This is a genomic window from Aurantimonas marina (genome assembly GCF_017183135.1).
Lineage (GTDB): Bacteria > Pseudomonadota > Alphaproteobacteria > Rhizobiales > Rhizobiaceae > Aurantimonas > Aurantimonas marina.
This window is the reverse complement of sequence record NZ_JADDXW010000022.1, coordinates 1-43935: the sequence shown is the minus strand read 5'-3', so window position 1 is coordinate 43935 and position 43935 is coordinate 1. Positions and strand designations below refer to the sequence as shown.

Annotated in this window: 47 protein-coding genes and 1 tRNA gene; 35 read left to right on the top strand and 13 right to left on the bottom strand. The window is 65.7% G+C overall.

Annotation, left to right across the window (positions count from 1 at the left end):
* Positions 1-140 precede the first annotated feature (140 nt).
* Entirely contained in the window at positions 141-359 is a 219-nt protein-coding gene (locus ING15_RS17895) for a hypothetical protein (RefSeq protein ID WP_206456209.1), read from the top strand.
* A 29-nt stretch (positions 360-388) separates the two neighbouring features.
* On the opposite strand, the gene ING15_RS17890 is transcribed toward ING15_RS17895, so the two are convergent.
* A tRNA-Leu gene (locus tag ING15_RS17890) sits at positions 389-473 on the bottom strand.
* Positions 474-684: 211 nt separating this feature from the next.
* Here ING15_RS17890 and ING15_RS17885 point away from each other — a divergent pair.
* Positions 685-1689, top strand: coding sequence for a complex I NDUFA9 subunit family protein (locus ING15_RS17885; RefSeq protein WP_206456208.1), 1005 nt, complete (start codon positions 685-687; stop codon positions 1687-1689).
* 53 nt (positions 1690-1742) lie between these two features.
* On the opposite strand, the gene ING15_RS17880 is transcribed toward ING15_RS17885, so the two are convergent.
* Positions 1743-2549 carry an undecaprenyl-diphosphate phosphatase gene (locus ING15_RS17880; protein ID WP_206456207.1) on the bottom strand — a complete coding sequence of 269 codons (807 nt, stop codon included), beginning with the start codon at positions 2547-2549 and terminating at the stop codon, positions 1743-1745.
* Between the two features lie 350 nt (positions 2550-2899).
* Between ING15_RS17880 and ING15_RS17875 the strand changes: the two genes are divergently transcribed.
* The 5 genes from ING15_RS17875 to ING15_RS17855 all read left to right on the top strand — a co-directional run bounded on the left by ING15_RS17875 (position 2900) and on the right by ING15_RS17855 (position 6591).
* Positions 2900-3592, top strand: coding sequence for a glutathione S-transferase family protein (locus ING15_RS17875; protein ID WP_206456206.1), 693 nt, complete (start codon positions 2900-2902; stop codon positions 3590-3592).
* A 48-nt stretch (positions 3593-3640) separates the two neighbouring features.
* On the top strand, positions 3641-4825 hold the full coding sequence (gene queG, locus ING15_RS17870; RefSeq protein WP_206456205.1) for a tRNA epoxyqueuosine(34) reductase QueG: 1185 nt from the start codon (positions 3641-3643) through the stop codon (positions 4823-4825).
* A complete protein-coding gene (locus ING15_RS19615) occupies positions 4779-5156 on the top strand; it encodes a hypothetical protein (protein WP_232845856.1) in 378 nt (125 codons plus the stop codon). Before queG ends, ING15_RS19615 begins: the two co-directional genes overlap by 47 nt.
* A 23-nt stretch (positions 5157-5179) precedes the next feature.
* Positions 5180-6136, top strand: coding sequence for an SDR family oxidoreductase (locus ING15_RS17860; RefSeq protein WP_206456214.1), 957 nt, complete (start codon positions 5180-5182; stop codon positions 6134-6136).
* A 101-nt stretch (positions 6137-6237) separates the two neighbouring features.
* On the top strand, positions 6238-6591 hold the full coding sequence (locus tag ING15_RS17855; protein ID WP_206456204.1) for an SHOCT domain-containing protein: 354 nt from the start codon (positions 6238-6240) through the stop codon (positions 6589-6591).
* 43 nt (positions 6592-6634) lie between these two features.
* On the opposite strand, the gene ING15_RS17850 is transcribed toward ING15_RS17855, so the two are convergent.
* The 5 genes from ING15_RS17850 to ING15_RS17830 form a co-directional block, all read right to left on the bottom strand.
* Positions 6635-7717, bottom strand: a complete 1083-nt coding sequence (locus ING15_RS17850) for an ABC transporter ATP-binding protein (protein ID WP_206456203.1) — start codon at positions 7715-7717, stop codon at positions 6635-6637.
* Entirely contained in the window at positions 7714-8538 is an 825-nt protein-coding gene (locus tag ING15_RS17845) for an ABC transporter permease (RefSeq protein WP_206456202.1), read from the bottom strand. The genes ING15_RS17850 and ING15_RS17845 overlap by 4 nt, the downstream gene beginning before the upstream one ends.
* A complete protein-coding gene (locus ING15_RS17840; protein ID WP_206456201.1) occupies positions 8535-9452 on the bottom strand; it encodes an ABC transporter permease in 918 nt (305 codons plus the stop codon). The genes ING15_RS17845 and ING15_RS17840 overlap by 4 nt, the downstream gene beginning before the upstream one ends.
* A gap of 72 nt (positions 9453-9524) precedes the next feature.
* Positions 9525-10643, bottom strand: coding sequence for an ABC transporter substrate-binding protein (locus ING15_RS17835; RefSeq protein ID WP_206456200.1), 1119 nt, complete (start codon positions 10641-10643; stop codon positions 9525-9527).
* 338 nt (positions 10644-10981) lie between these two features.
* On the bottom strand, positions 10982-11872 hold the full coding sequence (locus ING15_RS17830; RefSeq protein WP_206456199.1) for a LysR substrate-binding domain-containing protein: 891 nt from the start codon (positions 11870-11872) through the stop codon (positions 10982-10984).
* A gap of 117 nt (positions 11873-11989) precedes the next feature.
* On the opposite strand from ING15_RS17830, the gene ING15_RS17825 reads away from it, so the two are divergent.
* The 9 genes from ING15_RS17825 (at position 11990) to ING15_RS17785 (ending at position 21355) form a co-directional block, all read left to right on the top strand.
* Positions 11990-12691, top strand: a complete 702-nt coding sequence (locus ING15_RS17825) for an SDR family oxidoreductase (RefSeq protein WP_206456198.1) — start codon at positions 11990-11992, stop codon at positions 12689-12691.
* Positions 12681-12938, top strand: a complete 258-nt coding sequence (locus ING15_RS17820) for a DUF6552 family protein (RefSeq protein ID WP_206456197.1) — start codon at positions 12681-12683, stop codon at positions 12936-12938. Before ING15_RS17825 ends, ING15_RS17820 begins: the two co-directional genes overlap by 11 nt.
* Before the next feature lie 220 nt (positions 12939-13158).
* Positions 13159-14391: an MHYT domain-containing protein gene (locus tag ING15_RS17815; RefSeq protein WP_206456213.1), complete on the top strand. Its 1233-nt coding sequence runs from the start codon at positions 13159-13161 to the stop codon at positions 14389-14391.
* Positions 14392-14545: 154 nt separating this feature from the next.
* Positions 14546-15409 (top strand): FAD binding domain-containing protein, encoded by an 864-nt coding sequence (locus ING15_RS17810; RefSeq protein WP_206456196.1) that lies wholly within the window; start codon positions 14546-14548, stop codon positions 15407-15409.
* Between the two features lie 10 nt (positions 15410-15419).
* On the top strand, positions 15420-15920 hold the full coding sequence (locus ING15_RS17805) for a (2Fe-2S)-binding protein (RefSeq protein ID WP_206456195.1): 501 nt from the start codon (positions 15420-15422) through the stop codon (positions 15918-15920).
* Positions 15917-18337, top strand: a complete 2421-nt coding sequence (locus tag ING15_RS17800; RefSeq protein ID WP_206456194.1) for an aerobic carbon-monoxide dehydrogenase large subunit — start codon at positions 15917-15919, stop codon at positions 18335-18337. Before ING15_RS17805 ends, ING15_RS17800 begins: the two co-directional genes overlap by 4 nt.
* An 87-nt stretch (positions 18338-18424) precedes the next feature.
* Positions 18425-19309: an AAA family ATPase gene (locus tag ING15_RS17795; RefSeq protein WP_206456193.1), complete on the top strand. Its 885-nt coding sequence runs from the start codon at positions 18425-18427 to the stop codon at positions 19307-19309.
* On the top strand, positions 19306-20517 hold the full coding sequence (locus ING15_RS17790; protein ID WP_408628707.1) for a vWA domain-containing protein: 1212 nt from the start codon (positions 19306-19308) through the stop codon (positions 20515-20517). Before ING15_RS17795 ends, ING15_RS17790 begins: the two co-directional genes overlap by 4 nt.
* Before the next feature lie 13 nt (positions 20518-20530).
* Complete coding sequence (locus ING15_RS17785; protein ID WP_206456192.1) at positions 20531-21355, top strand: XdhC family protein; 825 nt, start codon at positions 20531-20533, stop codon at positions 21353-21355.
* A gap of 30 nt (positions 21356-21385) precedes the next feature.
* Here ING15_RS17785 and ING15_RS17780 read toward each other — a convergent pair whose 3' ends face one another.
* Positions 21386-22261: a MurR/RpiR family transcriptional regulator gene (locus tag ING15_RS17780; protein ID WP_206456191.1), complete on the bottom strand. Its 876-nt coding sequence runs from the start codon at positions 22259-22261 to the stop codon at positions 21386-21388.
* 134 nt (positions 22262-22395) lie between these two features.
* Here ING15_RS17780 and ING15_RS17775 point away from each other — a divergent pair, with 134 nt between their 5' ends.
* The 18 genes from ING15_RS17775 to ING15_RS17690 all read left to right on the top strand — a co-directional run bounded on the left by ING15_RS17775 (position 22396) and on the right by ING15_RS17690 (position 38663).
* Complete coding sequence (locus ING15_RS17775) at positions 22396-23202, top strand: N-formylglutamate amidohydrolase (RefSeq protein WP_232845855.1); 807 nt, start codon at positions 22396-22398, stop codon at positions 23200-23202.
* Entirely contained in the window at positions 23199-23789 is a 591-nt protein-coding gene (locus tag ING15_RS17770) for a TRAP transporter small permease subunit (RefSeq protein ID WP_332873856.1), read from the top strand. Before ING15_RS17775 ends, ING15_RS17770 begins: the two co-directional genes overlap by 4 nt.
* Positions 23786-25117 carry a TRAP transporter large permease gene (locus tag ING15_RS17765; RefSeq protein ID WP_206456190.1) on the top strand — a complete coding sequence of 444 codons (1332 nt, stop codon included), beginning with the start codon at positions 23786-23788 and terminating at the stop codon, positions 25115-25117. Before ING15_RS17770 ends, ING15_RS17765 begins: the two co-directional genes overlap by 4 nt.
* Before the next feature lie 79 nt (positions 25118-25196).
* A complete protein-coding gene (locus ING15_RS17760) occupies positions 25197-26249 on the top strand; it encodes a TRAP transporter substrate-binding protein (RefSeq protein ID WP_206456189.1) in 1053 nt (350 codons plus the stop codon).
* An 81-nt stretch (positions 26250-26330) separates the two neighbouring features.
* Positions 26331-27701, top strand: coding sequence for a glutamine synthetase family protein (locus ING15_RS17755; protein WP_206456188.1), 1371 nt, complete (start codon positions 26331-26333; stop codon positions 27699-27701).
* A gap of 9 nt (positions 27702-27710) precedes the next feature.
* Positions 27711-29093: an aldehyde dehydrogenase family protein gene (locus ING15_RS17750; RefSeq protein WP_206456187.1), complete on the top strand. Its 1383-nt coding sequence runs from the start codon at positions 27711-27713 to the stop codon at positions 29091-29093.
* Positions 29094-29096: 3 nt separating this feature from the next.
* Positions 29097-30242, top strand: a complete 1146-nt coding sequence (locus ING15_RS17745) for an iron-containing alcohol dehydrogenase (RefSeq protein ID WP_206456186.1) — start codon at positions 29097-29099, stop codon at positions 30240-30242.
* A 147-nt stretch (positions 30243-30389) separates the two neighbouring features.
* A complete protein-coding gene (locus ING15_RS17740; RefSeq protein ID WP_206456185.1) occupies positions 30390-31571 on the top strand; it encodes a pyridoxal phosphate-dependent aminotransferase in 1182 nt (393 codons plus the stop codon).
* 195 nt (positions 31572-31766) lie between these two features.
* Positions 31767-33200: a F0F1 ATP synthase subunit beta gene (gene atpD, locus ING15_RS17735; RefSeq protein ID WP_206456184.1), complete on the top strand. Its 1434-nt coding sequence runs from the start codon at positions 31767-31769 to the stop codon at positions 33198-33200.
* The gene (locus tag ING15_RS17730) at positions 33197-33619 is read left to right on the top strand and encodes a F0F1 ATP synthase subunit epsilon (protein WP_206456183.1); all 423 of its coding nucleotides are present in this window, start codon (positions 33197-33199) and stop codon (positions 33617-33619) included. Before atpD ends, ING15_RS17730 begins: the two co-directional genes overlap by 4 nt.
* Positions 33616-33927 carry an AtpZ/AtpI family protein gene (locus ING15_RS17725; RefSeq protein WP_206456182.1) on the top strand — a complete coding sequence of 104 codons (312 nt, stop codon included), beginning with the start codon at positions 33616-33618 and terminating at the stop codon, positions 33925-33927. The genes ING15_RS17730 and ING15_RS17725 overlap by 4 nt, the downstream gene beginning before the upstream one ends.
* Positions 33924-34229, top strand: a complete 306-nt coding sequence (locus tag ING15_RS17720; RefSeq protein WP_206456181.1) for an N-ATPase subunit AtpR — start codon at positions 33924-33926, stop codon at positions 34227-34229. Before ING15_RS17725 ends, ING15_RS17720 begins: the two co-directional genes overlap by 4 nt.
* Complete coding sequence (locus tag ING15_RS17715) at positions 34226-34924, top strand: F0F1 ATP synthase subunit A (protein WP_206456180.1); 699 nt, start codon at positions 34226-34228, stop codon at positions 34922-34924. Before ING15_RS17720 ends, ING15_RS17715 begins: the two co-directional genes overlap by 4 nt.
* Positions 34921-35166: a F0F1 ATP synthase subunit C gene (locus ING15_RS17710; protein WP_206456179.1), complete on the top strand. Its 246-nt coding sequence runs from the start codon at positions 34921-34923 to the stop codon at positions 35164-35166. Before ING15_RS17715 ends, ING15_RS17710 begins: the two co-directional genes overlap by 4 nt.
* A 6-nt stretch (positions 35167-35172) precedes the next feature.
* A complete protein-coding gene (gene atpF, locus ING15_RS17705) occupies positions 35173-35916 on the top strand; it encodes a F0F1 ATP synthase subunit B (protein ID WP_206456178.1) in 744 nt (247 codons plus the stop codon).
* A complete protein-coding gene (locus ING15_RS17700; RefSeq protein ID WP_206456177.1) occupies positions 35900-37444 on the top strand; it encodes a F0F1 ATP synthase subunit alpha in 1545 nt (514 codons plus the stop codon). The genes atpF and ING15_RS17700 overlap by 17 nt, the downstream gene beginning before the upstream one ends.
* Entirely contained in the window at positions 37441-38298 is an 858-nt protein-coding gene (locus ING15_RS17695; protein ID WP_206456176.1) for a F0F1 ATP synthase subunit gamma, read from the top strand. The genes ING15_RS17700 and ING15_RS17695 overlap by 4 nt, the downstream gene beginning before the upstream one ends.
* A gap of 119 nt (positions 38299-38417) precedes the next feature.
* Positions 38418-38663, top strand: a complete 246-nt coding sequence (locus ING15_RS17690) for an ATP-binding protein (protein WP_408628708.1) — start codon at positions 38418-38420, stop codon at positions 38661-38663.
* Positions 38664-38906: 243 nt separating this feature from the next.
* On the opposite strand, the gene ING15_RS17685 is transcribed toward ING15_RS17690, so the two are convergent.
* Together ING15_RS17685 and ING15_RS17680 are read right to left on the bottom strand one after the other, a co-directional pair.
* Complete coding sequence (locus ING15_RS17685; RefSeq protein ID WP_206456175.1) at positions 38907-39767, bottom strand: universal stress protein; 861 nt, start codon at positions 39765-39767, stop codon at positions 38907-38909.
* A gap of 143 nt (positions 39768-39910) precedes the next feature.
* Positions 39911-40971 (bottom strand): IS630 family transposase gene (locus tag ING15_RS17680; RefSeq protein WP_206456174.1). Its coding sequence is split into 2 segments (ribosomal slippage): positions 39911-40440 and positions 40440-40971, totalling 1062 coding nucleotides; the frame shifts between segments, so codons are not numbered across the junction.
* Positions 40972-41078: 107 nt separating this feature from the next.
* On the opposite strand from ING15_RS17680, the gene ING15_RS17675 reads away from it, so the two are divergent.
* Positions 41079-41312, top strand: a complete 234-nt coding sequence (locus tag ING15_RS17675) for a DUF6429 family protein (protein ID WP_206456173.1) — start codon at positions 41079-41081, stop codon at positions 41310-41312.
* Here ING15_RS17675 and tnpC read toward each other — a convergent pair.
* The 3 genes from tnpC to tnpA form a co-directional block, all read right to left on the bottom strand.
* A complete protein-coding gene (gene tnpC, locus ING15_RS17670; RefSeq protein WP_206456172.1) occupies positions 41293-42957 on the bottom strand; it encodes an IS66 family transposase in 1665 nt (554 codons plus the stop codon). The genes ING15_RS17675 and tnpC overlap by 20 nt on opposite strands.
* Before the next feature lie 71 nt (positions 42958-43028).
* Positions 43029-43376: an IS66 family insertion sequence element accessory protein TnpB gene (gene tnpB, locus ING15_RS17665; protein ID WP_206456171.1), complete on the bottom strand. Its 348-nt coding sequence runs from the start codon at positions 43374-43376 to the stop codon at positions 43029-43031.
* Positions 43373-43858 carry an IS66-like element accessory protein TnpA gene (tnpA, locus tag ING15_RS17660; protein WP_206456170.1) on the bottom strand — a complete coding sequence of 162 codons (486 nt, stop codon included), beginning with the start codon at positions 43856-43858 and terminating at the stop codon, positions 43373-43375. The genes tnpB and tnpA overlap by 4 nt, the downstream gene beginning before the upstream one ends.
* Positions 43859-43935 lie beyond the last annotated feature (77 nt).

Sequence of the window (43935 nt, the reverse complement as noted above, 5' to 3'; positions counted from 1 at the left end):
CTTTTTTCATCCGAACCAGGCGATGACGGACGCTCGTCGGCATCCGCGGTCACGAGGTGGGGCGAGCCCGCGCCGCTATTCCATTTCCAAGATCGAAGGCGCAGGATGGCGCCTCATCGAAGGCCGGGAGGCGAGCAATCATGCAGTGCATCATCTGTGATGGACCGGCGGAGCGGGGCGAGGTCGAGGCAGCGCATGTCGCCGTCGTGCAGTGCCCGCGATGTGGCGAGTTCGAAATTTCCGACGCGGCGCGTAAAGTGCTCGCGAACTGGGAACCCTACGCCCGCCTCCAGGCCCTGCGATACGCCCAGACGAATGCCCTGCCGGGGCGCCGGCCGAGTCTTCATGGGATCGCTTAGGCGGGGAGCCTGATTCTCGAATAGGGAAATGGTGCCCAGGAAAGGACTCGAACCTTCACGCCTTGCGACACACCGACCTGAACGGTGCGCGTCTACCAATTCCGCCACCTGGGCACGGCGCGGACAATTAGAAGCTGGACCCGCCGCTGTCAACGCGGATTTTTTCGCGCCGCGATCGGCGCTGCCCGGCGCGGACGACCACGGGAAAGCGACGGTGCTTTGGCGCCTTCACCTTGGCGGGCGAACCGGCTATGAGGCAAGGCGAAGCCGATTGCGCGCGGGCTACCGGCCGGCGACACGGCGCGAAGCAAGGAGCGCGGGAACGATGGCGGTCGACACGGGCAAGACGGTGGTGGTCTTCGGCGGTTCGGGGTTCCTCGGCCGCTATGTGACGCGGGCGCTGGCCCGCCGCGGTCACCGCATCCGCGTCGCCTGCCGGCGGCCGGATCTGGCCTATCACCTGCAGACCAACGGCAATATGGGCCAGATCATGCCGGTCCAGGCGAATCTGCGCTATCGCTGGTCGGTCGACCGGGCGGTGGCTGGCGCCGACCATGTGATCAATCTTGTCGGCATTCTCGCCGAAAGCGGCCGTCAGAATTTCGAGGCGGTGCAGTCTTTCGGGGCGCGGGCGGTCGCCGAGGCGGCGCGTGGCGTCGGTGCGCGAATGACCCAGATATCGGCAATCGGGGCGGACGCGTCCTCCGGCTCCGCCTATGCCCGCACCAAGGCGGCCGGCGAGCAGGCGGTGCTCGAGACGATCCCGGGCGCCTTTATCATCCGGCCTTCGATCGTGTTCGGGGCGGAAGACCAGTTCTTCAACCGCTTCGCCCAGATGGCGCGGTTTTCGCCGGTCCTGCCGCTGATCGGCGGCGGCCACACCCGTTTCCAGCCGGTCTATGTCGGCGACGTCGCCGAGGCGATCGCCGATACGGTGGACGGTAAGGCGGCGGGCGGCCGCGTTTACGAACTCGGCGGGCCGGAAATTCTCACCTTCCGGGAAATGATGGAGGAGATGCTCGGTGTGATCGGCCGCAAGCGGCGCTTCGTGACGATCCCGTTCGGCGCCGCGGCTTCGATGGCGAGGGCCATGCGATTTCTGCCCGGTGCGCCGCTGACCGAGGACCAGGTCCGCCAGTTGCGGCACGACAATGTGGTCTCCGAGCAGGCCATCGCTGAAGGCCGCGACCTCGCCGCCTTTGGGCTGAAGGGGCATACGATCGACGCGATCCTGCCGACCTATCTCGTCCGGTTTCGCCCCGAGGGCCAGTTCACCACGCCGCAGCCGCAGGCCGGTGGCCTGACGCCCGACGATAGCGAGTTCGTCTGAGCCGGATCGCGCAAGGCCGGGACGCCAGCCGGCGTCCAAGCCCTGGTTCGGCGCTAGCCGATCGCCACGATCGCCACGATACCGGCCAGACCCACCGCGATGCGCCACCAGGCGAACGGCGCGAAACCATGCCGCGACACGAAGTCGAGCAGGCCGCGGACGACGACCAGCGCCGACAGGAACGCCATGACGAAGCCGATGGCGATCAGGCCGAAATCGTCGAGCGACAAGAGATCGCCGTTCTTGATCAAATCGTAGGTGAAGGCACCGACCATGGTCGGCATGGCCAGGAAGAACGAGAATTCGGCCGCCGATCGCTTGTCGGTGCCCATCAATAGCGCGCCGGCGATGGTGGCGCCCGAGCGCGACGTGCCGGGGATCAGCGCCAGGGTCTGGAACAGGCCGATCTTCAGGCACAGCGAAAGCGGATAGTCCATCACGTCGTGATAGCGCACCTTGAGCGGCATCCGGTCGACGACGAGGAGCAGGATGCCGCCGACGACGAGCGCCACGCAGATGACGATCGGCGTCTCGAACAGCACGGTCTTGATGAAATCATGCGCCAGCACGCCCGCAAAGGCTGCCGGCAGGAAGGCCAGCACGATTCCGGCGACGAAGCGCCGGCTTCTCGGGCTCGACGGCAGCGTGATGAAGAGCTGCCACAGCCGGGCGAAATAGACGGCGAGGATCGCCAGGATCGCGCCGAGCTGGATCAGCACCTCGAAGCTCCGGGCAGTGGACTGGAAGCCGAGGAAATGGCCGAGCAAGAGGATATGCCCGGTCGAGGAGACCGGGATGAACTCCGTCAGACCCTCGGTAATGCCGAGAATGACCGCGTCGATGATGGCCCCGATTTCCATAAAGCGTCGTCCTTGAGGAATCTCTGATCTAGGCGGGAAGGCTGATGCGAAGCTTTCCATGCAGGTCCGGGTGAGGGATGCGCACGGGCATGGAAGCGCGGCGCGGGACATGACCCGCAGCGCTTTGACCCCCTTCGGCTGCGGATTGCAACATCTTGCAAGCCGCACGGATGCTGCTATGTGGCGCGCAAGCACCGACGAAAGGCTGTTCAGGGTTCGTTGACGCGGGCCTGCGACAATCCTGGTTCACGCGAGCGCCCGATCGGCCGGGCGCGTGTTTCGACATCATCACGGCCCGGCGCCGCCGGCCGTGTCCGGCGACCCCACGCAAGAGCTCCCGACCCGTTTCCATGCTGAAGCTTCACCATCATCCGATGTCCGCCGCCTCGCGCTTCGTGCGGCTGGCGCTCGGCGAATACGGCGAGCGGGCCGAACTCCTGCAGGAGCGGACCTGGGAAAAGCGGCCGGAATTCCTCGCCCTCAATCCGGCTGCGACGCTGCCGGTGATGATCGAGGACAACGGCCCGCCCATCGTCGGCGCGACGGTGGTGGGCGAATATCTCGACGAGACCCGCGGCGTCTTCCAGCGCGACCGGCGGCTGTTGCCGGAAAAGCCGATCGAGCGGGCCGAGGCACGCCGGCTGACCGAATGGTTCCTGTCCAAGCTCGACGGCGAGGTCACGCGCTATCTGGTGCGCGAACGGGTCTTCAAGCTGGAAATGTCGCCGCAGGAGGGCGGCGGCGCGCCCGACGCCTCGGCGATCCGCGCCGCGCGGGCCAATCTCAAGCATCATCTGCGCTATCTCGGCTGGCTGGCCGAAAGCCGCGACTGGCTGGCCGGGCCGAAGCTGTCCTATGCCGATCTGGCGGCGGCCGCCGCCCTGTCGATCCTCGACTATCTGGGAGAGGTCCCCTGGGAGGACGAGCCGGCAGCCAAGGACTGGTACATGCGGGTGAAATCCCGGCCGTCCTTCCGCCCGCTGCTCAGCGAGCGGGTGCGCGGCCTGCCGCCGGTGCATCATTACGGCGAACTGGATTTCTGAGCGACGCGGCGGTTCCCGCCTGCCGCAGGCTTCGGCTATAAGTGAAGCATGGTCGCCGAACCCGCCAATCTGCCCGACCGCCTGAAATCCTTCATCCGGGAGGACGCGCGCCGTCTCGGCTTTGACGCCGTCGGCATCGCGCCGGGCACCGGCGACGTTGCGGCCGGTCCGCGGCTCGACGACTTCCTCGCCAAGGGCCGTCACGGCACCATGGACTGGATGCCGGAGACGGCGGCGCGGCGCCGCTCGGCCAAGGCGCTGTGGCCCGAAGTGCGCTCGATTGTCGTTCTGGGCCTGAGCTATGCGCCGGACGAGTACCCGCTGGCGATCCTGTCGCGGCCCGATCGCGGCGGGATTTCGGTTTATGCCCGCCACCGCGACTATCACGAACTGATCAAGGGTCGGCTGAAGGAGCTGGCCTCACGGCTGATCGCCAGGGCCGGTGGCGCCGCCAGCGGCCACGACGCCAAGGTCTTCGTCGACACCGCGCCGGTGATGGAAAAGCCGCTCGGCGAGATCGCCGGACTCGGCTGGCAGGGCAAGCACACCAATCTGGTCAGCCGGGAACATGGCTCCTGGCTGTTCCTCGGCTCGATCTTCACCACGCTCGAGCTTCCCGCCGACGCGCCGGGCCGGGACCTTTGCGGTTCTTGCCGCGCCTGCCAGGACATCTGCCCCACCGACGCCTTCCCCGCGCCCTATCAGCTCGATGCGCGGCGCTGCATCTCCTATCTGACCATTGAAACCAGGGCGGTGATCCCGCGCGAGTTCCGTGCCGCAATGGGCAACCGCATCTATGGCTGCGACGACTGCCTTGCCGTCTGTCCCTGGAACAAGTTCGCGGCGAGCGCCCGCGAGGCCAAGCTGATCGCGCGCGACGAATTGCGCGCGCCGCGCCTTGCGGAACTGCTCGCCCTCGACGATCCTGGCTTCCGGGCGCTGTTTTCCGGTTCGCCGGTGAAGCGGATCGGTCGCGACAAGTTCGTTTCCAACTGCCTGATCGCGGCCGGAAATTCCGGTGATCCGACTCTGGCTCCCTTGGTGCGGGGACTTCTGCGGGACCCAGCGCCGCTGGTTCGGGCGATGGCGATCTGGGCGCTGGACCGCCTGGATCGCGCCGACGCCTTGCGTGAACGCGTCGGCGCGCTCGATAGCGAAGGCAATCCGAACGTCAGGAGCGAATGGCATGCGCTGGGGCAGGAACACGAGGCAGTCGGCCGAGACGGTGCGTGATGCCGCCGTTACGGCCGGCGAAACCGCGGTCAAGGCTGGCAGAATGAGCGTCGAGCAGGCCCGGCACTCGCTGCAATGGGCCGGCGACAGCCTGCCCGACGCGCTGCGCCGCCGCCAGGCGATCGGCGCTGGGGCGGTCGGGGCGCTGGCGATCGGCGCGCTCGCCGTCGGAGCGATCGCGGTCGGCGCCTTCGCGATCGGCCGGCTGTCGATCGGTCGGGCAAAGGTCGGGTCCGCCGATATCGGCCGTCTCAGGATCGGTCGGCTCGAGGTCGACGAGATCGTTCCGGCTGGCCGGCATTATCCGCGTGTCAAAGGTCGAGCGGCATGACGGACATATCCGATCCATCTCGGATGCGGCTCTTCGTTTTCGGTCACGGCTATTCGGCTTCGCGCTTCGTCGAGAGTTTCGAGCCGGCGATTTTCAACAGGAAGACGGTCACCGGCGTTACCGTCCGCTCCAGGGACAAGGCGGCAAGCTTGGCCGCGCATGGCCTGAAGCCCTTCGTCTTCGATGGCGAGCATCCGGCGGACGGCATCGCCTCGACGCTCTATCGCGCCACGCACCTCCTGGTCTCGATCCCGCCCGGCCATGCCGCCCCGGCCGGCGCTTCCGTCGGCGGCGCCAACGCCCGGGCCGGCGACCCGGTGCTGCGCTGGTATGCCGACGAGATCGCCCATGGCAGCCCGAATCTGCGATGGATCGGCTATCTGTCGACGGTCGGCGTCTATGGCGACCATGACGGCGCCTGGGTCGATGAGGAGAGCGAAACGCGGCCGGTCTCCGAGCGCTCCACGGCGCGGGTCGCGGCGGAGGATGCCTGGCGCAAGGTCGCGGAAACGCGCGGCGTGCCGCTGACGATCCTCAGGCTTTCCGGCATTTACGGGCCGGGCCGCAACGGTTTCGTCAATCTGGCCAGGGGGACGGCCAAGCGGCTGGTGAAGCCCGGCCAGGTGTTCAACCGCATCCATGTCGACGATATCGCCGGGGCGTTGGCGCTGCTTGCCGGCCAGCGCCTCGGCGGTGTGTTCAACGTCAGCGACGACGAGCCGGCGCCACCACAGGACGTCGTCGCCCACGCCGCCGAACTCGCAGGCGTCGCGCCGCCGCCGGAAACCGGGTTCGACGAGGCCGAGTTGTCGCCGATGGCGCGCAGTTTCTACGGCGAGAACAAGCGGGTTTCCAACGCCAAGATCAAGGCGGCGGGCTACGCTTTCCGCTATCCGACCTATCGCGAGGGCCTGGCGGGGTTGGTTGGGGATTACGGGTCGGCACAGCAAGGGGAAGACCCGCGCCTGCGCCCGGTTTGATCCGCGTCAAGGCGGCCGTCGCTGGAAGGTTTCATGGTTCCGGAATGGAACGGCGGCGCGCGCCTGCGCGCGCCGCCCCAGCCAAACCAAGGAGCAGCGCAATGATCAGACATACACTCATTCCGGCGACGGTCGCGGCCGTCGCCCTACTGCCGGGCATGGCCCTGGCGCAGCAGACGGAATCCTATCGCTACGCCTATGGCCCGCATATGGGCTGGGATGGAGGCTGGTACGGCATGATCTTCGGTCCGTTCTTCATGATCCTGTTTCTGGCCATTGTGATCGGCCTCATCGTCCTCCTGGTACGCTGGCTCGGCGGTGGGACGTGGCCGGCGACCCAGGCGCCCAATCAGCAGGGCGGACGCTCGCCGCACGATATTCTCAAGGAGCGCTATGCGCGCGGCGAGATCGACAAGGACGATTTCGAGGAACGCAAGCGGACCCTCGGCGAGTGATCGAGGGGTCGCGGTTGGCGGCGAATAGGCTCGGGGACGGCGGTCAGGCCGCTGTCGCGGGTTCCGGCGCCGCGCCCGGCTTCAGCGCGAAGACGTCGGACGGCGAGAAGTAGAGGTCGACGACCGCGCCGCGTAGCGGCGGCGGCGCGGTTGGCCGGTTGAAGGTGTCGGCGAGGATGATGCCGCCGGCGACCGACAGTTTCAGCCGCACCACCGAGCCGAGAAATTGCGTGTCCTCCACCCGCGCGCTCAACCGGTTGATCCGTTCGGGCGAGGGTTCGAGCTTCACCGCCTCGGGCCGCAGCGCCAGCGTCACCGGAGTTCCCGTCGCGCCTCGCGGCGGTTCGGCCAGCGTCACCGACGTGCCGTTGACCGCGACCGTCGAACCGCTCTCCCTGACGCCGTCGAGAAGGCTGAGCGTGCCGACGAAACTCGCCACGAAACGGCTGGCCGGCCGATTGTAGATCTCGAAGGGCGCGCCGCATTGTTCGATGCGGCCGTCGCTCATCACGACGATCCGGTCGGAGATCGAAAGGGCTTCTTCCTGATCGTGCGTGACGAAGATCGTGGTGATGCCGAGTTCGCGCTGCAGCGCCCGGATTTCCTCCCGCAGCGACAGGCGGATTTGCGCGTCGAGCGCCGAAAGCGGCTCGTCGAGCAGCAAGACGCGCGGGCTCGGCGCCAGGGCGCGTGCGAGCGCGACGCGCTGCTGCTGTCCGCCGGAGAGCTGGTAGGGATAGCGCTCGGCCAGATGCGGAAGCTTGATCAGCGCCAGCATTTCCGCGACGCGGGGGCCGATCTCGGATTTCGGGCGGCCGGCGACCTTGAGGCCGAAGGCGACATTGTCGGCGACCGAAAGGTTGGGAAACAGCGCATAGGCCTGGAACACCATGCCGATCCGCCGGCGGTTGGGCCGGGTGTCGGTCACGTCTTCGCCGTCGATCACGATGTTGCCGGCCGACGGCGTCTCGAAGCCCGCGATCATCCGCAGCATCGTCGTCTTGCCGCAACCGGACGGACCGAGAAACGAGACGAACTCGCCGCGCTCGACGCCAAGGTCGAAGTCGCGGACCACGGTATTCGCTCCAAAGCGCTTCGAGACGTTCGAGATCTGGAGAAAACTCATCGGACGGCGCGCCTTCCCAATTTGAACAGCGATCGGCCCGAGCGGGAGCGGCCGGGAGCCTGGCTGCCGACGATTTGGAGCAAGGCCATGCAGGCCCAGGTGACCGCGAAGGCGATCACCGCGAGCGCCGCCGGCTCATAGGCGCGGTTGGCGCCCATCAGTGCGAGATAGGGGCCAAAGGCCGGCCGGTTGAGAAGGCTCGCCAGTACGAATTCCCCGATGACGATGGCGAAGGTGAGGAACGCCCCCGACAGGACTGCCGCGCGGACATTCGGCAGGATCACCTTGAGCAGGGTCGTGCGGCGGCTGGCGCCGAGGCTCTCGGCGGCCTCGGTGAGAGTGCGGATATCGATTGCCGCCATGCCAGTATCGACCGCGCGGAACATGTAGGGCAGCGACAGGACGACATAGCCGAAGGTGAGCAGGATATTGGTGCCGAGGGCGCTGTCGGTGAAGGGCAGGAAAGACGACGAGTTGTAGAGCCTGAGATAGCCAAAGACGAGAACGATCGGCGGGATCACCAGCGGCAGCAGGGTGATGAACTCGACGAGCGGCCTCAGCCTGGGGAATTTCAGCCGCACCCAGTAGGCCGTCGGCACGACGAGAAGCGCGCCGAGGACGATCGTCGCGAGCGCGGCCACGACGGAAAATACGAAGGTCTCGCGAAAGCGCGGATCGTCGAAGACGACCCGGTAAGCCTCGAAACTCCAGATTCCGCGCAGCATCGATAGCGAGAATTCAAAAGTGGCGACCAGCGGCAAGAAGAAATACAGCGCGCCGATGGCGACGATGGCGAAGGGGGCGATCCGCGAGTTTGTCATTGCCGCCACCGCTCGGCACGGGCGCGCAGCCATAGATAGAGAACATTGGAGCAGCCGGTAATGACGATCATGCCGAAGGCGAGCGCGTAGCCGAGATTGGGGTTGTAGAGGACGTCGCCGCGGATCTGCGCGTAGAGCAGGATCGGCACGATGTTGAGCGAAGAGCCGGTGAGTGCATATGCGGTCGCGATCGCGCCGAAGGAATTGGCGAAGAGCAGGAGGAAGCAGCCGAGGATCGAAGGCGTCAGCACGGGCAGCCCGACCATCCGCCAGTATTGCCAGCGCGATGCCCCGAGTATCTCGGAGGCCTCGCTCCATTCCTTCTTCAACCCGTCGAGCGCCGGGGTGATGATCAGCACCATCAGCGGAATCTGGAAATACAGATAGGTGATGGTCAGGCCCCAGAACGACAACAGGTTGAAGCCCAGCGTGTAGATATTGATGCCGAACGTATCCTTCAGGAACAATGTGACCAGGCCGAGCCGGCCGAGCGTCGCCAGGAAGGCGAACGCGAGCGGGATGCCGGCGAAATTCGAGGCGACGCCCGCGAAGGTGACGACAGTCGGCCGGATCCCGCCCGGAAGGCCGCCGTGGACGATCGCGTAGGCGATGAAGAAGCCGACCAGCGCGCCGAACGCCGCCGAGGCCAGGCTGACCTGGATCGAGATCGAATAGGCCGCCATGATCTGCGGGGTGAAGAGGCCGATGATATTGTCGAAGGTCAGCGCGCCGCTCGGCGTCTGAAAGGCGCCGAAGACCAGATAGACCGTCGGCCCGATCAGGAACAGGAGCGCGAAGGCAAAGAACGGAACGATGCCGAGCCAGGCCAGCGAACGTGGCGGTCGTCTGCGCGACGGTCCCGCGGCCGGCGCGGTTCGCGAGCCGGTCGTCCCTGCATCGACGATAGACGCCATGATCCCCCGCTGTCGTCCGTGTCGCGACCGGACGGACCGCCGGCGTCGCCGGCGGTCCGAACATCGAGCGTGCTACTGGACGGTGGCGCCGACGACGCTGTCCCACTCGCCGGTGATCGCTGCCTTGGCGGCGTTCTGGTCGTCGAGGCTCGGGAACTTCGCTGCATCGTAGGCCTCGGCCGGCGGCAGCTTGTCGAGAAGCTCCTGCGGGATCTTGCCGGCTTTCGACATTGCGTTGAAGCGGATCGGGTGACAATAGCCCTTCAGGTAGGTCAACTGACCTTCGTCCGAGTAGAGATATTCCATCCACAGCTTGGCGGCGTTCGGATGCGGCGCGAAGGCGCTGATCGCCTGGACGTAGACGCCGGCGACGACGCCCGACTTCGGTACCACGACTTCCGTTGCGGGATTGCCCTTCAGCGTATCGCGCGAGGCGAGCGCGTTGTAGTCCCAATGGATGAGCACAGGGGTTGTCCCTTGCGCCAGCGTCGCGGTCGAGCCGACGACCGGCACGAAATTGCCCGCTTCGTTCAGCTTCTTGAAGAAGTCGAGGCCGGCCTTGCCGACCGCCTCGCCGCCGCCGTCGGGCGTGGCCACGAGTCCGGCCGCGTAGACCGACTGGATCGCCTGGGCCGAGCTGCGCGGGTCACCCGCCAGCGAGACCGCGTTGGCATATTCCGGCTTCATCAGATCGGCCCAGTCGGTGGGCACATTGTCGATGATGTCCTTGTTCACCTGGAAGGCCAGGACGCCGTAGTAGTCGCCGTACCAATGGCCGTCGGCATCCTTGGCATCCTCCGGAATTTCGTCCCAGGTCGAGACCTTGTAGGGAGCCAGCAGGCCTTCGGCCATCGCGGACGGCCCAAACGACAGTCCGACATCGATGACGTCGGGCGCCTGCGGGCCGGTGTTGCCCTTGTTGGCCTTGATCGCCTCGATCTCGTCGCCGGAGCCGGCATTGGGATTGAGCTCGTTGACCTCGAGGCCGTATTTCGCCTTGAAGCCTTCGATCATCTCACCGTAATTGCACCAGTCGTGCGGCAGCGCGATGGTCGTCAACTGGCCTTCCTGCTTGGCCGCCGCGACGAGGTCGTCCATCGACATCGCTACGTCGCCGGACTGCGCGAAGGCAAGGCTGGTCGACAGGGACAGAACGGTTGCGAGCGCCGTTGTGCATGTTCGGGATGTCATCATGGGTAACCCTCTCAAAGCGCGTCGACACGGGCGTCGACGAAAACCAGTCGCTTCCCCAATGGGAGCGCCGGTGCGGTAACATCCGTCGATGACAGTCGGATGTCGCTGCACGGCAGGCTCCAGAAAGGCTCGACCGGTGATATTAGGCACGTCCTCGCCTCGCCATCAATCCGATACGAAAATGGATCGGCGCCGCGGCAATGGCGCATGGCGGTCCGAATGAGCGAACCGGCGGTCGCTTTGGCACCGGCAGGCGTTCTTCGCTGTGCTATCCCCAACCCGCCTCACGCCGTGCCGCGAACGCTTACGGTCCGCCATCGGATCGTCCGCCCAAGCTATAGCGATGGGTTGAGATCGTCGGTTCCGCCGGCCTCAAAGAGGATCCACGCGATCACGGCGTCCCTGGCGGGGTTCGGTTTCGCCGTGATCGGGTGGACGATGTGGTAGCCGCTTTGATCTTCGCTTTCGTCCCGCCACAGCATGACAAGTCGGCCCCGCGCGATCTCCTCCGCAACAAGCAGGCGCGGCGCCAGCGCAATGCCCTGTCTGTTGGCTGCCGCGTCCATGGCGAGCGCGGTCTGATTGAATTGCATGATGCGATGGCGGGCCGTCGTCCCGCGCCGCTCGAACAGCGTTTCCCAGAAAATATGGCTATCCTGGATCAGCCGGTGCGCGGTAAAATCCTCGAACCGGTCAATCGGGGCGGCTGACTTCGCGTATCCGGGGCTGCAGACCGCGCAGAGATCGAGTGGGGCAAGGAGCGTGCTGTGTGTGCCGCGTTCGAACGGCGGGTGCCCGTGGCGGATGGCGATGTCGACGCCGTCGGGCTGGAAATCGGCGATCCGTTCGCTGGCGACGGTGCGCAGATCGATCTCGGGGTAGGCTTCTTCGAAGCGGCTCAGTCGCGGCACCAGCCATTTCGCCGCGAAGGAGGGCGTGACGCTCAGCGTGATGCGGGCGGTCTCCGGCCGCAGCTTTTGGGTCGCGTCATCGATGATCGCCAGCGCCCGACGCACGGGCGCGTGGTAGCTCCGCCCGATGTCGGTCAGCGCGAGGCCGCGTGCCTTGCGGTGGAAGAGCACCTGCCCGAGATCGGCCTCGAGCCGGCGCACCTGTTGCGCCACGGCCCCTTGCGTCAGGTTCAGTTCCTCCGCCGCGAGCCGGAAGTTCAGATGTCGCGCGGCGGCGTCGAACATCCGCAGCGCGTTCAGATTTGGTGTTCGCACGGGGAACGTCCCTGTTGAGGCAGTAGAAATTCTGCAGTCTCGCGCGACGAGACATGATTGGTCAAGCCCCCGCAGGAGGTCCATTCTGGCGCCGGATAAAGACAACGGAGAACGGTCATGACCTCGAAAGTAGCCCTCATCACAGCCGGCGGCAGCGGCATGGGCGCCGAAGCGGCAAAGCGCCTGGCCGCCAACGGCTACAAGGTTGCGATCCTGTCGTCATCGGGCAAGGGGGAGGCGCTGGCCGCCGAACTCGGCGGTGCCGGCGTCACCGGCTCCAACCGGGCGGTCGCGGATCTGCAAAAGCTTGTCGATCTGGCAATGGACCGCTGGGGCCGCGTCGATGTGCTGGTCAATTCGGCCGGACACGGGCCGAAGGGGCCGGTGCTGGAGATCAGTGACGAGGACTGGCACACCGGCATGGAGGTCTATCTGCTCAATGTCGTGCGGCCGACCCGTATCGTCGCGCCGCTCATGGTGGCGCAGGGCGGCGGTTCGATCGTCAACATCTCGACCTTCGCCGCCTTCGAGCCGGACCCGCTGTTTCCGACCTCGGGCGTTTTCCGGGCGGGGCTTGCCGCCTTCACCAAGCTGTTTGCCGACAAATACGCCGCCGACAATGTGCGGATGAACAACGTCCTGCCCGGCTTTATCGACAGTCTGCCCGAGACCGAGGACCGCCGCGCCCGCATTCCCATGGGCCGCTACGGCAAGGCGGGCGAGGTCTCGTCGCTGATCGCCTATCTCGCTTCGGAGGACGCCGCCTACATGACCGGCCAGAACATTCGCGTCGATGGCGGGCTGACCCGTGCTGTCTGACGCCGTCGCGGAACCGGCACCGCGCAACACCGGCCAGATCGCCTTTACGATCAAATGGGCTGCGTCGATCATCCAGATCATGGGCTATACGGCGACGGCCTTCGGGTGGACGCCTTGGAACATCTATCTGTTTGTGGTCGGGCTCATCGGCTGGTTCGCGGTCGGTGTGCTGTGGAACGATCGGGCACTCATCCTGATCCACCTCGTCGCTCTCGGCGCGATGCTGGTGGGGCTTGCGAGCAGCTGAAAGTCGCCTGAAATCGGCTGATCGTCGCTCCGTCGCATCGACCTGACAAAAGCATGATCGCCGAATCAGGTTCGGCGACGGGGACGATGCGCGATTGCCAGGCTCCCTGGCGTCTGGACATTGGCGGCAACGGCACGTTGTCATTGCCGCCCCGGCGATTATAGACTTCTCCGCGAGGAGAAAGCGCGCCGGGAGAAGCCTGGTGCGTGCCGGTATCAAGATGTTCGACGGGCACAATCCCTATCTGGTCGCCCTCTCGCTGGCGGTCGCGATTCTGGGCGGATACACCGGCTTCAGCCTTGCGGCGCGGGTTCGCGGCACGCCGGGGCTGACCCGCAGGCTGCTGCTCGCCGGCGCGGCCGTGTTCCTCGCCGTCAGCATCTGGACCATGCATTTCATCGGCATGCTGGCCGCGCCGCTTCCGCAGGCCACCGGCTATCTCGTCCTGCCGACGATCGTCTCGTTTCTGATCTGCGCGCTGGTCGTCGGTGTTTCGCTGTTCTTCGTCAGCGTCGGTGAGCCGTCGGAAGGGCGCATCATCGCCTCGGCACTGTTGCTCGGCGCCGGTATCGTCTCGATGCACTATGTCGGGATTCACGGCCTGGCGGGCGATTTCGCCATTGAGCACGACCCCGTCATGGTCGGCCTCGCGGCCCTGATCGCGGTCGGCACGGCCTATGGCGGCTTGCGGATCCTGATCGCCCGGCATGACGGCCGGCGGCTGGCGCTGAGTGCCGTCGCCTTCGGCCTCGCGGTCTCCGGCATGCACTATACGGCGATGTACGGGATGCGATTGCAGCCGCTCGATTCCCTGGAGGTCGTCAATTCCGGCGGATTGGTCGCCTCGGCCGAGGTGCTGGCGCTGGTCGTCGCGCTGCTGTGTTTCGTCGTCGCCGCGGGCTTCCTGCTGCTGCTGGTGCCGGAACCGCGCCAGCGCGCGGTCCATGCCTTTGCTCCGGCGGGTTTCGGCGACGCGGCGTTTGCCGCCGAGGTCCTCGACGCTGGTGCGACCCATCCTCCGACCGACGCGCGCGCGCTATCGCCGCAGCCGGACGCGGCAACCGGACATCGCTCATTGCCGGTGACACGACTGCCGGTCGAAGGGCCTGACGGCACCCATTTCATCGACGTGGCGGAGGTGCGCGGCGTCAAGGCCGACGCCCATTATACGCTGGTGCATGACGGCACCCGGGAGCGGATGTGCCCGTGGTCGATTTCCACGACCGAGGCGCGGCTCGACCCGGCCCAGTTCCTACGGGTGCATCGCAGCCACATCGTGGCGATACCCCATGTGACCTCGGTGCGCCGGGCGGGTGATGGCGGTATCGTCGAACTCGACGGGCTGACGCCGCACCAGGTGCCGGTGAGCCGGGCGAGGATCGCCGAACTGAAGACCCGTCTCGGCATCGCCCGGCATGGAACCCGGCTGCAACAAGCCGGGAATAGGTCATAAAGACTGACGCGGTTCATGCGCCAAAAGCCGCGTTTCGTGCGCAATCCGGGCGTTCGTGACGCGTTGAGGTCGGCTGTCTTGCCGCCGCGCGAGCCGCGGAACAGCCTCGCCGCAAATGCCCGCGCCTATCGCGAAAATGGACAAGGGGGGAACGATGATAACGGGTCAGTTCGACTATCACCGGCCAGCGACCGTCGCGGAGGCGGTCAACCTGCTGACTTTGCTCGGCGAAGACGCGAACCTTCTTGCCGGCGGCCACAGCCTGATACCGATGATGAAGCTGCGGCTCGCGGCGCCCGAGCATCTCGTCGACCTGCACGGCATCGCCGCCTTGAAGGGCATCAGCCGCGACGGCGACACGGTGGTGATCGGCGCGATGACGACCCAGCACGAACTGCTCGCCGACGACACCATCGCCGCATCGCTGCCGATCCTTCGTGAGACGGCGCTTTTAATCGCCGACCCGCAGGTACGCTATCGCGGCACGATCGGCGGCAATGTGGCGAATGGCGATCCGGGCAATGACATGCCGGCGCTGATGATGACGCTGGGCGCGCGCTACCGGATCCACGGGCCGGATGGCGCCCGCGAGGTCGCGGCGGCGGAATTCTATCAGGGCGCCTATGTGACCGCGCTGGAGCCGGGGGAGATTGTGACGGCGATCGCGATTCCGGCGCCGGCGGACGGCCATGGCTACGCCTATGAGAAGCTGAAACGCAAGGTCGGCGACTACGCGACGGCGGCCGCCGCCGTCATGCTGACGATGGACGGCGGCACGGTGGCGAGCTGCGCGATCGGGCTGACCAATCTGTCCGACACGCCGCTGCTCGCCGAAGAGGCGGCCGGGCTGGTCATCGGCTCCGATCTCGATGACGCGACGCTGAAAAAGGCCGCCGCCGCCGCCGAGGCGATCATGTCGCCGGCCGCCGATACGCGCGGTCCGGTCGAATACCGAAAACATGTCGGCGGCATCATGGTCGCGCGCGCGCTGACCCGCGCCGCCGGCCGCGCCGGCTGAGGGGGAAACGATGGCAAAGACTCACATCACGATGACGGTCAACGGCGAAGAGGTCGAGGGCCTCGTCGAGCCGCGTACGCTGCTCGTCCATTTCATCCGCGAGAATTTGCAGCTCACCGGCACGCATATCGGTTGCGAGACCACCCATTGCGGCGCTTGCACCATCGATATCGACGGCATGTCGGTGAAGAGCTGCACGATGTTCGCCGTCCAGGCGGAAGGCGCCGCGATCACCACGATCGAGGGCGTGGCCAATGCCGACGGCACGCTGTCGGCCTTGCAGGAGGGCTTTAGGCAGATGCACGGCCTGCAATGCGGCTTCTGCACCCCGGGCATGATCCTGCGCGCGCATCGCCTGCTGCAGGAGAACCCGACGCCGAGCGAGGAGGAAATCCGCTTCGGCATCGCCGGCAATCTATGCCGCTGCACGGGCTACCAGAACATCGTCAAGGCGATCCAGTACGCGGCCGCCAAGATCAACGGCACCGAATTTCAGGAGGCCGCGCAATGAACGACATGGCACCCACGCGGGAACAACGCGAGGCCAATCTCGAAGGCATGGGCTGCAAGCGCAAGCGCGTCGAGGATGTGCGCTTCACCCAGGGCAGGGGCAATTATGTCGACGATCTGAAGCTGCCGGGCATGCTGCACGGCGATTTCGTGCGCTCGCCCTATCCGCATGCGCGGGTCGTCTCTATCAACACGGAGGCGGCGCTGAAGGTGCCGGGCGTGTTGGCCGTGCTGACCGCCGAGGATCTCAAGGGCGTCAATCTCGCCTGGATGCCGACGCTGGCCGGCGACGTCCAGATGGTGCTGGCCGACGGCAAGGTGCTCTATCAGAACCAGGAGGTCGCCTTCGTCGTCGCCACCGACCGCTATGCGGCCGATGACGGCATCAACGCCGTCGAGGTCGAATACGAGCAGCTCGACGTCGTCATCGATCCGTTCGAGGCGATGGCGCCCGACGCGCCGGTGCTGCGCGAGGATCTGGCCGGCAAGACCGAGGGAGCGCACGGGCCGCGCAAGCACCACAACCACGTCTTCGAGTGGACGGTGGGCGACCGGGAACTGACCGACGCCGCCTTTGACAAGGCCGACGTGACGATCAAGGAGATGCTCTCCTATCACCGCACCCATCCCTCGCCGCTGGAAACCTGTCAGTGCGTCTGCTCCTTCGACAAGATCACCGGCGAGCTGTCGATCTGGGGCACCTTCCAGGCACCGCACGTCATCCGCACGGTGGTGGCGCTGATCGCCAAGATTCCCGAGCACAAGATCCACGTGATCGCGCCGGATATCGGCGGCGGCTTCGGCAACAAGGTTGGCGCCTATCCGGGCTATATCTGCGCCGCCGTCGCCACGATCGTCACCGGCAAGCCGGTGAAATGGGTCGAGGACCGGATCGAGAACCTGACCACGACGTCGTTTGCCCGCGACTACCACATGACGACCGAGATCGCCGCGACGAACGAGGGCAAGGTCACCGGGCTTCGCGTCCACGTCCTCGCCGATCACGGCGCCTTCGATGCCTGCGCCGATCCGTCGAAATGGCCGGCCGGTTTCTTCAACATCGTCACCGGGTCCTATGATTTTCCGACGGCGCATGTGGCGGTCGACGGCATCTACACCAACAAGGCGCCGGGCGGCGTCGCCTACCGCTGTTCGTTCCGGGTGACGGAGGCCGCCTATTGCATCGAGCGCGGCATGGACATTCTCGCCCAGAAGCTCGGCATGGACCCGGCCGAGCTGCGGTTGAAGAATTTCATCAAGCCGGAGCAGTTTCCCTATCACTCGGCGCTCGGCTGGGAATATGATTCCGGCGACTACCACACCGCCATGAAGAAGATGATGGAGGCGGTCGACTACGCCGGCCTGCGCAAGGAGCAGGCGGCAAAGCGCGAGGCCTTCACGCGCGGCGAGACGCGCGAGATCATGGGCGTCGGCGTGTCCTTCTTCACCGAGATCGTCGGCGCCGGCCCGTCGAAGAACTGCGACATCCTCGGCATCGCCATGTTCGACAGCTGCGAGATCCGGATGCATCCGACCGGCGCCGGCATCGCCCGCGTCGGCTCCAAGAGCCAGGGCCAGGGGCACGAAACCACCTGGGCGCAGATCATCGCGACGGAAATCGGTATTCCCGCCGACGACATCATGGTCGAGGAGGGCAACACCGACACCGCGCCCTACGGCCTCGGCACCTACGGCTCGCGCTCGACCCCGGTGGCCGGCGCGGCGATCGCCATGGCGGCGCGCAAGATCAAGGCCAAGGCGCAGATGATCGCGGCCTACAAGCTCGAGGTCCACGAAGGCGATCTGGAATGGGACATCGACGGTTTCCGGGTGAAGGGCCTGCCGGAAAAGACCATGTCGATGAAGGACATCTGCTGGGCGGCCTATAATTCGGTGCCGCCGGGCATGGAGCCGGGACTGGAGGCGGTCAGCTATTACGACCCGCCCAACATGACCTATCCCTTCGGCGCCTATATCTGCGTGATGGAGATCGACGTCGACACCGGCGTCTACAAGATCCGCCGCTTCTACGCGCTGGACGATTGTGGCACGCGCATCAATCCGATGATCATCGAGGGGCAGGTCCATGGCGGTCTGACCGAAGCCTTCGCCATCGCGATGGGTCAGGAAATTCGCTACGATGAGACCGGCAACGTCATCACCGGCTCGTTCATGGATTTCTTCATGCCGACCGCGGTCGAGACCCCGCATTGGGAGACCGATTTCACGGTCACGCCCTCGCCGCATCACCCGATCGGCGCCAAGGGCGTCGGCGAAAGCCCGAATGTCGGCGGCGTACCGGCCTTTTCCAACGCCGTCAACGACGCCTTTTCGTTTCTGGGCTCGACGCATATCCAGATGCCGCATGACTTCTGGCGCAACTGGAAGGCGGCGAAAGACCTCGGCGCGCTCGGTTGAGCCTGTCGTGAGAGGGCAAGGCATGGCGGCGTCGCGCGTCGCGATAAGCGCGCGGCCGGCGCCGCGGGGGAGACCGGAGCACCGGCCATGAGTCTGTCCCGCGACCAGATCGCCGAGCGCCTCGCCGCGGCGGGCTATATCGCCGATGGCGAACTGGCGGTGGCGATCTCGCTGATGGACCTTCTGAAGCGTCCGCTGCTTCTGGAAGGCGAGGCGGGCGTCGGCAAGACCGAGGTGGCCAAGGCGCTGGCGGCCGTGCATTCGACCGAGCTGATCCGGCTGCAATGCTACGAGGGCCTCGACCAGTCGGCGGCGCTCTACGAATGGAACTACCAGCGGCAATTGCTGGCGATCCAGGCGCATCAGGTTGACGCGGGCGGCAAGGCGGGCGAGATCGAGGACCAGATATTCTCGGAAAAATATCTCCTGGAGCGCCCGCTCCTCGCCGCGATCCGCCGGGAAAAGCCGCCGATCCTGTTGATCGACGAGGTCGACCGCGCCGACGAGGAGTTCGAGGCGTTTCTGCTCGAGCTCCTGTCGGACTTTCAGGTCTCGATCCCTGAACTCGGCACCATCACCGCCGTCTCGATCCCCCATGTCGTGCTGACCTCGAACGGCACGCGCGAGCTGTCGGACGCGCTGCGCCGGCGCTGCCTTTATCACTATGTCGACTATCCCCACGTCGATCGCGAGGCCCGCATCATCATGGCGCGGGTTGAGGGCGCCGGCGCCTCGCTGTCGCTGCAGATCGCGCGGATGGTCGAGGGCATCCGCAAGGAGGATCTGCGCAAGGTTCCCGGTGTCGCCGAGACGCTGGACTGGGCGGCGGCGCTGGTCGGGCTCGACGTGCGCGATCTCGCCGATCGGCCGGAGACCGTGCACGAAACGCTGATGTGCCTGTTGAAGACCCATGAGGACAAGGCGCGGCTGTCGCGGGAAGTGACGGAGCGCCTGCTGGGGAAGGTGGCGTGAGCGCCGCCGGCCCCGCGCCCGCCCTTCTGCCGGTCGAGCCGGAAATGGCGGCAGCGCGCGTTGCCGACAAGCTTGCGGCCTTTCTGCGCACCCTGCGCGACAATGCCTTTGCCGTCGGCCTCAGCGAGGGCCAGGATGCGGCGATGTTGCTGGCGTCCGGCTATGGTGACCGGCCCGCTCTTCTGCGGGCGGCCTTCAAGCATCTGTTCGCGGCGCGCAAGGCCGACTGGGAGGTGTTCGACGGCCTGTTCGACGCCTTCTGGCTCGGCAAGCGGGTGCGCTCGCGCTCGGCGATCTCCGGTTCGACCAAAGCCGCCAACAGCCCGTCGCTGAAGAATCTGCGCAACGACGCGGCCAATTCCGGCGGCGACACGGCGCCGGACCAGATGCCCGCCGGCGACGAGCCCGGCGAGGACCGCGACGGCGTCGGCCGCATGGAAGGCGCATCACGCGCCGACAATCTCGCCGAAACCGATTTTCGCAAGATCGCCGACCCGGCGCAGATCGCGGCGGCCCACGACATTGCCGCGCGGCTGGCGCGGACCATGCGCACGCGGCTCACCCGCCGTGATCTCGCCCGCCGGCGTGGCTACCGGCTCGACCTTCGCCGCACCATCCACCGCAATATCAGCCATGGCGGCGTGCCGATTTCCCTTGTGAAGCGCCGCCGCAAGGAAAAACCGCTGCGGCTGGTCATGCTGCTCGACGCGTCGGGCTCGATGAGCCTCTACACCGGCGTCTTTCTCCGCTTCATCCACGGCGTTCTGGACGAGTTTCGCGAGGCCGACGCCTTCCTGTTCCACACGAGGCTCGCCCATGTCTCCGACGCGATGAAGGAGAAGAACCCCGTCCGCGCGCTCGACCGGCTGTCGATGATGGCGCAAGGCGCCGGCGGCGGCACGCGGATCGGCGAGAGCCTTCAGACCTTCAACCGCTGGCACGCGGCGCGGGTGATCCATTCGCGGACCTGCGTCATGATCGTGTCCGACGGCTACGAGACCGGCGACGCGGCGCTGCTTGGCCGCGAGATGGCGCGGCTTGCCCGGCGCTGCCGCCGGATCGTCTGGCTGAACCCGATGATCGGCTGGGAGGGCTACGCGCCGGAGGCCGCAGGCATCAAGGCGGCGCTGCCCCATGTCGACCTCTATGCGCCGGCACACACGCTGCAAAGCCTTGCCGATCTCGAACCCTATCTGGCGAAACTGTGACGGACCCCTTGCGATGACCGCCCATGTCGACGTGATCGACCTGATATCCCGTCTGAAGGCGGCCGAGGAAGCCTTCGTTCTGGCGACCGTCGTGCGGACCGTTTCGGTGACCGCCGCCAAGGCCGGCGCCAAGGCGGTGATCCGTGCGGACGGCACTATCGCGGCCGGCTGGATCGGCGGCGGCTGCGCCCGTGGCGCGGTGCTGAAGGCGGCGCGCGAGGCGCTCGCCGACGGGGTGGCGCGGCTCGTCTCGGTGCAGCCGGAAAACCTCCTCGCCGAACTCGGCGTCAGCCCCGGCGAAAGCCGCGAGGGCGTGCGCTTCGCCAAGAACATGTGCCCGAGCGAGGGCACCATGGACATCTTCATCGAGCCCGTCCTGCCGCAACCCTCGCTGGTGATCCTTGGCGCCAGTCCCGTTGCGATGGCGCTGGCGAGTCAGGCGCGGCCGCTCGGCTTCCATGTCACCCTCGCGGCCCCGGCGGAGGATCGGCCCTCAACGCCGGACGCCGACCGCGTCATCGACGGCTTCGCGGTGGAGGGTCTTCAGGAAGCCCGGCGCTTCCTCGTTGTCTCGACGCAAGGTCGGGGCGACAAGGCGGCGCTGACAGCCGCGCTGGGGATCGCGGCCGACACCCACGCCTTCGTCGGCAGCCGGCGCAAGATGACGGCGCTGCGCCAGACGCTGGCCGCCGAGGGTGCCGACCCTTTGGCGCTCGCCCGGGTCAAGGCGCCGGCGGGTCTCGATCTCGGCGCGATCACGCCGGAAGAGATCGCCCTGTCGATCCTCGCCGAGATCGTTCAGGCCCGCCGCCGCGGCCAGCGCGAGGGTAGGGGATAGAGGCCGGTCAACCCGCCCATCGCCTCTCCCTCACGTAAACTTCTTGAACATCGCGGTTTCGTCGAGCAGGCCTTCCAGCTCGTTCATCCGCCGCCGCGCGGTGTCCCAGTGCAGCGCCTGGATGCCGGCCAGCAACGCCTCCACCATGTAGGTCAGGACGACGGTCGAATCCCAGGCCGACGGCACCTCGATCCGGGCATGAAAGGCGTGCGCCGCCTGGGTGGTGATCGGCGAGCCCCACTGGTCGGTCATCAAGACGATGGTCACGCCGCGCGCGCGGGCCATCCTGGCGAGGCTCAGGAGTTCGCGCTCGTAGCGCCTGATGTCGAAGATCAGGAGGACGTCGCCCTCCTTCATGCCCAAAACGCTGTGCGGCCAGATATTGGCGTTGGGCGGCAACAGATGCGCGCCGTCGCGGATCACCTGCAGCAGGCTGAAGAAATAGTCGGCGAGCGAGCGGGTGACCCGGCCGCCGACGACGAAGACCGCCCGAGCGGGGTCCGCCAGAAGGGCCGTCGCGGCGTCGAAGGTCTCCACGTCCATCCGCTGCAGTGTCTTGCGCAGATTGTCGGATACCGCCTCGGCGAAGCGGTTGAGGATATGGGCGTGCGGTAGCTCGTCGGTCCAATGCTCGCGCCTGGCGACGGGATCGGAAATCATCATCTTCAGTTCGCCGCGCAGGCTCGCCTGAAAATGCGTGAAGCCGTCGAAGCCGAGCTTGCGCGCCATGCGCAGCACCGTCGGCGTCGAGACGCCGGAGCTTTCCGACAGGGCGGTGATGCTGCCGAGCCCGGAGATCGGATAGTCCTCGAGGATGGCGTCGGCCAACTGCCGCTCGGCGCGGGTCAGATCGGGAAACGCGGCGCGGATCAGCTCCGCGACCGTCCGGTCATCGCTCGTCGTCATTCAAAAGCTCCCCGTCCATCCGCGCCGGCCTCCTAACATGGTGCCGCGCCGCCGACGAATTTCGCGGCCGGTCGTGCTTGACATGGTAGGCAACTCTGTAATGATCGTTTCAGAGCCAGTCGAGAGGTAACGCCTTGTCCGAAGGGAGCGCAACGCTGGAAGAACCGTCCGACGGCTCGCGCACCCAAACGGTCGAGGTGATCAATCCGGACGGCGCCGGCGCCATTCTGCTGGTCTGCGAACATGCCTCGAACGCGATTCCCGCCGAGTTCGGCGATCTCGGCATCGGCGCGGCGACGAAAGCCAGCCACGCCGCCTGGGACCCGGGAGCACTGGCGGTGGCACGGCATCTGTCGGAGATGTTCGACGCGCCGCTGGTCGCGCAGACCGTGTCGCGCCTCGTCTATGACTGCAACCGGCCGCCGGATGCCGGCGACGCCATTCCCGCCCGCAGTGAAATCCACGAGATTCCCGGTAATACGGGGTTGAGCGCGGCGGCGCGGGCCGACCGGGTCGAACGCTTCTATCGGCCGTTCGAGCGGACGCTGGCGCAGGCCGTCGCGCGGCATCGCGCCACCCATGCCAACCCCGTGCTTTTGACGATCCATTCCTTCACGCCGATCTATGCCGGCGAGCGGCGGTCCGTGGAAATCGGTATCCTGCACGACAGTGACCGGCGCCTCGCCGACGCCATCCTCGATGCCGCAGACGGCTCGCTCGACATACGCCGCAACGAGCCATACGGTCCGGCCGACGGGGTCATGCACACGCTGGCGGCCCACGCGGTTCCGCATGGGATGGCCAATGCGATGATCGAGATCCGCAACGACCTGATCGCTACTCCCGAGGATGTGGGCGATATTGCGGAACGCCTGACCGCCTGGGTCTCGCGCGCCCACGCCTCGCTCACGGCCGACGCGCCAAAGGGGTCGGCGCTATGAGGCGGCTGGCCGCCTATGTCCGATTCATCGACCGGGTGAGCGGTTGGGTGGGCCTCGTCACGATGTATTCGATCTTCGCGATGATCGGCATCCTGTTTTATTCGACCATCACCAAGACCTTCTTCCTGCCATCGCTGTGGACGCTGGAGATGGCCCAGTTCGCGATGGTGGCCTATTTCCTGGTCGGCGGTGGCTACTCGCTCAAGATGGGCGCCCATGTCCGCATGGACCTTGCTTACGGGCGCTGGTCACCACGCACGCAGGCAAGTGTCGACGCGGTCACGATCCTTCTCCTGATCTTCTATCTCGGCATCCTCCTCTACGGAGGCATCTCATCCACGGCCTATGCGCTGGAATACAGCGAGCGGAGCTATTCGTCCTGGCGGCCCTACATGGCGCCGATCAAGATCGTCATGGTCTGCGGCATCGTGCTGATGCTGCTTCAGGCCATTGCGATGCTGATCCGCAACGTCGCCGAAGCGCGGGGAATTGTGTTGCCCGGGGTCGAGCGGCTGCCGCGCGAGGACGAGCTCGATCACCCGCGTGGCGGGGAACCGGACGAAGCCGAGCGGGGGGCGGCCTCGTGAGCTACGAGATGATCGCCATCGTCATGTTCGCCAGCATGATGGTCATGCTTTTGACCGGCCAGCGCGTCTTCGGCGTCATCGGTGGCGTGGCGGTGGTGACCGCGCTTTTTCTTTATGGCGACGGCGGTTCGGAGATGGGTTTCTCGGCCGTGATGAAGCTGATGAAATGGTATCCGCTGCTCACGCTGCCGCTGTTCATCTTCATGGGCTACATGTTGTCGGAGAGCGGTATCGCCGACGATCTCTACCACATGTTCCACGTCTGGATGGGCGGCACGGCCGGCGGCCTCGCCATCGGGACGATCGGGCTGATGGTGATGATCTCGGCCATGAACGGGCTCTCGGTTGCCGGCATGGCGATCGGCGCGACGATCGCGCTGCCGGAACTGCTGCGGCGCGGCTACGACAAGGTGATGGTGACGGGGGTTATCCAGGCGGGGTCGTCCCTGGGCATCCTGGTGCCGCCGAGCGTCGTCCTCGTTCTTTACGGCATGATCGCCCGCCAGCCGGTCGGCCAGCTCTGGCTCGCCGGCGTCTTTCCGGGGCTGATGATCGCGGCGATGTTCATCGTCTATATCTACCTCCGCTGCCGGGCGAATCCCAGGCTGGGCCCGGTCCTGCCGCTGGAAGAGCGCGAGAACATCACCCGCGCGCAGAAGATCGGTCTGCTCAAGGCCGGCATCCTGCCGCTGTTCATCTTCTTCGCCATGACCGGCCTTTTCGTCATGGGTGTCACCAGCCTGGTGGAAAGCTCCGCCGTCGGCGCGGTGGCGGCGATGATCGCGGCCTTGGTCAAGCGTCGGTTGACCCTTCATGTGCTGCACGAGACGGTGCGAAAGACGCTCCTCATCTCCTGCATGTTCTTCTGGATCATCATGGCGGCGCTCGCCTTCGGCAGTATCTTCGACGGTGTCGGCGCGTCGCGAGCGCTGGACAGCTTCTTCACCGAGGATCTGGGGCTTGGGCCCTGGCAGATTCTCATCATGATGCAGATTTCCTACATCCTGCTTGGCATGTTCCTCGACGACACGGCCATGCTGGTCATCGTGGCGCCGCTCTACATTCCGCTGGTCGGCGCCCTCGGCTTCGACCTCGTCTGGTACGGCGTCCTCTACACGATCACCTGCCAGATCGCCTATATGACGCCGCCCTTCGGCTACAATCTCTTCCTGATGCGGGCGATGGCGCCGCCCGAAATCTCGCTGTCCGATATCTACCGTTCGGTCTGGCCGTTCGTCGGCATCATGATCGTCGGCCTCGGCATCGTCACCGCCTTCCCGCAGATCGCGCTGTGGCTGCCGGAATTCACTTACGCCAATGGCCGCTGACCACGCTGGCCGGCGAAAACAGGCGGGCGGAAACCCGTGCAACCGGCCTGACCGGGCCGCAACAGAAGGAAGCGACGACATGACGAACAGACGCGATTTCCTCAAGAAGGCGGGCGTCGTGACGGCGGCGGCCGGTGCCTCGACCCTCGCCGCCCCGGCCGTTCACGCCCAAAGCGCGCCGATCCGCTGGCGGTTGCAGACCTATGCCGGCCCGGCGCTGGCCGAATTCGTCGTCAAGGGCATGGTCGACGACTTCAACAAGGCGGCCAATGGCCAGATGGAAATCGAGCTGTTCTTCGCCGATCAGCTCGTGCCGACGGGCGAACTGTTCCGCGCCATGCAGCGCGGCACCATCGACATGGTCCAGTCGGACGACGATTCGATCGCCGCGCCGGTCGATATCTCGGTGTTCGGCGGCTATTTCCCCTTCGGGACCCGCTACAGCCTCGACGTGCCGGTGCTGTTCGAGCAGTACGGGCTGAAGGAAATCTGGGAAGAGGCCTATGGCGAGGTCGAGGGCGTCAAATGGCTCTCCGCCGGCTCATGGGATCCTTGCAACTTCGCCACCAAGGAGCCGATCAACAGCCTCGAGGATCTGAAGGGTAAGCGGATCTTCACCTTCCCGACGGCCGGCCGCTTCCTCACCCGCTTCGGCATCGTGCCCGTGACGCTGCCCTGGGAAGATGTCGAAGTGGCGCTGCAGACCGGCGAACTCGATGGTATCGCCTGGTCCGGCATCACCGAGGATTACACCGTCGGCTGGGCCGACGTGACCAACTACTTCCTCACCAACAACATCTCCGGCGCCTGGTGCGGCTCGTTCTTCGCCAACCAGGAGAAGTACGACGAGCTGCCGGATCACCTGAAGACGCTGTTGAAGCTGGCGATGGATTCCTCCCACTACTTCCGCCAGCAATGGTATTGGGGCGGCGAGGCCAAGCTGCGTGTCAACGGCGACAAACTGAAGCTGACCACGATCCCGGAAGAGGAATGGGCGACGGTGGAAGCCGAGGCGATCAAGTTCTGGGACGAGATCGCCGCGACCAGCGAGCGTACCGCCCGTGTGGTGAAGATCTTCCGCGAGTACAACGACGTGATGGCCAAGGCCGGCAAGCCCTACCGCTACACGTAGCGAGTCGGAAGAACCTCACCCGGCCGCGGCGCCACGATCGGCGCCGCGGCTCCCTCACTCCAGCTGCGACATGTCTCACCGATGCCCGGCAAACTGACCTTCGACGAACTGAAACAGGCCGTTCAGAGCGGCGAAATCGACACGGTTCTGGCTGTCCAGGTGGACATGCAGGGGCGGCTGATGGGCAAGCGCTTCCACGCGGCGTTCTTCGTCGAGAGCGCCTGGGAGGAGACCCATGGCTGCAACTATCTCCTCGCCACCGACATGGAAATGAACACGGTCGAGGGTTACAAGGCGACGAGCTGGGCGGCGGGCTATGGCGACTATGTCATGCGGCCGGACCTGTCGACGCTGCGCCGCGTGCCCTGGCTGGAAGCTACGGCGCTTGTCCTCTGCGACGTGGAGGACCACGACGCCCACGCGCCGGTCGCCCATTCGCCTCGCGCCATCCTGAAGCGCCAGATCGCCCGGCTGGAGGCGATCGGGCTGCGGCCGACGATGGCCTCGGAGCTCGAATTCTTCCTGTTCGAGGACAGTTTCGCGGCCGCCGAGCGCGCCGGCTATCGCGATCTCTCGCTCGTCAGCGCCTATAACGAGGACTACCACATCCTCCAGACGACCAAGGAAGAGGAGGTCATGCGGGCCGTGCGCAATGGCCTCTACGGCGCCGGCATCCCGGTCGAATGCTCGAAGGGCGAGGCCTCGGCGGGTCAGGAAGAGATCAACGTCAAATACGATCATGCGCTGACCGCCGCCGACAACCACGTCATCGTCAAGAACGGCGTCAAGGAGATCGCCTGGGCCAAGGGCCGCGCGGCGACCTTCATGGCGAAGTGGAACGATGCCTCCGCCGGCTCGTCCAGCCATGTCCATCAATCGCTTCAGACCCTTGATGGCGAGCCCGCCTTCTACGACGCTGACGCCGAGCACGGCATGTCGGAACTGATGCGGCACTATCTGGCCGGGCTCTTGCAATACGCCGACGAGGTCACCCTGCTGCTCGCGCCCAACATCAATTCCTACAAACGCTTCGTCGCCGGCACCTTCGCGCCGACCATGGCCGTGTGGAGCCTCGACAACCGCACCGCCGGCTATCGCCTTTGCGGCGCCGGCACCAAGGGTGTCAGGGTCGAGTGCAGGGTCGGCGGCTCGGACCTCAATCCCTATCTGGCCTTTGCCGGCCAGATCGCCGCCGGGCTCGCCGGGATCGAGGAAAAGCTGGCGCTGGAACCGGCCTTCGAGGGGGATGCCTATGGCGCGCGCGAGGGAATGCGGCATGTCCCCTCGACCCTTCGCGCCGCGACCGAGGCTTTCGACCAATCCCCGATGCTGAGACGGGCCTTCGGCGACGAGGTCGTCGACCATTATGTGCATGCCGCCCGGTGGGAGCAGCACGAATATGATTTCCATGTGACGGACTGGGAAGTCCGGCGCGGCTTCGAGCGCGCCTGAGAGGCTATGATGAGCGAACTGACCTGTATCTCGCCGATCGACGGCAGCGTTCTGGTGCGCCGGGAGACCGAGGACGCGGCGGCGCTGGCGCCTCGCCTTCAGGCCGCGCGAACGGCCCAGAAAGACTGGGCGGGGCGACCGCTCGCCGAGCGTGTCGCGATCGTCGACCGGGCGATTTCGGCGCTGGAGGCGATGAACAACGAGATCGTCCCCGAACTCGCCCGGATGATGGGCAGGCCGGTGCGCTACGGCGGCGAGATCGGCGGCGTGAAAGAACGCGCCTTCCACATGACCGCGCTGGCGAAGGATGCGCTGGCGCCGACGGTGATCGAGGATTCCAAAGCCTTTCGCCGCTTCATCGCCTATGAGCCGCTCGGCCTCGTGCTGGTCGTCGCGCCGTGGAACTATCCATATCTGACCGCCGTCAACACGATCGTGCCGGCGCTGGCCGCCGGCAACGCCGTGGTGCTGAAGCATTCGACGCAGACGATCCTCGCCGGAGACCGGTTTGCGGCAGCGTTCCGAGCCGCCGGTCTGCCGGACGGGTTGTTCCAGGCGATCCACGTCACCCATGAGACGACCGCCGAGCTTCTCGGCGCACGCGCCTTCGACTTCGTCAACTTCACCGGCTCGGTCGGCGGCGGGCGCGCGATCGAGCGCGCCACGGCCGGCACCTTCACCGGCGTCGGGCTGGAGCTCGGCGGCAAGGACCCCGGCTATGTCCGCGAGGACGCGGACCTCGACGCGGCGGTGGAGACGCTGATCGACGGCGCGATGTTCAATTCCGGCCAATGCTGCTGCGGTATCGAACGGATCTATGTCGCCGACAAGCTTTTCGACGCCTTCGTCGAGAAGGCGGTCAAGATCGTCGAAGCCTATCGTCTCGGCGATCCGCTTGACCCCGAAACGACGCTCGGGCCGATGGCGAATATCCGCTTCGCGCGCGAAGTTCGGACCCAGGTGAAGGAGGCGATCGACGCCGGTGCGAAGGCGCTGATCGATCCGACGCTGTTTCCGGCCGATACTGGCGACACCGCCTATCTCGCCCCGCAGATCCTGATCGACGTCGATCATTCCATGCGCGTCATGCGCGACGAAAGCTTCGGCCCCGTCGTCGGCATCATGCGGGTGTCGTCCGATGAGGAAGCGATCGCGCTGATGAACGATTCGCCCTTCGGCCTGACCGCGTCGCTGTGGACGCGCGACGCCGACGCGGCGGAGCGGATCGGCCGCCAGATCGAGACCGGGACGATCTACATGAACCGCTGCGACTATCTCGACCCGGCGCTCTGCTGGACCGGCTGCAAGGACACCGGCCGCGGCGCGGCGCTGTCGACGCTCGGCTATCGCAGCGTGACCCGCCCGAAATCCTATCATCTGAAGAAAGCCTGACCCATGAAGCTCTGGGGCAATTGGTCGTATCCCACCGCCATCCGTTTCGGCGCCGGACGCATCGCGGAACTTGCCGACGCCTGCGCGGCCGCCGGCATCGCGCGCCCGCTGCTGGTCACCGATCGGGGCCTGGCCAAGCTGCCGGTCACCGCCCGCGCGCTCGACCTGATGGCGGAAGCGGGACTGGGTCGGGCGATCTTCGCCGAGGTCGACCCGAATCCGAACGGCGCCAATCTCGACGCCGGGGTAAAGGCCTATCGCGCCGGCGGCCATGACGGCGTGATCGCCTTCGGCGGCGGCTCGGGTCTCGATCTCGGCAAGCTCGTCGCGCTGATGGCCGGGCAGTCGATCCCGGTCTGGGATCTGGAGGACATCGGCGACTGGTGGACGCGTGCGGAGGCCGACGTGATCGCTCCCATCATCGCGGTGCCGACGACGGCGGGAACCGGTTCGGAGGTCGGCCGCGCTGGCGTCCTGACCGACACGGCGACCGAGACCAAGAAGATCATCTTCCATCCCAAGCTGATGCCGCAGATGGTCATCTGCGATCCCGAGCTCACCGTCGGCATGCCGCCGGTGATCACCGCCGGAACCGGCATGGACGCCTTCGCCCATTGCCTGGAGGCCTATTGCTCGCCGCATTTTCATCCGATGAGCCAGGGGATCGCCCTGGAAGGCCTGCGCCTGGTCAAGGACTATCTGCCGCGCGCCTTCCGCGACGGCTCCGACGTCGAGGCCCGCGCCCAGGTGATGGCCGCCGCCGCCATGGGCGCGACCGCCTTCCAGAAGGGTCTCGGCGCTATCCATGCGATCTCCCATCCGATCGGCGCCCTCCATCACACCCATCACGGCACCACCAACGCCGTCGTCATGCGGCCGGTGCTGACCTTCAACCGCGAGGCGATCGAAGCGCGGATCGAACGGGCGGCGGCCTATCTTGGCATCGCAGGCGGTTTCGATGGTTTCGACGCCTTCGTCGGCGAGCTCACCGATGAGCTTGGCATCCCCGCCAATTTGACGTCGCTGGGCGTCGTCGATCCCGACGTCGATCGCCTGACCGAGATGGCGCTGCGCGATCCCAGCACCGGCGGCAATCCGGTCACGATGACGGCCGAGAACACCCGCGACCTGATCCGCGCCTGCCTGTGAGGCGATGCGGAGCGTCGGTCCCTGCCGCAGCAAGGCGCTCCAACTCGACTTCGGCGCCGGCATGGCATAGGCAGTGGTCGCAAATCCCGGCGCGGGAACGCGCGTCGAGAGCCACGGTTTTGCGCCACGCCCTTCCGAGAGACCACGATGCTTCATACGATTTCAGGCTTCGACCGCATCGGCGAAGAGAACGCCTTCGCTGTGCTCGCCCGCGCGACGGCGCTCAGCGCCGCGGGCAAGGACATCATCAATCTCGGCATCGGCCAGCCGGATTTTCGCACCCCGGATCATATCGTCGAAGCGGCGATCAAGGCGCTGCGTGACGGCCACCACGGCTATACGCCGGCAACCGGCCTGCTGGCGACGCGCGAGGCGGTGGCGCGGCGAACGCTGACGACCACCGGCGTCGAGGTCTCGCCGGAAAGCATCGTGATCCTGCCGGGGGGCAAGCCGACCATGTATGCGGCGATCGTCATGTTCGGCGAGCCGGGCGCCGAGATCCTCTACCCAGATCCGGGATTTCCGATCTATCGCTCGATGATCGAATACACCGGCGCGACGCCGGTGCCGGTGCCGGTGCGCGAGGAGAACGGCTTTGCCTTCTCCGCCGACGAAACACTGTCGCTGATCACCCCCCGGACGCGGCTCCTGATCCTGAACTCGCCGGCCAATCCGACCGGCGGTGTGACTCCGCGGGCCGAGATCGAGAAGCTGGTGAAAGGCCTCGCCGATCATCCGGACGTGGCAATCCTGTCGGACGAGATCTACGACGTCATGACCTATGACGGCGAGGAACATTGCTCGCTTTTGACCTTCCCGGAACTCCGCGATCGGCTGATCGTGCTGAACGGCTGGTCGAAGACCTGGGCGATGACCGGCTGGCGCATGGGCTGGTCGATCTGGCCCGACCAGCTCACCGACAAGATCCGCAAGCTGGCGGTCAATTGCTGGTCCTGTGTCAACGCGCCGAGCCAGTTCGCCGGGATTGCGGCGATCGACGGGCCGCAGGACGATGTCGCGGCGATGATGGCCGCCTTCGACCGCCGCCGCCGGGTCGTCGTCGAGGGGCTGAATGTCCTGCCGGGCGTGACCTGCGCGACGCCGAAGGGCGCGTTCTATGCCTTCCCGAACATTTCCGGAACCGGCTGGAAGGCCAAGAAGCTGGCCTCGGCCCTCCTGGAGGAGGCCGGAGTCGCGCTGATCGGCGGGCCGGACTTCGGCATTCTTGGCGAGGGTTATGTCCGGCTGTCCTATGCCAATTCCGAGGACAACATCCGCAAGGCGCTGGCGCGGATGGATGGGTTTCTTCGTTCCAGCGCCGCGGCCTGATCGCCTCCGGCCGTAACGCCGCAACACCGCGTACGTCTTCCCAAACGACACCGCGGAAGCGGATGGTGCAGTCGTTGATCGGAGTCAAAGGCCGCTGGTGCGCTGTAGCCTAGAGTGCCTCCCAACGGGTTCGGACCCCGCGGACGCGTATGCGCCGCGCCGGGACAGCCGCCGCCCCGGGAATTTGAGGCCGCGATGCAGGATGAAGGGGCGACAGGCACGGTGATCGCGGTTCGCGGCGCCATCATCGACGTGCGCTTCCCAAGGGCGCAGATGCCCCCGATCGATAGCGCCCTCGTTGTGGAACGCGATGGCGGCGAACCGCTGATCCTGGAAGTACACAGCCATGTCGATCGTGGCACGGTTCGCGCCATTGCTCTGCAGGCGACCGCCGGACTGCAACGCAACGTTCCCGTCCGCGCGACCGGAGAGCCGATCACCGTCCCCGTCGGCGACGCGGTGCTCGGGCGTCTTCTCGATGTCGTCGGCATCGCACGCGATGGAGGTCCGCCCCTGGCGTCGGACACGAAACGGCGTGGCATCCACAATCCACCGCCGGCGCTCGCCGCGAAAGCCGATTCCGGCAGCCATCTGTTCGAGACCGGCATCAAGGTCGTCGACTTCCTGGCGCCGCTGGCGCATGGGAGCAAGGCGGCGATGTTCGGCGGGGCGGGCGTCGGCAAGACGGTGCTCGTCACCGAGTTGATCCACGCGATGGTCAAGAAGTACCAGGGCATTTCGGTGTTCGCGGGCATCGGCGAGCGCTCGCGCGAGGGGCATGAGCTCCTCGCCGAAATGCGCCGATCGGGAGTCCTGCCGCGAACCGTCCTCGTCTACGGCCAGATGAACGAGCCGCCGGGCGCCCGTTGGCGCGTGCCGCTGACGGCGCTGACGATCGCCGAGGACTTCCGCGACAGAGAGCACAAGAATGTCCTCCTCCTGATGGACAATGTCTTCCGCTTTCTCCAGGCGGGCAGCGAGGTCTCCGGCCTTCTTGGCCGGCTGCCGTCTCGGGTCGGCTATCAGCCGACGCTGGCGAGCGAGGTGGCCTCGCTCGAGGAGCGGATCGCCTCGATCGCCGGCGCCGCGGTAACCGCTATTCAAGCGGTCTACGTTCCGGCCGACGACTTCACCGACCCGGCGGTCACGGCGATCTCCACGCATATGGACAGCGTCATCGTACTGTCGCGTACGCTCGCCGCCGAAGGCTTCTATCCGGCCGTCGACCCGCTCGCCTCGTCCTCGGTTCTGCTCGATCCCTCGATCGTTGGCGAAGAGCACTACGCTTTGGCCGAACAGGCGCGTCAGGCCCTCGCGCGGTTCAAGGAGCTCCAGGATATCATCGCGCTTCTCGGCACCGAGGAACTTGGGCCTGGGGACCGGCAGATCGTGGGACGGGCGCGGCGCCTGCAACGTTTCCTGAGCCAGCCCTTCGTGGTGACCGAGGCCTTCACCGGCACGCCCGGCAGCAGCGTCCGCCGCGCCGATACGCTCCTGGGCGTCAAAGCGATCCTGGAAGGAGAGGTGGACGATTGGGCGGAAGAGTCCCTCTACATGATCGGCACGCTCGATGACGCCCGGCAGAAGGAAGCGGCGGCCAGGAGCAAGAGCGAGGAGCGGGTGTCGTGAGATTGCGAATCCTTAATCCGCTTGCCGTCGTCGTCGATGAGGACAATGTGCTGTCGATCCGCGCCGAGGATCCGAGTGGCAGCTTCGGCGTTCTGCCGGGCCACGCGGATTTTCTGACTGTCCTCGCCATTTCCGTCGTCAGTTGGACCGACGCAGCCAGGCGCCGCCACCACTGCGCGGTGCGCCGCGGAGTGCTCGCCGTGGACGGTGGCCGCGAGGTCACGATCGCGACGCGCGAGGCAATCCCCGGTGACGATCTGACGACGCTGCACGATACGGTTCTCAGGAAGTTCGAGACCGACATCGAGACCCAGCGTGAGGAGTATGTCGACAGCACGCGTCTGCAGCTCGCGGCCATCCGGCAAATCATGCGGCATCTGCGGCCCGGCGCGGCGTCTTTGCCGGGAGGCGCGTCATGAACGTGCGGCGCGATAAGCAGGACAAGCCAGCCGAGCCAGAGCAGGTCAACCACTTGGCTGAGACCGTCCGCGTCAGAGGCGAGCGCCACCGCCAATGGCTGCGGGAGGGCGAGCCGACCGTGGCGAAGCGGTTGGCGCAGATCGGCGTGCTCGGCTGGATCATCGTGGTGCCGACCCTCATCGGCCTCTTCGTGGGTCGCTGGCTCGACCGGATGTTCGAGTCGGGGCTGACGATCACCGGGGCGTTGCTGATGATCGGTCTTGGCATCGGCTGCTGGTCGGCCTGGAAATGGATGAATGGGCAATGACCCTGATCGATACCGCCCAGATGACGGACTGGCGAACGCCGATGGAACTTTTCGGCTTCCTCGCGGCCGGCTTCGCCCTCGGCTTGGCCCACTTCTCGGCCCTTTGGCACCAGGCAAGGCGGCTCGCGAGCGGCATGTCCTTTTGGCCGACTGGGGCCGTGGCGATCGCGCGATTCGCGCTGCTTGTCGGAGCGCTCACGCTGGCCAGCCTCCACGGCGCGCCGGCCCTGTTCGCGATGACGATCGGCTTGCTCGGCGGCCGCGCCTTCGTCATGCGCCGTGTCCGAAGGCTCGCCGAATGAACTCGCCGCTGACCACCGAAGCGATGTTCCAGCTTGGCCCGGTCCCGATCACCGAGCCGATCCTCGTAACATGGGCGTTGATGGTGCTGCTCGCCGCCGGTGGCATGACGGTGTCTCGTCGTCTGTCGCTCGTGCCGTCGTCGCTTCAGGCGGCGCTGGAACTTGTTGTCGTGACGGTCGACGGGCAGATTCGCGAAACGATGCAGGCAGAGCCCGATGACTATCGCGCCTTTATCGGTACGCTCTTCGTCTTCATTCTCTTCGCCAACTGGACCTCGCTGGTGCCAGGTGTCGAGCCGCCGACTGCCAATCTGGAAACCGACGCGGCGTTGGCGCTGCTGGTCTTCCTAGCGGTGATCTGGTTCGGCGTCCGGGCAGGGGGCGTCGGCGGCTATCTCAAAAGCTTCGCGTCGCCGAGTGTCCTGATGATCCCGCTCAACTTCGTCGAGAGCATCACACGCACCTTTTCCCTGCTCGTCCGCCTCTTCGGCAACATCATGAGCGGGGTTTTCGTCATCGGCATCGTCCTGTCGCTTGCCGGGCTACTCGTCCCGATCCCACTGATGGCGCTCGATCTCCTGACCGGCGCCGTCCAGGCCTACATCTTCGCCGTCCTCGCGACGGTGTTCATCGCCGGAGCCGTCAACGACGGACGCCCGGCTCCCACGAAGACCAAGGAAAGGGCTCCACAATGAATTGGCTAGCGCTCGCAAGCATTCTGGGCGCGGTGATCGCGGTCTCCTTCGGTGCGATCGGACCGGCCCTCGCCGAGGGGCGCTCGGTCGCCGCAGCAATGGACGCCATCGCCCGACAGCCCGAAGCGTCCGCCACGATCTCCCGCACGCTGTTCGTCGGTCTGGCGATGATCGAGACCATGGCGATCTATTGCCTGGTCGTGGCGCTGCTCCTGCTCTTCGCCAACCCCTTGTTGCTCTGATTGCCCATGCGTATCGACTGGTGGACGTTGGGCATCCAGACCGTCAACGTCCTGATCCTGGTCTGGCTCCTGGCGCGCTTCTTCTGGCGGCCGCTCGCCGCGATGATCGAAACGCGGCGCAAGGCGGCGGCCGGGGCGCTGGCCGAGGCGGAGGCCGAGCGCGGCAAGGCGCGAGCGGCCCTCGCCGAGATCGAAAAGACGCGAGCGGGCTTTGCCGAGGAGCGGGGGCGGATGGTCGCGGAGGCGCAGGCCGCCGCCGAAAAAATCCGTGCGGACGTGTTGGCGAAGGCCGAAGCGGAGGCAGGCGCCTTGCGGAACAGGGCGAGGGCGGAAATTGCGCAAGAAGAGGAGGCGAGCCGCGCAAGTTGGGCCGAGCACGCCTCCCGGCTCGCCGTCGACATCGCCCGGCGCCTGGTGTCCAGATTGGACGACAAGGCCTTGCGGGAGGCATTCCTGGATTCGCTGGTCGCGGAGATAGGCCGTCTGTCCGACCATGCCCGTCACAACCTTGCACGGGACGGGGCGACCTTCCAGGCGGTCAGTGCCAGTCCTCTCGATGACGAAGACAGGGAGCGCGTCCGGACGCGTCTCGCCGAGGTGCTGGGCGGTAATCCGAGACTCGACTTCACGGCCGATCCCAAGCTGATCGCCGGCCTCGAGTTGCATGGATCGCATATCCTGGTGACCAACAGTTGGCGCGCCGATCTCGACCGCATCCTGACGGAGCTTTCCCATGACGTCCGCGACTGAACGGGGGCCGGAGGCCTGGCGTCGGCGCGCGCGCCAACGTCTCGACGCCGCCATGCTCCGTCCCGAGGCGCGGCAGATCGGTCGGGTCGAAGAGGTCGGCGACGGCATTGCACTGATCTCCGGCCTTCCCGACGCGCGACTGGACGAACTGCTCGCGTTCAAGGACGGGCGGTTCGGCTTCGCCCAAACGCTGGACGAGGACCGTATCGGCTGCGTCCTTCTCGACGATGTGGCCGGCGTTCAAGCTGGCGACACCGTTACCGGCACCGGCGACGTGGTGCGGGTGCCGGTGGGGCCTGGATTGCTCGGCCGGATCGTCGATCCGCTCGGCCGGCCTTTGGACGACATGGGCCCGGTTTCAGCCGAGAGCAACGAGCCGATCGAATGTCCGGCTCCAGCAATCGTCGAGCGCGCCGCCGTGACCCGGCCTGTCCAAACGGGAATCCTTGTCCTCGACGCGCTGTTCGCTCTCGGCCGCGGCCAGCGCGAGCTGGTCATCGGCGACCGCGCGACCGGCAAGACGACGGTGGCGCTTGACGTGATCATCAGCCAGAAGGCGAGCGACATGATTTCGATCTATGTCGCCGTCGGTCAAAAGAGCGCCAATGTCCGCCGGGCGATCGACGCGATCCGGACCCACGGTGCGCTCGAGCGAACGATCATCGTCGTAGCAGGACCGGCGACCTCGCCCGGTTTGCAATGGATCGCGCCCTTTGCCGGCTTCACCATCGCCGAATATTTTCGCGATCGCGGCCAGCACGCGCTCGTCGTGATCGACGATCTTTCCAAGCACGCCGCCACGCATCGCGAGATCGCGCTCCTGACCCACCAGTCTCCGGGCCGGGAAGCCTATCCGGGGGATATCTTCTACGTCCATGCTCGCCTGCTCGAACGCGCCGCCATGCTGTCTGGGGACAGGGGCGGCGGTTCGCTCACCGCGCTGCCGATCGCCGAAACCGACGCGGGCAATCTCAGTGCCTACATCCCGACCAATCTGATCTCGATCACCGATGGACAGATCGTCCTCGATACCCGGCTGTTCAACGAAGGCCAGAAGCCGGCGGTCGATGTCGGCACCAGTGTCAGCCGCGTCGGCGGCAAGACGCAAGCGCGCGCCCTCAGGGAGGCCGCGGAAACGATGCGCCTCGATTACGCCCAGTTCCTCGAACTGGAAATGTTCACGCGCTTCGGCGGCCTGCCGGACGCACGCGTGCGCGATCGCTTGACCCGTGGGGCGCGGATCCGCGCGATCCTCGGCCAGCGACCGTATCACCCGCTTCGGCTTGCCGAGGAAGTCGCGTTGGTCGGCGCCGTGCAGGCGGGGCTCGTCGACGGGCTGCCGCTGGAACGGGTGCCGGCGCTGCGTCGAGCGATCGCGGCGCGGCTCGACCACGGCGCCCCGGATGCGGTCCGGCAGATCGAGGAAAGCGGAATGCTCGACGCCGACGGCCATGCAGCGCTCCTCGAGATCATGCGGAGAATCGTGCGCGAGGTCGATGCCCGGAAAACCACCGCGGCGCCCTCATGAGCGAACGGCTCGCCGACGTCTCTGCCCGCATCGAGGGCATCCGCCATCTCGGCACCGTGGTCAACGCCATGCGAGGGATCGCCGGAAGCCGGGTGCAGAAAGCGCGCGACGAGCTCAAAGCGGTCGACGCCTATTCCCGAACGATCGTGGCGGGACTTGTTCAGGTGTTGGCTCTCGTTTCCGCCGAGGCGCCGCCTTCGCCCGGCGGGACGAGCAAGGCAGCGATCGTCGTCTTCGGCGCCGAGCAGGGGTTCGCCGGAGCCTTCAACGAGCGTGTGTTGGAGACCATCGCCGACGACGTGCCGGCGCCGGTGCTCTTTCTTGTCGGCACGCGCGGAATATCCCATGCCATCGAACGCGGCATCGTGGCCGAATGGACCAGCCCAATGCCCTCCCATTCGGCCGGCATTCCGAAGCTTGCCAGCGACATTTGCGGCGCGCTCTACCGAAGGATCGGGACACAAGGAGTCGAACGCGTGACAGCGGTCTTCGCCGATGGGTCCGCCGAGGCCGAGTCGACCATCGTTCGTCGACTTCTCCTGCCGCTCGACCCGACCACCTTTGCGGGGGCTGAGCACAGGGAGCCACCGATCCTCAATCTGCCGGCCCGCAAGCTCCTGGCCGATCTCACTGCCGAATACTTGCATGCTCTGTTCTGCGAGATCGCGCTGCACGCCTTCGCCGCGGAAAACCAGGCACGCATGACGGCGATGGCCGCGGCGCATCGCGAAATCGATCGGCAGCTCGGCGCTTTGCGGGCGACATTCCGGCATGTGCGCCAGGAACAGATCACTGCGGAGATCGTTGAGCTCGCCGGCGGTGCGGCGTCGAGCGAAGGGCGAGAAGGGCGGTGATGCCCATGGATTGCCAGGAGACGATCACGACCTGAACGTGGCGATCGACAGCATTCGATTCTTGCGATAACGGCGCGATTTTCCGATGAGCCAAGACAGCGCCAAGACCGTCCCGGGGCCTGTCCTGTGGTTCCACGGAGCCCCTGCTCTTCGAGGTCTTCTCCCCGCCTTACGAGCGGGTCTCTACCATCGTTACATCTCATCTGCCATTGGACGAATGGGGGAGCGTCTTCGGGAGCGAATGGCCGACCGGCGCTTCTGGATGGCTTGACGCACCTCGTTCTCATTCTCGAGATGAACGGCGAGAGCTACCGGCTTCGTCAGGCTGGCAAGCCCACCGCACCGGGAACGATCAGCCGGACTGAAAGGCGGAAAAGCGCGAAACGTCATGAGGGTGCCCCGATCGGGACCCTATTCATGATATCGCCTGGCACATTTTTGCTCCGGCGTTGGCACGGCTAGCGCGCCGTCGTCGAGCCGACCTTCGAGACGGGTGACGGATATGTTGACGCTCAGGCGGCGGCTCCTTCCTCACGACGCGAGGCCTAAAAATTCATGTCGCGATCACTTTCAAAACACCCATGCTGCCCAAAATACAAAGATTGTATTCATGCCATCGTTGACGGCACTGCAAGAACATCGCGATCGGCGTTGCGGAGCACATGCTCGGCCACGCTACCGAGAAAAAACCTAGCAAGACCGCTCCGACCGTGAGTTCCGATGACAATCAAGTCCACCCCTCCGGCCTTTGCGGCATTGAGAATCTCCTGCGCAGGCGTGGTCTTGTCGTGGTAAACGATTTGCGTGATGGGTCCTATGCCGGTGAAGTGCACGAATTCCGAAAGCGCCCGCGCCGCGCTCTTCCGTTCTCCTTCGAGGTAATGCTCTTTGTCGCTTTTCGGCATCGCGTGGCTCATGGCTAGACGGAGGGCTGGCGCGTCGAACACGTGAAGGATCGAAACCTTCGCTTCACGATCGATGTTGAGCGCGAGGAAGGTCCGCGCAGCGCGACGCGCGCCTTCGGAGAGGTCGGTGGTCAGCATTGCATGGCGATAAGGGCCAGCGGGGGAAGCGTTCACCATTAGAACCGGTAAAGCGACCGTCCGAATTGTGCGCTCTGCCGTTGTACCCATAAACACGTCCCGGAGCGCTTGCCGCCGATGGGGGCCGATGACAAGCAAGTCCGGTGCAATCTCTTCCACAGCGTTAGCTATGCCTGCATACGGCGCGCCGAGGACTACCCGGGTACCGCAGACTACACCGTCGACATCTTTCACGGTCGTCGCCATCTCATGCAGGAGGCGACGTGCCATATCGCGCTCACTTTCCACGATGCGTCGCGCCTGGTCGTTATCGACGACATGAACAAGGAAGAGTGCCGCGCCGATGCGTTTGGCAAGCAGTGTCGCACGCCGCAGCGCCCGATCGGATCTCTCGGAGAAATCCGTCGCCACCATGATCTTCTTCATTGCCTGCCTCTTCATCCAAATGCGTGAGTGCGACGCAGGCAATGAAACATCTCCGGTTGTCATCAGCCTTGATCAAAATCAATAAAAACAAGAAAAACTTCAGTATTGTTTGGCGAACAACACTTTATACCAACTCCCATTGATCAGAACCCATGAGCCCATTGGCGCATTCCGATGGACATGATGCGCCAGGGTTGGGCTTCGATGTTTCGCCAAGCGCGGCAGGCATGGTCGAGGATGTCGTCGTAGGATTGGAAGATGCGGTTCGAAAGCCAGTTGTCGCGTATGAACTGCCAGAGGTTCTCCACCGGGTTCAGTTCGGGCGCCTTGGGCGGCAGCGGCATCAAGGTAATGTTGTGGGGGATGGGGAGCTTCGGCGTCATGTGCCAGCCGGCCTGATCAAGCAGGACGACGGCGTGGGCGCCAGGCGCGACGTTGCGGGAGATCTCGGCGAGATGACATGCCATGGCATGGGTGTCGCAGCGGGGCATGACGAGTGCGGCGCCCGCGCCCCGCTTTGGGCAGATCGCCCCGAACAGGTAGGCCGAGGCGGTGCGCTGGTCTCTGGGAGCCGCGGGTCGCGTTCCCCGTTTTGCCCAGCGGCGGGTGATCGGGTTCTTTTGGCCCACCCGCATCTCGTCCTGGAACCAGACTTCTACGGGCTTGCCGGCGGCCTCGCTCGCCGCGATCTTTGCCAGCGCGGTGAGGAAGTCCTTTTAAAAGCGTCGAGTTCGAACTCGTTCTGCGCGTGATGGCGGGGGCGGGCAGAGAGTTTGCGGTAGCCCATGGCCCGCAGTTCGCGGCTCAGCGTTTGTACGCTTATGGGGATGCGGAACTCCTCGAACACCCATTGCGCCAGATCTACGAGCCGCCAGCGCACCACCCCGTCGACGGCCGGGATCGGGCCCGCCTCAAGCTTGCCCGCCAGAGCCTGCCGCTCGTCCGGCCCTAGCCGCGAGGGCGCGCCGGGCGACTTGCGGTCCAGGAGACCGTCCTGGCCCTCGGCGTTGAAACGCACGACCCAGTCCCGCACGATCTGGCGCGTCACGCCTCCGACTTTGGCCGCATCGCTGCGCGTGCCGCCCTCGTAGATCATCGCCAGTGCCAAAAGCCGGCGGGTTTGAGATGCGTCCCGAGAAGGCCGAGCAGCCTGGCGAAGTGTGCTCGTATCGAAGTCAGAGCGAAGCGGAACCGGCGTGGCCATGGCGGACATCCTCCTGTTCGCCCAATGAATCACATCAGTTCCCCGCCGAAAAGTATCCATCCGGCCTGAACCGCGGCGGGTCGCGGTTGCGGTGTTAAGTTGAGCGAATGGAGATCGATAACGACAAGATCGATGATGCTGTTCTGGCGCTTTTGTGGTTGACGCTGCACGGCGATCAGCGTGCCTGGAAGAGTTTTGATTGGGAAGTGACCGACCGTCTGCATCGGAAGGGAATGATCACGGATCCGGCGAACAAGGCAAAGTCGGTGATGCTGACGGATGAAGGTCTTCAGCGATCGGAGGGGCTTTTCCGAGCGCTGTTTACGCGGCCGACGCCATGATCTCCTGGCGCGGTCGCCAATTCCACGGCAGGAGTTCGCCGAGGTGAGTTTGCGGCATGTCGGCGATGCGGGCGAGGACATCGGCGAGCCAGGCCTGCGGGTCGATATCGTTGAGCTTGGCCGTCGCGATGAGCGTCAGCATGAAGGCGGTCCGATCCGCGCCACGATCCGAACCGGCAAAGAGCCATGAGCGGCGCCCGAGGGCAAGACCGCGGATTGCGCGTTCGGCGGCGTTGTTCGTGAGGCAAATCCGGCCGTCGGTCGTGAACCGGGCAAAGCTGTCCCAGCGCTTGAGCATGTAGTCCATGGCTTTGGCGACAGGCGCATGGCGCGACAGGCGCGCCCGCTCGGTGCGCATCCAGTCTTCCAGATCGACCAGAAGCGGCATGCTCCTTTCGCGCCGGGCCGCAAGCCTTTCGTCAGGCGAGCGGCCGCTCACCTCCCGCTCGATATCGAATAGCGCGTCGATGCGCTTGACCGCCTCCAGCGCCAGCGGCGAGATCGGCACCGCGTTCTTTCCGCGCCGGGCGCTTTTGGCGATGTCGGCGAGCTCGAAGCATGTCCTCGGGCTGGCCGGAGGCCAGACCCGGGGGAACTTCCGTCTCGAATGCGCCCAACAGAGCGCTTCCATCACCGGGCCAGGACTTCGGTCGGCGTCGTAAAGGCGGCCATAGCCGGCATACGCATCGGCTTGCAGAATTTCGCCATAGCCGACGAGATGACGCTCGGGATGCTCGGCCGATCGATCGCGGGAGGCATAGAACAGCGCCGCCGGCGGTGCCTGGCCACCGAAGGGCCGATCGTCCCGGACATAGACCCAGGCCCGTCCCGTCACCGTCTTGCCCTTTGCCAGGATCGGCACGGTGGTGTCGTCGCCGTGCAGCCGCGCGGCGGCCAAGACGTGAGCCTCGATGAGGCCGTGGAGCGGGCGCAGGGCATGGACGCAGGCGCCGACTTGGTCGGCGAGCGTCGACAGGCTGAGATCGATACCCTCACGGGCGTATTGATCGGACTGGCGGTTCAGCGGCTGATGCTGACCGAACTTCTCGAACAGCACCATGGCGAGGAGGTTCGGCCCAAGAAAGCCACGGGATGTCGGGTGGAACGGCGCCGGCGGCTGGCTGATCTTCTCGCATTCACGGCAAGAGACCTTTTCGCGAACCGCCTGGATGACCTTCCACTGCCGCGGGATCACCTCCAACGTCTCGGTGACGTCCTCACCCAGCTTTGACAGGCGACCCGAACCGCAACACGGGCACGATGTTGGCGCGGGGATGACGACGCGCTCGCGCGGCAGGTGTTCGGGGAACGGTTTCTTCGAAGGACGTTTGCGCGTGAAGGCCTTGACCGTCGTGGTCTTTGCCGCCGCTTCTTCCGCGGCCAGTTCGTCCTCGGTCGCGGCCGCCTGAGCGTCTTCCAGCTGCATCTCGAGTTGATCGAGAAGGCGAGCCTTCCTCTTCGATCGGCTGCCGTAAAGCTCGCGCCTCAGCTTCTCGATCGTCAGCGTCAGATGGGCGATCAGCGCCTCGGCATTTGAAGCTGTCGCCTTTCCCCGGGCCGCTTCTGCCTCAGCAAGATCGGCGCGCCGTTCAGCCGCCGCCAAGGCGGTCTTCAAGGCAGCGATATCGTCCGGCGAGGCGGTCATGGACGGAACTCGAAGCAGTTCGTGACAAAACTGATTCTGCCATAAACCCCCTGCAATGCAACGCTTTTCGCCTATCCGACGGTCAGCGGACGCCAGGTTCTCTGGGGATTTCTCCAGTCGATCCCTTCAAGCAGATAACCCATCTGCGCCGTTGTGATCGTCACCGCGCCATCCGCCGGAGACGGCCATAAAAACCGGCCGCGTTCCAGCTTCTTCGTGAACAGGCAGGCGCCCTGGCCATCGTGCCAAATCACCTTGATCAGATCGCCACGACGGCCCCGAAAGCAAAAAATGTGACCGCTGTTCGGATTACGCTTCAGTGTCTCCTGGACCAATAAACTCAGGCCCGGGAATCCTTTGCGCATGTCGGTATGGCCAGTCGCCAGCCAAACCCGAACGCCGCTCGGAACCGGGATCATCCGCGACGATCCACAACATCGAGAATGCGGGCGAGCGCTTCAGCATCGATACCTGCGTCAACGCGGATCGTCCGGCCACCGGCGAGTTCGATTTCGATCCGCGAGGCTCGCGATCGCCGAGACTTCGGTCGTCCCGCTGTCCGGGTGGCGACCTCGGTCTTCCCAGGTGTTTCGGGCACCCGGTCGGAAATGGCGACGGGGAGGAACCGTCCCCCGCCAACGTCATCGACCTTCTCAACGCGACATTGACGCCGCCATCGGTAAATCAGGGACGTATCGATGTCGTGCTGACGGGCGATCGCGCTGACGCTGGCGCCCGGCACCAGTGTTTCCAGAACCACCTGTTCCTTGAATGAAGTCGGCCAGGTCCGGCGTCGCCCTCGATCTCGATCCATATCGATTTGTTGGAAGGCCACGTGGTTATCCTCGCTGTTTGCACCGTGGTTGCCACACCACGCCGCAAAACAGCGATCTTGCCTCATCTACGCAAGGCGGTTCCTGCCGGAGGGATACGCCGAAAATCCCCTACGAGTCATACAATCCGAGAGTTGGTATAATG

What these genes read in the sequence shown, in the direction of transcription:
- ING15_RS17895 (WP_206456209.1), top strand. Translation starts at nt 141, where the DNA reads ATGCAGTGCATCATCTGTGATGGACCGGCGGAGCGGGGCGAGGTCGAG.
- ING15_RS17885 (WP_206456208.1), top strand. Translation starts at nt 685, where the DNA reads ATGGCGGTCGACACGGGCAAGACGGTGGTGGTCTTCGGCGGTTCGGGG.
- ING15_RS17880 (WP_206456207.1), bottom strand. Translation starts at nt 2,549, where the DNA reads ATGGAAATCGGGGCCATCATCGACGCGGTCATTCTCGGCATTACCGAG.
- ING15_RS17875 (WP_206456206.1), top strand. Translation starts at nt 2,900, where the DNA reads ATGCTGAAGCTTCACCATCATCCGATGTCCGCCGCCTCGCGCTTCGTG.
- queG (WP_206456205.1), top strand. Translation starts at nt 3,641, where the DNA reads ATGGTCGCCGAACCCGCCAATCTGCCCGACCGCCTGAAATCCTTCATC.
- ING15_RS19615 (WP_232845856.1), top strand. Translation starts at nt 4,779, where the DNA reads ATGCGCTGGGGCAGGAACACGAGGCAGTCGGCCGAGACGGTGCGTGAT.
- ING15_RS17860 (WP_206456214.1), top strand. Translation starts at nt 5,180, where the DNA reads ATGCGGCTCTTCGTTTTCGGTCACGGCTATTCGGCTTCGCGCTTCGTC.
- ING15_RS17855 (WP_206456204.1), top strand. Translation starts at nt 6,238, where the DNA reads ATGATCAGACATACACTCATTCCGGCGACGGTCGCGGCCGTCGCCCTA.
- ING15_RS17850 (WP_206456203.1), bottom strand. Translation starts at nt 7,717, where the DNA reads ATGAGTTTTCTCCAGATCTCGAACGTCTCGAAGCGCTTTGGAGCGAAT.
- ING15_RS17845 (WP_206456202.1), bottom strand. Translation starts at nt 8,538, where the DNA reads ATGACAAACTCGCGGATCGCCCCCTTCGCCATCGTCGCCATCGGCGCG.
- ING15_RS17840 (WP_206456201.1), bottom strand. Translation starts at nt 9,452, where the DNA reads ATGGCGTCTATCGTCGATGCAGGGACGACCGGCTCGCGAACCGCGCCG.
- ING15_RS17835 (WP_206456200.1), bottom strand. Translation starts at nt 10,643, where the DNA reads ATGACATCCCGAACATGCACAACGGCGCTCGCAACCGTTCTGTCCCTG.
- ING15_RS17825 (WP_206456198.1), top strand. Translation starts at nt 11,990, where the DNA reads ATGACCTCGAAAGTAGCCCTCATCACAGCCGGCGGCAGCGGCATGGGC.
- ING15_RS17815 (WP_206456213.1), top strand. Translation starts at nt 13,159, where the DNA reads ATGTTCGACGGGCACAATCCCTATCTGGTCGCCCTCTCGCTGGCGGTC.
- ING15_RS17810 (WP_206456196.1), top strand. Translation starts at nt 14,546, where the DNA reads ATGATAACGGGTCAGTTCGACTATCACCGGCCAGCGACCGTCGCGGAG.
- ING15_RS17805 (WP_206456195.1), top strand. Translation starts at nt 15,420, where the DNA reads ATGGCAAAGACTCACATCACGATGACGGTCAACGGCGAAGAGGTCGAG.
- ING15_RS17800 (WP_206456194.1), top strand. Translation starts at nt 15,917, where the DNA reads ATGAACGACATGGCACCCACGCGGGAACAACGCGAGGCCAATCTCGAA.
- ING15_RS17795 (WP_206456193.1), top strand. Translation starts at nt 18,425, where the DNA reads ATGAGTCTGTCCCGCGACCAGATCGCCGAGCGCCTCGCCGCGGCGGGC.
- ING15_RS17785 (WP_206456192.1), top strand. Translation starts at nt 20,531, where the DNA reads ATGACCGCCCATGTCGACGTGATCGACCTGATATCCCGTCTGAAGGCG.
- ING15_RS17780 (WP_206456191.1), bottom strand. Translation starts at nt 22,261, where the DNA reads ATGACGACGAGCGATGACCGGACGGTCGCGGAGCTGATCCGCGCCGCG.
- ING15_RS17770 (WP_332873856.1), top strand. Translation starts at nt 23,199, where the DNA reads ATGAGGCGGCTGGCCGCCTATGTCCGATTCATCGACCGGGTGAGCGGT.
- ING15_RS17760 (WP_206456189.1), top strand. Translation starts at nt 25,197, where the DNA reads ATGACGAACAGACGCGATTTCCTCAAGAAGGCGGGCGTCGTGACGGCG.
- ING15_RS17755 (WP_206456188.1), top strand. Translation starts at nt 26,331, where the DNA reads ATGCCCGGCAAACTGACCTTCGACGAACTGAAACAGGCCGTTCAGAGC.
- ING15_RS17750 (WP_206456187.1), top strand. Translation starts at nt 27,711, where the DNA reads ATGAGCGAACTGACCTGTATCTCGCCGATCGACGGCAGCGTTCTGGTG.
- ING15_RS17745 (WP_206456186.1), top strand. Translation starts at nt 29,097, where the DNA reads ATGAAGCTCTGGGGCAATTGGTCGTATCCCACCGCCATCCGTTTCGGC.
- ING15_RS17740 (WP_206456185.1), top strand. Translation starts at nt 30,390, where the DNA reads ATGCTTCATACGATTTCAGGCTTCGACCGCATCGGCGAAGAGAACGCC.
- atpD (WP_206456184.1), top strand. Translation starts at nt 31,767, where the DNA reads ATGCAGGATGAAGGGGCGACAGGCACGGTGATCGCGGTTCGCGGCGCC.
- ING15_RS17725 (WP_206456182.1), top strand. Translation starts at nt 33,616, where the DNA reads ATGAACGTGCGGCGCGATAAGCAGGACAAGCCAGCCGAGCCAGAGCAG.
- ING15_RS17720 (WP_206456181.1), top strand. Translation starts at nt 33,924, where the DNA reads ATGACCCTGATCGATACCGCCCAGATGACGGACTGGCGAACGCCGATG.
- ING15_RS17715 (WP_206456180.1), top strand. Translation starts at nt 34,226, where the DNA reads ATGAACTCGCCGCTGACCACCGAAGCGATGTTCCAGCTTGGCCCGGTC.
- ING15_RS17710 (WP_206456179.1), top strand. Translation starts at nt 34,921, where the DNA reads ATGAATTGGCTAGCGCTCGCAAGCATTCTGGGCGCGGTGATCGCGGTC.
- atpF (WP_206456178.1), top strand. Translation starts at nt 35,173, where the DNA reads ATGCGTATCGACTGGTGGACGTTGGGCATCCAGACCGTCAACGTCCTG.
- ING15_RS17700 (WP_206456177.1), top strand. Translation starts at nt 35,900, where the DNA reads ATGACGTCCGCGACTGAACGGGGGCCGGAGGCCTGGCGTCGGCGCGCG.
- ING15_RS17695 (WP_206456176.1), top strand. Translation starts at nt 37,441, where the DNA reads ATGAGCGAACGGCTCGCCGACGTCTCTGCCCGCATCGAGGGCATCCGC.
- ING15_RS17685 (WP_206456175.1), bottom strand. Translation starts at nt 39,767, where the DNA reads ATGAAGAAGATCATGGTGGCGACGGATTTCTCCGAGAGATCCGATCGG.
- ING15_RS17675 (WP_206456173.1), top strand. Translation starts at nt 41,079, where the DNA reads ATGGAGATCGATAACGACAAGATCGATGATGCTGTTCTGGCGCTTTTG.
- tnpC (WP_206456172.1), bottom strand. Translation starts at nt 42,957, where the DNA reads ATGACCGCCTCGCCGGACGATATCGCTGCCTTGAAGACCGCCTTGGCG.
- tnpB (WP_206456171.1), bottom strand. Translation starts at nt 43,376, where the DNA reads ATGATCCCGGTTCCGAGCGGCGTTCGGGTTTGGCTGGCGACTGGCCAT.
- tnpA (WP_206456170.1), bottom strand. Translation starts at nt 43,858, where the DNA reads ATGAGGCAAGATCGCTGTTTTGCGGCGTGGTGTGGCAACCACGGTGCA.